54 protein-coding genes and 7 pseudogenes (1 of these 61 only partly in view) are annotated in these 56,442 nt (G+C 68.5%); 23 read left to right on the top strand and 38 right to left on the bottom strand.

Translation table 11 applies throughout. The features are described from left to right. Nucleotides 1-678: 678 nt before the first annotated feature. A complete protein-coding gene (locus IO33_RS0105220) occupies nt 679-1,038 on the bottom strand; it encodes a nuclear transport factor 2 family protein (RefSeq protein WP_031160752.1) in 360 nt (119 codons plus the stop codon). Between the two features lie 25 nt (nt 1,039-1,063). Then, nucleotides 1,064-1,849 (bottom strand): SDR family oxidoreductase, encoded by a 786-nt coding sequence (locus tag IO33_RS0105215; protein WP_031160750.1) that lies wholly within the window; start codon nt 1,847-1,849, stop codon nt 1,064-1,066. Between the two features lie 108 nt (nt 1,850-1,957). Between IO33_RS0105215 and IO33_RS0105210 the strand changes: the two genes are divergently transcribed. Further along, complete coding sequence (locus tag IO33_RS0105210; RefSeq protein WP_209438806.1) at nt 1,958-2,464, top strand: winged helix-turn-helix transcriptional regulator; 507 nt, start codon at nt 1,958-1,960, stop codon at nt 2,462-2,464. Between the two features lie 353 nt (nt 2,465-2,817). Here IO33_RS0105210 and IO33_RS0105205 read toward each other — a convergent pair whose 3' ends face one another. Next, entirely contained in the window at nt 2,818-3,051 is a 234-nt protein-coding gene (locus tag IO33_RS0105205) for a hypothetical protein (RefSeq protein WP_031160747.1), read from the bottom strand. A gap of 92 nt (nt 3,052-3,143) precedes the next feature. Between IO33_RS0105205 and IO33_RS0105200 the strand changes: the two genes are divergently transcribed. From IO33_RS0105200 to IO33_RS0105175, 4 genes are all read left to right on the top strand, one after another. Then, nucleotides 3,144-5,228 (top strand): SpoIIE family protein phosphatase, encoded by a 2,085-nt coding sequence (locus tag IO33_RS0105200; RefSeq protein WP_031160745.1) that lies wholly within the window; start codon nt 3,144-3,146, stop codon nt 5,226-5,228. Nucleotides 5,229-6,480: 1,252 nt separating this feature from the next. Next, complete coding sequence (locus tag IO33_RS0105185) at nt 6,481-7,449, top strand: 3-hydroxyacyl-CoA dehydrogenase NAD-binding domain-containing protein (protein WP_031160743.1); 969 nt, start codon at nt 6,481-6,483, stop codon at nt 7,447-7,449. Nucleotides 7,450-7,492: 43 nt separating this feature from the next. After that, nucleotides 7,493-8,386 carry an NHL repeat-containing protein gene (locus IO33_RS0105180; protein WP_031160742.1) on the top strand — a complete coding sequence of 298 codons (894 nt, stop codon included), beginning with the start codon at nt 7,493-7,495 and terminating at the stop codon, nt 8,384-8,386. Between the two features lie 468 nt (nt 8,387-8,854). Beyond that, on the top strand, nt 8,855-10,360 hold the full coding sequence (locus IO33_RS0105175; protein WP_031160740.1) for a long-chain-fatty-acid--CoA ligase: 1,506 nt from the start codon (nt 8,855-8,857) through the stop codon (nt 10,358-10,360). 73 nt (nt 10,361-10,433) lie between these two features. On the opposite strand, the gene IO33_RS0105170 is transcribed toward IO33_RS0105175, so the two are convergent. After that, complete coding sequence (locus IO33_RS0105170) at nt 10,434-11,699, bottom strand: PucR family transcriptional regulator (RefSeq protein WP_031160739.1); 1,266 nt, start codon at nt 11,697-11,699, stop codon at nt 10,434-10,436. Nucleotides 11,700-12,009: 310 nt separating this feature from the next. Here IO33_RS0105170 and IO33_RS0105165 point away from each other — a divergent pair, with 310 nt between their 5' ends. From IO33_RS0105165 to IO33_RS0105155, 3 genes are all read left to right on the top strand, one after another. Beyond that, entirely contained in the window at nt 12,010-13,293 is a 1,284-nt protein-coding gene (locus IO33_RS0105165) for an acyl-CoA dehydrogenase family protein (protein WP_078963292.1), read from the top strand. A 76-nt stretch (nt 13,294-13,369) separates the two neighbouring features. Next, nucleotides 13,370-14,701: a CaiB/BaiF CoA transferase family protein gene (locus IO33_RS0105160; protein WP_245235693.1), complete on the top strand. Its 1,332-nt coding sequence runs from the start codon at nt 13,370-13,372 to the stop codon at nt 14,699-14,701. A 121-nt stretch (nt 14,702-14,822) separates the two neighbouring features. Next, nucleotides 14,823-15,608 carry a crotonase/enoyl-CoA hydratase family protein gene (locus IO33_RS0105155; RefSeq protein WP_031160734.1) on the top strand — a complete coding sequence of 262 codons (786 nt, stop codon included), beginning with the start codon at nt 14,823-14,825 and terminating at the stop codon, nt 15,606-15,608. Nucleotides 15,609-15,658: 50 nt separating this feature from the next. Here the strand turns inward: IO33_RS0105155 and IO33_RS54035 are convergent, their stop codons facing one another. Both IO33_RS54035 and IO33_RS43755 read right to left on the bottom strand, forming a co-directional pair. After that, the gene (locus IO33_RS54035) at nt 15,659-15,961 is read right to left on the bottom strand and encodes an eCIS core domain-containing protein (RefSeq protein ID WP_107069228.1); all 303 of its coding nucleotides are present in this window, start codon (nt 15,959-15,961) and stop codon (nt 15,659-15,661) included. 84 nt (nt 15,962-16,045) lie between these two features. Further along, nucleotides 16,046-16,830: pseudogene (locus tag IO33_RS43755) on the bottom strand (NmrA family NAD(P)-binding protein). A gap of 267 nt (nt 16,831-17,097) precedes the next feature. On the opposite strand from IO33_RS43755, the gene IO33_RS0105145 reads away from it, so the two are divergent. Further along, entirely contained in the window at nt 17,098-18,012 is a 915-nt protein-coding gene (locus IO33_RS0105145; protein ID WP_031160732.1) for a DUF5996 family protein, read from the top strand. 79 nt (nt 18,013-18,091) lie between these two features. Here IO33_RS0105145 and IO33_RS0105140 read toward each other — a convergent pair whose 3' ends face one another. Both IO33_RS0105140 and IO33_RS0105135 read right to left on the bottom strand, forming a co-directional pair. Beyond that, the gene (locus IO33_RS0105140; protein ID WP_031160730.1) at nt 18,092-18,802 is read right to left on the bottom strand and encodes a transposase; all 711 of its coding nucleotides are present in this window, start codon (nt 18,800-18,802) and stop codon (nt 18,092-18,094) included. A 12-nt stretch (nt 18,803-18,814) separates the two neighbouring features. Continuing rightward, nucleotides 18,815-19,234, bottom strand: coding sequence for a transposase family protein (locus tag IO33_RS0105135; RefSeq protein WP_280921744.1), 420 nt, complete (start codon nt 19,232-19,234; stop codon nt 18,815-18,817). 498 nt (nt 19,235-19,732) lie between these two features. On the opposite strand from IO33_RS0105135, the gene IO33_RS0105130 reads away from it, so the two are divergent. The 3 genes from IO33_RS0105130 (at nt 19,733) to IO33_RS45780 (ending at nt 21,262) form a co-directional block, all read left to right on the top strand. Further along, complete coding sequence (locus tag IO33_RS0105130) at nt 19,733-20,473, top strand: SDR family NAD(P)-dependent oxidoreductase (protein ID WP_031160725.1); 741 nt, start codon at nt 19,733-19,735, stop codon at nt 20,471-20,473. 316 nt (nt 20,474-20,789) lie between these two features. Then, nucleotides 20,790-20,933 carry a hypothetical protein gene (locus IO33_RS50270; RefSeq protein ID WP_157857796.1) on the top strand — a complete coding sequence of 48 codons (144 nt, stop codon included), beginning with the start codon at nt 20,790-20,792 and terminating at the stop codon, nt 20,931-20,933. Between the two features lie 2 nt (nt 20,934-20,935). Beyond that, entirely contained in the window at nt 20,936-21,262 is a 327-nt protein-coding gene (locus IO33_RS45780; RefSeq protein ID WP_051926405.1) for a hypothetical protein, read from the top strand. A gap of 340 nt (nt 21,263-21,602) precedes the next feature. Here the strand turns inward: IO33_RS45780 and IO33_RS46580 are convergent, their stop codons facing one another. Beyond that, nucleotides 21,603-22,055 (bottom strand): ATP-binding protein, encoded by a 453-nt coding sequence (locus IO33_RS46580; protein WP_078963324.1) that lies wholly within the window; start codon nt 22,053-22,055, stop codon nt 21,603-21,605. A gap of 337 nt (nt 22,056-22,392) precedes the next feature. Here IO33_RS46580 and IO33_RS0105115 point away from each other — a divergent pair, with 337 nt between their 5' ends. Next, entirely contained in the window at nt 22,393-22,596 is a 204-nt protein-coding gene (locus IO33_RS0105115) for a hypothetical protein (protein ID WP_031160719.1), read from the top strand. Between the two features lie 122 nt (nt 22,597-22,718). Here IO33_RS0105115 and IO33_RS0105110 read toward each other — a convergent pair whose 3' ends face one another. Further along, nucleotides 22,719-24,089, bottom strand: coding sequence for a sensor histidine kinase (locus tag IO33_RS0105110; protein ID WP_167349434.1), 1,371 nt, complete (start codon nt 24,087-24,089; stop codon nt 22,719-22,721). A gap of 167 nt (nt 24,090-24,256) precedes the next feature. Here IO33_RS0105110 and IO33_RS0105105 point away from each other — a divergent pair, with 167 nt between their 5' ends. Then, the gene (locus IO33_RS0105105; RefSeq protein ID WP_031160714.1) at nt 24,257-24,910 is read left to right on the top strand and encodes a response regulator; all 654 of its coding nucleotides are present in this window, start codon (nt 24,257-24,259) and stop codon (nt 24,908-24,910) included. A gap of 101 nt (nt 24,911-25,011) precedes the next feature. Here IO33_RS0105105 and IO33_RS0105100 read toward each other — a convergent pair whose 3' ends face one another. From IO33_RS0105100 to IO33_RS0105080, 5 genes are all read right to left on the bottom strand, one after another. Continuing rightward, the gene (locus IO33_RS0105100) at nt 25,012-26,907 is read right to left on the bottom strand and encodes an MFS transporter (RefSeq protein WP_078963288.1); all 1,896 of its coding nucleotides are present in this window, start codon (nt 26,905-26,907) and stop codon (nt 25,012-25,014) included. Between the two features lie 41 nt (nt 26,908-26,948). Next, on the bottom strand, nt 26,949-28,154 hold the full coding sequence (locus tag IO33_RS0105095; protein WP_209438805.1) for an NAD(P)/FAD-dependent oxidoreductase: 1,206 nt from the start codon (nt 28,152-28,154) through the stop codon (nt 26,949-26,951). Next, a complete protein-coding gene (locus IO33_RS0105090) occupies nt 28,151-28,360 on the bottom strand; it encodes a ferredoxin (RefSeq protein ID WP_031160704.1) in 210 nt (69 codons plus the stop codon). Before IO33_RS0105090 ends, IO33_RS0105095 begins: the two co-directional genes overlap by 4 nt. Before the next feature lie 35 nt (nt 28,361-28,395). After that, nucleotides 28,396-29,634, bottom strand: coding sequence for a cytochrome P450 (locus IO33_RS0105085; protein WP_051926403.1), 1,239 nt, complete (start codon nt 29,632-29,634; stop codon nt 28,396-28,398). A 125-nt stretch (nt 29,635-29,759) separates the two neighbouring features. Next, nucleotides 29,760-30,242: a MarR family winged helix-turn-helix transcriptional regulator gene (locus IO33_RS0105080; RefSeq protein WP_037684942.1), complete on the bottom strand. Its 483-nt coding sequence runs from the start codon at nt 30,240-30,242 to the stop codon at nt 29,760-29,762. 152 nt (nt 30,243-30,394) lie between these two features. Here IO33_RS0105080 and IO33_RS0105075 point away from each other — a divergent pair, with 152 nt between their 5' ends. Continuing rightward, complete coding sequence (locus IO33_RS0105075) at nt 30,395-30,877, top strand: ATP-binding protein (protein WP_245235692.1); 483 nt, start codon at nt 30,395-30,397, stop codon at nt 30,875-30,877. A 693-nt stretch (nt 30,878-31,570) separates the two neighbouring features. Here IO33_RS0105075 and IO33_RS0105070 read toward each other — a convergent pair. Together IO33_RS0105070 and IO33_RS0105065 are read right to left on the bottom strand one after the other, a co-directional pair. Continuing rightward, nucleotides 31,571-32,017, bottom strand: coding sequence for a nitroreductase family deazaflavin-dependent oxidoreductase (locus IO33_RS0105070; protein WP_031160696.1), 447 nt, complete (start codon nt 32,015-32,017; stop codon nt 31,571-31,573). Nucleotides 32,018-32,425: 408 nt separating this feature from the next. Next, on the bottom strand, nt 32,426-33,583 hold the full coding sequence (locus tag IO33_RS0105065; RefSeq protein ID WP_031160694.1) for a Gfo/Idh/MocA family protein: 1,158 nt from the start codon (nt 33,581-33,583) through the stop codon (nt 32,426-32,428). Nucleotides 33,584-34,095: 512 nt separating this feature from the next. Here IO33_RS0105065 and IO33_RS51055 point away from each other — a divergent pair. Together IO33_RS51055 and IO33_RS0105060 are read left to right on the top strand one after the other, a co-directional pair. Beyond that, nucleotides 34,096-34,473 carry a hypothetical protein gene (locus tag IO33_RS51055; RefSeq protein WP_167349433.1) on the top strand — a complete coding sequence of 126 codons (378 nt, stop codon included), beginning with the start codon at nt 34,096-34,098 and terminating at the stop codon, nt 34,471-34,473. Further along, nucleotides 34,421-34,840, top strand: coding sequence for a recombinase family protein (locus IO33_RS0105060; RefSeq protein ID WP_051926402.1), 420 nt, complete (start codon nt 34,421-34,423; stop codon nt 34,838-34,840). Before IO33_RS51055 ends, IO33_RS0105060 begins: the two co-directional genes overlap by 53 nt. A 124-nt stretch (nt 34,841-34,964) precedes the next feature. Here IO33_RS0105060 and IO33_RS43745 read toward each other — a convergent pair whose 3' ends face one another. The 11 genes and pseudogenes from IO33_RS43745 to IO33_RS0105015 form a co-directional block, all read right to left on the bottom strand. Beyond that, nucleotides 34,965-35,630, bottom strand: coding sequence for a nucleoside/nucleotide kinase family protein (locus IO33_RS43745; RefSeq protein ID WP_245235691.1), 666 nt, complete (start codon nt 35,628-35,630; stop codon nt 34,965-34,967). A gap of 250 nt (nt 35,631-35,880) precedes the next feature. Further along, nucleotides 35,881-36,756 carry an LLM class F420-dependent oxidoreductase gene (locus tag IO33_RS0105050; RefSeq protein ID WP_031160690.1) on the bottom strand — a complete coding sequence of 292 codons (876 nt, stop codon included), beginning with the start codon at nt 36,754-36,756 and terminating at the stop codon, nt 35,881-35,883. A 204-nt stretch (nt 36,757-36,960) separates the two neighbouring features. After that, nucleotides 36,961-37,152 carry a hypothetical protein gene (locus IO33_RS52175; protein WP_031160688.1) on the bottom strand — a complete coding sequence of 64 codons (192 nt, stop codon included), beginning with the start codon at nt 37,150-37,152 and terminating at the stop codon, nt 36,961-36,963. A gap of 211 nt (nt 37,153-37,363) precedes the next feature. Then, on the bottom strand, nt 37,364-37,882 hold the full coding sequence (locus IO33_RS52170) for an EamA family transporter (protein ID WP_051926401.1): 519 nt from the start codon (nt 37,880-37,882) through the stop codon (nt 37,364-37,366). 88 nt (nt 37,883-37,970) lie between these two features. Then, nucleotides 37,971-38,405, bottom strand: a complete 435-nt coding sequence (locus IO33_RS52165) for a DMT family transporter (protein WP_051926400.1) — start codon at nt 38,403-38,405, stop codon at nt 37,971-37,973. 212 nt (nt 38,406-38,617) lie between these two features. After that, entirely contained in the window at nt 38,618-39,007 is a 390-nt protein-coding gene (locus IO33_RS45765) for a hypothetical protein (RefSeq protein WP_051926399.1), read from the bottom strand. A 192-nt stretch (nt 39,008-39,199) separates the two neighbouring features. Further along, nucleotides 39,200-39,406, bottom strand: a pseudogene (locus IO33_RS46945) (IS5/IS1182 family transposase); the annotation flags it as partial. Between the two features lie 205 nt (nt 39,407-39,611). After that, entirely contained in the window at nt 39,612-41,081 is a 1,470-nt protein-coding gene (locus IO33_RS0105030) for an MFS transporter (protein ID WP_051926398.1), read from the bottom strand. Between the two features lie 64 nt (nt 41,082-41,145). Further along, nucleotides 41,146-42,063: an NAD(P)-dependent oxidoreductase gene (locus IO33_RS0105025; protein ID WP_078963280.1), complete on the bottom strand. Its 918-nt coding sequence runs from the start codon at nt 42,061-42,063 to the stop codon at nt 41,146-41,148. Further along, the gene (locus IO33_RS0105020) at nt 42,060-43,037 is read right to left on the bottom strand and encodes an aldo/keto reductase (RefSeq protein WP_031160681.1); all 978 of its coding nucleotides are present in this window, start codon (nt 43,035-43,037) and stop codon (nt 42,060-42,062) included. The genes IO33_RS0105025 and IO33_RS0105020 overlap by 4 nt, the downstream gene beginning before the upstream one ends. A gap of 295 nt (nt 43,038-43,332) precedes the next feature. Beyond that, complete coding sequence (locus tag IO33_RS0105015) at nt 43,333-44,343, bottom strand: LysR family transcriptional regulator (RefSeq protein WP_078963279.1); 1,011 nt, start codon at nt 44,341-44,343, stop codon at nt 43,333-43,335. A gap of 252 nt (nt 44,344-44,595) precedes the next feature. Between IO33_RS0105015 and IO33_RS0105010 the strand changes: the two genes are divergently transcribed. Next, on the top strand, nt 44,596-45,105 hold the full coding sequence (locus tag IO33_RS0105010; protein WP_051926397.1) for a VIT1/CCC1 transporter family protein: 510 nt from the start codon (nt 44,596-44,598) through the stop codon (nt 45,103-45,105). Between the two features lie 21 nt (nt 45,106-45,126). Here the strand turns inward: IO33_RS0105010 and IO33_RS52160 are convergent, their stop codons facing one another. From IO33_RS52160 to IO33_RS54030, 3 genes and pseudogenes are all read right to left on the bottom strand, one after another. Then, on the bottom strand, nt 45,127-46,041 hold the full coding sequence (locus tag IO33_RS52160) for a multicopper oxidase family protein (RefSeq protein ID WP_245235690.1): 915 nt from the start codon (nt 46,039-46,041) through the stop codon (nt 45,127-45,129). 36 nt (nt 46,042-46,077) lie between these two features. Beyond that, nucleotides 46,078-46,200, bottom strand: a pseudogene (locus tag IO33_RS53465) (hypothetical protein); the annotation flags it as partial. A 28-nt stretch (nt 46,201-46,228) separates the two neighbouring features. Then, nucleotides 46,229-46,297: pseudogene (locus tag IO33_RS54030) on the bottom strand (hypothetical protein); the annotation flags it as partial. 133 nt (nt 46,298-46,430) lie between these two features. Between IO33_RS54030 and IO33_RS52155 the strand changes: the two are divergent. Beyond that, the gene (locus tag IO33_RS52155) at nt 46,431-46,601 is read left to right on the top strand and encodes a hypothetical protein (RefSeq protein ID WP_245235689.1); all 171 of its coding nucleotides are present in this window, start codon (nt 46,431-46,433) and stop codon (nt 46,599-46,601) included. 223 nt (nt 46,602-46,824) lie between these two features. Here IO33_RS52155 and IO33_RS49170 read toward each other — a convergent pair. From IO33_RS49170 to IO33_RS46930, 4 genes and pseudogenes are all read right to left on the bottom strand, one after another. Next, nucleotides 46,825-46,986: pseudogene (locus IO33_RS49170) on the bottom strand (transposase); the annotation flags it as partial. Between the two features lie 350 nt (nt 46,987-47,336). Beyond that, nucleotides 47,337-48,284, bottom strand: a complete 948-nt coding sequence (locus IO33_RS0105000) for an NAD(P)-dependent oxidoreductase (protein ID WP_031160674.1) — start codon at nt 48,282-48,284, stop codon at nt 47,337-47,339. A gap of 563 nt (nt 48,285-48,847) precedes the next feature. Further along, the gene (locus tag IO33_RS0104995; protein WP_245235688.1) at nt 48,848-49,669 is read right to left on the bottom strand and encodes a thiamine pyrophosphate-binding protein; all 822 of its coding nucleotides are present in this window, start codon (nt 49,667-49,669) and stop codon (nt 48,848-48,850) included. Between the two features lie 236 nt (nt 49,670-49,905). Beyond that, nucleotides 49,906-50,091 (bottom strand): annotated as a pseudogene (locus tag IO33_RS46930) (alpha-hydroxy-acid oxidizing protein); the annotation flags it as partial. A gap of 114 nt (nt 50,092-50,205) precedes the next feature. Here IO33_RS46930 and IO33_RS46925 point away from each other — a divergent pair. Both IO33_RS46925 and IO33_RS45755 read left to right on the top strand, forming a co-directional pair. After that, nucleotides 50,206-50,646 carry a hypothetical protein gene (locus IO33_RS46925; protein ID WP_157857795.1) on the top strand — a complete coding sequence of 147 codons (441 nt, stop codon included), beginning with the start codon at nt 50,206-50,208 and terminating at the stop codon, nt 50,644-50,646. Nucleotides 50,647-51,229: 583 nt separating this feature from the next. Then, complete coding sequence (locus tag IO33_RS45755) at nt 51,230-51,562, top strand: phospholipase D-like domain-containing protein (protein ID WP_167349432.1); 333 nt, start codon at nt 51,230-51,232, stop codon at nt 51,560-51,562. Between the two features lie 738 nt (nt 51,563-52,300). Here the strand turns inward: IO33_RS45755 and IO33_RS0104985 are convergent. Further along, nucleotides 52,301-52,927: a tyrosine-type recombinase/integrase gene (locus tag IO33_RS0104985; RefSeq protein ID WP_078963322.1), complete on the bottom strand. Its 627-nt coding sequence runs from the start codon at nt 52,925-52,927 to the stop codon at nt 52,301-52,303. Here IO33_RS0104985 and IO33_RS0104975 point away from each other — a divergent pair. Then, nucleotides 52,920-54,082, top strand: a protein-coding gene (locus IO33_RS0104975) for an IS3 family transposase (protein ID WP_107069226.1) whose coding sequence is annotated in 2 segments (ribosomal slippage) — nt 52,920-53,204 and nt 53,207-54,082 — 1,161 coding nt in all. Because the reading frame shifts where the segments join, the coding sequence is not laid out codon by codon here. The two genes, IO33_RS0104985 and IO33_RS0104975, sit on opposite strands and share 8 nt — an antisense overlap. Before the next feature lie 423 nt (nt 54,083-54,505). Here IO33_RS0104975 and IO33_RS43720 read toward each other — a convergent pair. After that, nucleotides 54,506-54,925, bottom strand: coding sequence for an aldehyde dehydrogenase family protein (locus IO33_RS43720; protein ID WP_031160662.1), 420 nt, complete (start codon nt 54,923-54,925; stop codon nt 54,506-54,508). 102 nt (nt 54,926-55,027) lie between these two features. On the opposite strand from IO33_RS43720, the pseudogene IO33_RS49165 reads away from it, so the two are divergent. After that, nucleotides 55,028-55,192 (top strand): annotated as a pseudogene (locus tag IO33_RS49165) (IS30 family transposase); the annotation flags it as partial. 66 nt (nt 55,193-55,258) lie between these two features. Here the strand turns inward: IO33_RS49165 and IO33_RS0104965 are convergent. Then, nucleotides 55,259-56,442, bottom strand: the 3' portion of a protein-coding gene (locus tag IO33_RS0104965; protein ID WP_031160660.1) for a ThuA domain-containing protein. It continues 109 nt past the right edge of the window; only the last 1,184 of its 1,293 coding nucleotides appear in the window; its start codon lies off the right edge, out of view; it ends in the stop codon at nt 55,259-55,261.

The following is a 56,442-nucleotide window of genomic DNA, read 5'->3' as shown; positions in this document are numbered from 1 at the left end:
CGAGGGCCGGTCAGCTCGTAGGTTCGGCCGATGTGCGGGGCCGGATCGGCCAGGATCTCCTCCACGACCGCGGCTACGTCCCCGGCCGCCACAGGGGAGGTCTTAGCCCGGCCGAAGGGCAGCCTGATGGTCCCGTCCTTCGCGATCGAGGAGAAGCCGGTACGGAACAGCGGGTTCTCCATGAACACGGTGGGCCTGACCTGGACGACGGGAAGACCCGACCAGTCGAGGACCTGCTCCACCAGCCAATGCTGCCGTTGCTGCACAGACTCGGCGGTGCTGGTGAGGTCCATCTCGGAGACGGTCAGGTGCGACATGTTCACGAACACTTCCAGTGCCCTGTACGCACGCGCGACGGCCGCTGCCGTCACGGCAGCCTCCAGATGATCCCCCGACACACGATGGGGCGGTAGTCCGCATCGCTTCGGTAGGCCCGGCGTCTGCTGGGCAGGCGGATCCCGTCCGCTTCAACGGTGTCGTAGACCTACTGTGCCGCAGCAAACCCGCCCGCGATGTCGGTGAAGGCGGGCATCGCCAGCGGGAAGGGCGTGGGGCATCCGCTGGGGCGGACGGCCCCAGCGATTGGCGGCCTGTCCTGGCAGGCAGGTGACTCACCGACGATTGCAGGGCGAGCGAGTCTTTTCGCCTGAGGCGGCAACGGGTGGCGCCGGCAGGGACTCAGGGTTCGATGACGAGGCGTTCGATGAGGCCGTCGCGGAGTGTGAACTGGTACCGCAGATCGATGGTCCCGCCAGGGAAGTTGCCTTCGAGGTGGTGGGTGGCGATGTAGCGGGTTGCGTCGGGCTGCTGGGCGCCGGTGAGGTGGACGGTGTAGGTGAATTCGGTGGCCGATCGGTGGAGCCACTTCCCGATCGCCTCGATGCCCTCGTAGGTGTTGCCGTCGTCGACCACTGTGGCTTCGCGGGTGAACGCCGTGATTGCGGTTGCGGTGTCGTGTGCGCGGTGCGCTGTCAGGTAGCGGGTGATCACCTCGGGCAGGGTGTCCGGGCTGATGGTGCGGGGCTGGTAGTCGTCCATGACGCTCCTTGGGGCGGTGGCGGGTTCAGACGGTGGGGGTGGTGCCGCCGTCGATGACGTGTTCGGCCCCGACGATGGCCGAGGCGCGGTCGGAGACAAGGAAGGCGACGAGCTCGGCGACTTCCTCGGGCCGGTTGGGACGGCCGAGCGGGATGCCGCCCAGGGAATCCATGAGCCGCCCCAGCGCCGCTTCCTGCGTGATGTCCGCGTCGTGGGCGATCCGGGCGACGAGGTTGTCGGCGGCCGAGGTCTGCACGAAACCGGGCGAGACGGTGTTGACACGGACGCCGTGCGGGGCGACCTCGTTGGCCAGGCCCTTGCTGTAGGTGGTCAGGGCGGCCTTGGCGGCGGCGTAGGCCAGGGTTCCGTTCCACAGCGGCATGCGGCGCTGGATCGAGGTGACATGCACGATCACGCCCTTACCCGTGGCGATCATGTGCGGCAGGAGCGCGCGGTCCAGGCGGACGGCGGCCAGCAGGTTCGTGTTCAACTCCCTGGCCCAGTCCTCCTCGCCGAGCGCGGCGAACCCTCCGGCCGGCGCCTCGGACCCGCCGAGGGTGTTGACCAGGATGTCGACGCCGCCGACGCGGGCGTCCACCTCGGCGGCCACATGGGCTGCGCCCTGGGCGGTGGACAGGTCGGCGCTGATGAACGCCTTCTCCTCGACGTCGTCGGGGCGGCTGCGGGCCGTGACCAGCACGGTCGCACCGGCCTGGGCGAGACGTCGGGCGATGGCGGCTCCTGTGCCCTTGGTACCGCCGGTGACCAGAGCGCGTCGGCCTTCGAGGGATTCGCTGATGGATGTGGTCACGGTGTGCTCCGTTCCCGGGCGCGGGCGCAGAAGGCGCCCCTCCCGTCATTACTGCTAAAATAGAAGCTACTAACTTCGACTTTAGCAGTAACTGAGGGGATGGCCACCATGGCAAGCCGGATCAGGCTGGAGGACCGGGAGTGCCCGCTTTCCACGACGGTGGAACACGTAGGCGAGTGGTGGACGCTGCTGATCCTCCACGACGCCTTTGACGGCTACACGCGCTTCGACCAGTTCCAGGAGAGCCTGGGCATCTCCTCCAGCATGCTCACCACCCGGCTGAAGACCCTCGTCGCCGACGGACTGCTGGAGCGCCGGCCCTACCAGACCAACCCCGTACGCCACGAGTACGTCCTCACCGAACTCGGGCGCTCCCTCCGACCGGTGGTCGTCGCCCTGGCCGCGTGGGGCAACTCCCGCCTCACGCCGGCCGAACGCAGCATGATCCTGATCGACGCGCACAGCGGCGAGGAAGTCGAGCCCGTCGTCGTCGACGCCAAGACCGGCCGCCGACTCGACGACAGCGACACCTACGTCTTCACCGCAGGTCCTGCAGCCAGTGACGCCATGCGCCACCGATACGCAACGCGACCGACCAACCCCACGGAGGCGTAAGGTCGGCCCAAGCCAGCCCCGAACAGTCGCGTGCAGTGCCGGACGCACCTCATACCTGATCGACGAGGCAACACCGGATCGCCGGCAGCATCACGCATGCCAATCGTCCCGAGCCGTTGATGACTAGATCAAGTGAGGCGAGGGCAACGTCGGTCGTTTTCCAACGGAGCGGAGGACGTCGCATAGGACTCCGGCCAAGGCACCGCCGATCAGCGCGGCCGCACCCATGATCCCGGCGAAGCCCTCATAGGAAACCGGCCGCTTCTCCGAGTTTCACCCTCGCGGCGACGCAGCTCGCCGTTGGCTCGTGCGCCGTCTCAATCCTTTGCGTCCGGCGCTGGCAGAGCCGCTTCCTACCTGTCGTCTTCGTCTCGCCCGTCTTCGGAGACGAAAAGTGGCTTGGCGTCGCGGGCGGGTGTTTCGGCGCGCGCGATGGCTTCAGAGAAGCGTTCGAGCGGGAACGGCTGGCCCTGGGGGATGCTCAGCACTTCATCAGTGACGAGACCGCGGACCTGGGACAGTGCATTCAACGCATCCTCAGGTGCCTGGTCCAGTGCGTGCGCGGAAGGCCGCTCCAGGGGGACCATGGAAGCCGAAGCACTCCGTAGGTACGGGGCAGGGCCACGGTGCTGGCGCGAGTGGAGGCCCTTGTGGTCCGGCGCATGGAAGGAGTGCCCGTGTGAGCGCAGCCGATGGGCGTCCGGGTGACACCGGCCAGCCGGAGGAACGATCGTCGCAGCCGAGTGGGCTGATGGATCTTCTCGGCGTTGCTGCGGTGCTGTTGGATGCCGATGGGCGGATCGATTTGTGGAGCCCGGAGGCCGAGGACCTGTTCGGCTACACCGCTGAGGAGGCGCTCGGGCAGTACGCTGCGCCGCTGCTCGTCCACGAGCAGCAATGGGATCTGATGATCAAGCTGTTTGCCGAGGTCATGGCTACCGGGGAGAGGTGGGCCGGGGCCTTCCCCATCCGGCACAAGGACGGCAGCACTCGCTTGGTGGAGTTCCGCAACATGCGGCTGCTGGACAGCCTGGGTGACTTCTACGCGCTTGGTCTGGCCACCGACAGGTCAAAGCTTCGGGAGGTCGAGAGGGACGTCGCCCTGTCCACCCGGCTGATTTCTCAGTCGCCCATCGGGCTGGCGATCCTCGACACCGAATTGCGGTACGTGGCCATCAACCCCGCTCTGGAGCGGATGCACGGCATTCCCGCGGAAGACCATCTGGGCCGGCACTACCGCGAGATCATGACCTCGACGAAGTTCGAGGGGCCGGAGGCCGGGATGCGGCAGGTCCTCAAGACCGGGGTCCCCCTGGTCGACGAGTACACCATCGTCGGCCACACCCCCGCCGACCCGAACGTGCACGCCTGGTCGATCTCGCTGTACCGGCTGGACGACCCCCAGGGGCGGGTCCTCGGGGTGGCCGACCTGGTGGTGGACGTCACCGACCGTTACCAGGCGGCCACGGAGGCCGCCGAGGCCCGCCGTCGCCTGGCCTTGATCGCCGACGGCTCTGCCCGCATCGGCACCACCCTGGAAGTGGAACAGACCGCCCGAGAGCTGGCCGGCGTCGCCGTTCCCGAGCTCGCCGACATGGCCACGGTCGACGCCCTCGACTCCGTCCTCGACGAGCACCGCCCGCCCCCGGGTGACGGCCCCGCGCTCTTCCGCGCCCTCGCGGTGCAGGCCGCCTATGCCACCGAAGCCGTCCAGGCCGCCGACCCGCCCGGGCAGATCGCTGCCTACGGCGCCGACCGCCTGCCCACCGAATGCGTACGCACCGGCCGGCCGATCCTGATCTCCCACATCGATGAAGCCGCCATGGCCCGCATCGCCCGCGACGACCATGCCGCCACACTGCTGGCCCGCGCCGGCGTGCACTCCTACATGCTGCTCCCGCTCACCGCCCGCGGACAGATCCTCGGCTTCCTGGGGCTGAGCCGCGCCCGCAACCCGCAGCCCTTCGACGAGGACGACCTCACCCTCGCCGGTGAGCTGGCCTCCCGTGCCGCGGTGTGCATCGACAACGCCCGCTCACACCAGACGGTGCGCAATGCGGCCGAGACCCTTCAGCGCAGCCTGCTCCCTGATCACCCGCCGCACCTCCCCGGCCTGGAAGTCGCCTCCCGCTACCGGCCCGCACAGGCCGCCTACGAGGTCGGCGGCGACTGGTACGACGTCCTCCCACTCGACGGCGACAAGACCGCACTGGTCGTGGGCGACGTCATGGGCAGTGGCATCGACGCCGCCGTCACCATGGGCCGCCTGCGCACCGGCACCAGCGACTTCGCCGACCTCGACCTGGACCCCGCCGAGGTCCTCCATCACCTCGACAAGATCACCTCAGGGCTTGAGCAGTACATAGCCACCTGCGTCTATGCCGTCTACGACCCTCACCGCGCGGAATGCCACATCTCCGTGGCCGGCCATCTGCCCCCCGTCCTGGTGCGCAATGGCAAGCACCCGGCACTGCTCGACCTTCCGACCGGCACCCCACTCGGGGTCGGCGGCGTGCCCTTCGTGACCACGACCGTCCCCGTCGGCGCTGGTGATCGGCTGGTCCTGTACACCGACGGCCTCGTCGAGGTCCGTCATCACCCCATCGACGAACGCCTCAACACCCTCCTGCACCTGCTTGACACACCTGACCCCACCCTGGAAGAAACCTGCGACCGACTCCTTCACAAACTCCGCCTTCCCGCCGACCCGGACGATGTCGCCGTGCTCATCGCACGCATGCAACCCTTCGCGCCCGACTCCTGAAATACGGCCAGGTCCGGCCGGTCACTACACCGATCATCGGCGCGGGGGCGCTGGAGACCTGTGGATGGTTCACGCGTGACGCGCCCCTCGCTTCCCAATCCACTCACTCCGGTTGGGCACCGCCGTGACGGACGGCCGACCCACCCGATTCTCGGCGCCTCCCTGGAGGACGAACCAACAAGCCCGAGGGCGACGGCGGTGTCCCCGGCGGTTCCGTCACGCAAGAGGACCTGCCGCGGCTGCTGGCACGCGAGAAGGCACAGGGCGGACGCGCGGCCGTCAAGAAGCTGCTCGGAGAACTCGACTTCGACAACTCCGACGCGCTGACCGAACCAACGCGTGGCCGATCTCCAACACAAGGTCCAGCACCACCGCCAGGACACCGCGACGCAGCCAGGGCGACTGGGCATCGACTGAGGCTGGTTGATCCTCGGAGACCGCATGGCCTTGTTCACACGGCACCTGTCCCACTGGCCGCCGTAGCTGCGGGCCAAGATCAGCGACCCCACACGGGCTGCGTATGTCTTCTCCGCCCTCCTCCAGGCGGAGATCGTGGACATCGCCCTGCTCCGTGGACCGGCCCCCGACCCGGACGCCATCCACATCCGCTCCCAGGAAGCCGCGAACGACCTGCTTGCCCTCGCCGAGGCCGGACGGCTGTAATCGGCGTTCGCCCCAGGTCGTCGGCCCTACTTGCTGCAAGACGGGTCCGCGACGCTCAACGAGGGGGTGGGCAGTGGCAAACGCCGCAGCCCACCTTCCACGAGGATCGCGCTGAGGTGCAATTTCGTCAGCCGGCCTGCCGGCCAGCGTCGGGGCCGATGCTGTAGCTCGCCATCAGAACCAGGGCGTCGGCCGACTCGAGCGCCGCCCCTTCCTCGCCGGCCGTTCGGGCCGGCACGACCCGGCGTCTGAACGTGACGGGAAAACGGCTCCCCGGTGGTTCCCGAGATGCCCTGGGCGGGCAAGCGCCGCACCCTGGAACGGAGCCGACGAGTCGGGATGGACCGCCGATGGTGAAGACCTCATGCGAGTGGTCTGCGCCGCGCACACGCCTGCACCAGGGGCAACTGAGCTCCGGGCGGGCCCGGCCGCATGTACCCACCGTGTGGGAAGGGAGCGCCGCCGTGTATGTGAACTCCGACTTCCCTTGAGCGACCGGCAGCACGGCCGAGCCGTCCTGACCGCAGACCGCCTGGCCGTGGTTCCCCTTGCCCACAGGCACCAGCGCACCTAGGAGCAACCACAAGCCATGAATGCGTACAAAGCAGTCCAGCACGTAGCGATCGTCGGCACCGGCACCATCGGAGCGAGCTGGGCGACGCACTATCTCGCTCGTGGCTTCGACGTCACAGCAACCGACCCTGCCCCGGCTGCGGAGAAGGCTCTCAGGTCGTACGTAGACGCAGCTTGGGAGTCGGCATCCACGCTCGGGGCCGAACCCGGAACCTCACCCGATCGCCTGAGGTTCACCGCCGATATGCGACAGGCCGTCGCGGACGCCGATTTCGTGCAGGAGAACGCGCCGGAGCGCCCGGAGCTGAAGGTCAAGCTGTTCGCCGACATCGACGAGGCCACACCGCCGGATTCGATCATCGCGTCGAGTTCGTCGGGCATCACGATGAGTGTCATCCAGGCCGAGTGCCGGCGTCCGGAGCGCACCCTCATCGGGCACCCCTTCAACCCGCCGCACATCATCCCTCTGGTCGAAGTCGTCGGCGGAACGAAGACAACCCCGGAGACGATCCGGGACGCGATGTCCTTCTACGCCGCGATCGGCAAGAAGCCGATTCACCTCAAGAAGGAGCTCCCCGGGCACGTCGCCAACCGTCTCCAGGCCGCGCTGTACCGCGAGGTCGTCCACCTGATCGAGCAGGGCGTGCTCGACGTCGCGGACTCCGACGACGCGGTGTCCTGGGGCCCAGGACTCAGGTGGGGTGTCATGGGACCCAATCTGCTGTGGCATCTCGGCGGCGGCGAGGGCGGCATCCAGCACTTCATGGACACCCTCATGCCTCGGTTGACCGGGATGTGGCAGGACCTGGGCGCCCCGGAGCTCACACCCGAGCTCAGAGAGAAGATCGTCGACGGCGTGCTGGAAGAGGTGAACGGCCACTCGGTCGACGAACTGGCCGCCCAGCGCGACGCGATGCTGCTCAGTCTGCTGGCTGTGCGCGCCGCATCCGGCCCGCACAGCGACACAGCCGGCCGGTCGGCATGAGACGGCGCGCCTGGCACTGGGTTCTCACCCGAGAGGAGAGACGGTGACACAACGGCAGGAAAGACTGTTCGTGCTCGAACTCAGCGGTGACGGCCGAGTGTTCTCCGTGAACCCCGACGGTACCGACAAGAAGGTCATCGTCACCGGATGCAGGTACCCGGACGGTGTGGCCGTCGATGTCGGGGCAGGCCACATCTACTGGACGAACATGGGGTCTCCGCCGGTGAACGACGGCTCGATCGAGCGCGTCGACCTGGACGGAAGCAATCGGACGACGATCGTTCCCAGCGGCGGAACGCACACGCCGAAGCAGCTGCACTTCGAGGTCGCCGGCCAGAAGCTGTACTGGGGCGATCGCGAAGGGATGCGCGTCATGCGCTGCGACCTCGACGGCTCGAACGTCGAGACGCTCGTACAGACAGGGCAGGGAGACGACGACCGCCGCGACCAGACCAGGTGGTGCGTCGGAGTCGCCGTCGATCCTGGTGGCGGGCACCTGTACTGGACGCAGAAGGGCCCGAGCGATGCGGGACTGGGGAAGATCCTGCGGGCCGGAATCGACCTTCCCGCCGGCGAATCCGCGGCCGACCGCAGCGACATCGAGGTGCTGCTCCAGGGGCTGCCGGAGCCGATCGACCTGCAGTCCGACCTCGCTGAGCGCACTCTGTACTGGACCGACCGCGGGGATCCGCCGCGAGGCAACTCCGTGAACCGCACGCCGATGGATCCGCCCGACGGACAGCGAGAGCCCGAGATCTTGTGGACCCATCTGATGGAAGGCATCGGCATCGCTCTCGATCTGGACGGCGGACACATGTTCGTCACCGACATGGCCGGCACCGTCTACGCGGCGGATCTCGACGGATCGAACCGGAGGGAGATCCTCATCGCGCAGGGCAACCTCACCGGCATCGCCCATGCCGTGATCCCCATGTGATCCCAGCGACGCTGCTGGTGGCGCCGGGGTTCTGCTGCTCGCGTCGTATGGCTGCCCCATGCCGGGCGTCACGGCACATTGCCCCCGGCGTGACGGTGGAACCTGCGATCAAAGATCTGAGATGCGGCACCCACGTGGTACGGCACAATGGACAGCGGAGCCTTCATGCAGGCAGGCGGTGCATGCTTGGGGAGTCGGCCAGCGATCGCTCGAGAGCCCGACGGCCCGGGCGCACATCCCGGGCGAGGTGTTGGCTCCGCGCCCAGGAGTCAGGGAGACGATAGGCCGCTACGGACGCCGATGTCGCCATGGAGAAGGCCACGGAGCGCAAGCCGCAACCCATGAGGTGATCTCGACGGCGATCACTTCCGGGGTCCGCCGAGCATGAGGGCGGCGCGGGCGGTCGTCGCTGCTCCTGCTGAGGCTACGCAGCCGGCGAAGGCCAACCTGCCGAAGGGTGGCTCTGTCATGAACCTCGCGTCGAACGTCGTACGAAGCGCCGGGGCCCACCCGGACCACGCCGCGCTGCGTCTGGGGGACGACGTCCTCTCGTACCGCACGCTTGACCAGGTCAGCGCCCGGATGGCCGGACTGCTCCGGGACCGCGGCGTCAAACCAGGCGACCAAATCGCGATCATGCTGCCCAACAGCCCGGATTTCGCCATCGCCTACTTCGGCGTGCTCCGGGCGGGCGGCATCGTCGTTCCGATGAACCCCCTGCTCAAGGCCCGGGAGGTCGCCTACTACCTCGGCGACTCGGGCGCCCGGCTGCTGTTCGCCCGGCCCGCCTTCCCCGACGAGGTACGCACCGGCGCACGGCAGGCCGAGGCCGATGCGGTGGTCGTCGATTCCGGCGGATTCGACGCGCTGCTCGCCTCTGCCCCGCTCGCCGAAGACGTGATCGAGCGGCACGAGGACGACACCGCGGTGATCCTCTACACATCGGGGACGACCGGTGAGCCGAAGGGCGCGGAACTGACCCACGCCAACCTCTCCCGAAACTGCGACGTCGTGGCGGCCGAGTTGCTTCGTCTCACCTCGGACGACGTGATCTTCGGTGGGCTCCCCCTATTCCACGCGTTCGGGCAGAGCTGCACGCTCAACGCCGCCGTCACCGCCGGCGCGTGTCTGACATTGCTACCGCGCTTCGACGCCGGGCAGGCGCTGCAGATGCTGGCCGAGCACGGGGTGACGGTCTTCGCCGGGGTTCCGACGATCTTCAGCAGACTGTTGCAGCCGCCGGACCGGAACGCCTATGACGTCTCCCGGCTCCGGCTCGCCGTCTCCGGTGGCGCGGCCATTCCGGTCGGGGTGCTGCGCTCCTTCGAGGCCGCGTTCGATTGCGTCGTGCTCGAAGGGTACGGGCTGTCGGAGACCTCGCCGGTCGCCTCGTTCAGCCGCCTGGACGCCCCACGCAAGCCCGGCTCGATCGGCACCCCCATCCCCGGAGTGCAGATGCGGGTCGTCGACGACAGCGGCATTGAGGTGCCGCAGGGCGAGACCGGCGAGATCGTGATCCGCGGTCACAACGTGATGAAGGGGTACTGGCAGCGTCCCGAGGCCACGTCCGCCGCGATCCGCAACGGCTGGTTCCACACCGAAGACCTCGCCAGGGTCGACCCGGACGGGTACTTCTGGATCGTCGGCCGGCACAAGGATCTGATCATTCGTGGCGGGTACAACGTGTACCCGCGCGAGGTTGAAGACGTGCTGTACGAGCATCCGGCGGTGGCCGATGCCGCGGTTATCGGCCTGCCCAATCCTGATCTCGGCGAGGAGATCGGCGCAGCCGTCGTTCTCAAGCCAGGCGCCGCTGCCACAGCCCAGGAACTGCGCGATTACGTCAAACGCCAGGTCGCCGCGTACGAATATCCGCGGAAGGTATGGATCGTGGACGCGCTGCCGAAAGGGCCGACCGGCAAGATCCTCAAGCGGGAGATCGTCCCGCCGGCCGACGGGCAAGCGCTGAGCTGACGCCGCGGGGAAAGGTGGTGGGCGTCTGCTCATGCAGCCGGCCGGGTCGCCGGAGTGTGCGGTCGGTGTGCCGTCAGGAGGGGTTCGTTCGCAGGAAGGACGGGCCGAGGTATTGAACGGCGAGCAGCGCCATCTCCAGATCGCGGCGCCGTTCCTGCAGTGGACGCCCCAGGGTTTCCTCGGCTTTTCGAATGCGGTATTGCACGGTATTCCTGTGCAGGATCTGCCGGCTGGCGGTGGCGGTGTAGCTGCAGCCGGTGGCGAGGAAGGTCTGCAAGGTCTCCCGCAGTCGTGCACAGTGCTCGTCGTCGACGGCCAGGGCACCCAGCACGCTCCACACCCAGGCGCGGGTGTCGTCCATGTTCGTGCACATCAATGCGATCGGGGCGACCTGGGCGTAAGCGGTGACCCTGGCTGCGGGCCCCGCTTCCAGGGCCAGTTCCTGTGCGCGGACAGCCTGGCGATGAGTGCGGCGGAAGCCTTCGACGCCGGGTTCCAAGTCCCCCACGGCCGCCCTCGCCATGGGGTCGCTGTCCTCGATCGCACTCGCCAGCGCGCCCCAGGAAAGGTCCCGGGGCGAGCCGAAGGGCAGCCAGGCCCAGGCCAGTGTTTCTTCCCGGGCGGCGAACAGCGGGTTGGCACAGCAGTTGAGTTCCGCGGCGATCCGGCTGGTCAGCCGGTCGAGCCGGGCGAGACCTTCACCGTTAAGGGGCCGCCGGGGCAGCCAGAGGATCAAACCTACGTGATGATGTTGACGTATACGGTAGTCGAGGGCTGATTCCGCCGATTCGGCGTCCACGTGCTTTTCGGCCAGGATCTCTCGCACGTGTACGGCGCGCACGGCGGTCTGACCCTGCAGCCAACGGTCCCGTTCCGACTGGTACACCTCGATGACTCGTTCGCTGACGCGGTCGATGTACCCGAAGCTCAACTCCAGCATGAGGCCCGCGGTAGCCGTGCAGACATCCTCATCGGGTCCCTGACGGCGGAGCTCCTCCAGGCACCACTGCAGGAAACGGCAGTGGCCGAGCCGGTAGGACCGGATGAGCGAGCTGATGGGAACATTGCGCTGAGCCAGCCGTCGCGCATAATCCAATGCTGCCGCAGGTCCCTCGACGTTGCCCAGCGGCATGTCGTTCTCAAAGCCGTGCAGCAATGTGGCGACATTTTCCTCGACGCTCGCTCTAAGAGTGTTGACAATTATCCCGTCACCTCTCAGTTCCGGGATTTCGGAAATCACGAGCTCCCACACGTCCTGGCTGACTTCCGGCATGCGCACAGCAACGTTCGACGCCACGACGGACAGGCATTTTGCTGCTTCGACGCTGCCCACAGCCATGTCTTCACGCTATCGCGACGGTCTCGACCACGCCATCCAGCACACCCGGAGGATCTTCAGCAGCTGGCGCCTGCGACGGAGGGGTCACCAATGCGCCACAGGTTGACGGACAGCGCTTACCTTTCACGCCGCACGCCTCCCTGCGCTTGGGCAGTCACCCCGAGTATATCGGGTCCCCGGGTACGATTTTCTTCGAAAAGTTCGTACCCTGCGCCCGATTATTTCTCTCCGTCCGGCCCCTAACGTCGTTCCATGGGGACGTATCGAACCGAGGTCGAGAGAAAGCCGAGGAAAAAGGAGCGTCGGACGGATGAACACGAAACACCAGGACACGGTGACGCCCATCGACGTCACCACCGTCGGCCCCGGAAACGGGCATCCGGTCATCCAGCCCCCCGTGCTGGGTGGACCCGAGTACACGGACTACTACCTGCTGAACGAGCTGCTCACGGATGAGCAGCAGGCACTGCGTCAGCGCGTGCGTGAGTTCATGGACCAGGAAGTCATCCCGATCATCAACCCCTACTGGGAGCGCGCGGAGTTTCCGCATGAACTGGTACCCAAGCTGGCGCAGCTGGGCATCGCAGGTTTCCAGGTGCCCGGCTACGGCTCGCCCGGGATGAACAACGTGACGGCCGGCGTGGTGATCATGGAGCTGGCCAGAGGTGATCTGAGCATGTCCACGTTCATGGGAGTGCACTCGGCGCTGGCCATGATGTCGATCGCATTGCTGGGCTCGGAGGAGCAGAAGCAGCGCTTCCTGCCGCCGATGGCGCGCCTCGAGAAGATCGGCGCCTTCGGTCTGACCGAGCCGGCCCACGGCACGGACGTGGTCAAGCTGGAGACGACCGCGCACAGGGACGGCGACTCGTACGTACTCAACGGACACAAGCGCTGGATCGGCAACGCGACCTTCGCCGACTACGTGATCGTCTGGGCCCGCGGTGACGACGGACACGTGGGCGGTTACGTCGTCGAGAAGGGCACCCCGGGCTTCGAGGCCGAGGTCATCACCGGCAAGACGGCGCTGCGCTGCGTGCAGAACGCGCAGATCTCCCTCACCGACGTCCGCGTGCCTGCCGAGAACCGCCTGGCGAACGTCCACACCTTCCGCGACACCGAGAAAGTCCTGCTGGCCTCGCGCTTCTGTGTCGCCTGGGAAGCCATCGGAGCCGCCGTCGCGGGCTACGAGACCGCACTGGCCTACGCCAAGCAACGCAAGCAGTTCGGGATACCGCTGGCCGCCTACCAGCTCGTCCAGTACCGGCTGGCACGGATGCTGGCGGACATCACCGACATGGTGTGCATGCAGTACCGGCTCAGCCAGCTCATGGACGAGGGCAAGTATTCGATGCCGCGCGTCGCGCTGGCCAAGATGCACTACACGGAACGTGCAAGCGCCATCCTCTCCGACGCTCGCGACCTGCTCGGCGGCAACGGCATCCTGCTCGACTATCACGTGGCCCGGCACCTCTGCGACATCGAGGCCATCGACACCTATGAGGGCACCGACACGGTGCAGGCACTGATCGTCGGCCGCGACATCACCGGATACAGCGCCTTCGTGCCCGTGGCCCCCGACGGCCACCACTAGCGCCGGTGCACATCGCACCCCGCGCCCTACAGCGCCGAGCCCTGCGACCGCGGGACCGGCCGCGTCAGTACCCGCTTTGCCGCCGCGCCGCCTGCCGTACATCTCCCATGGCGGCCCGCGTGCAGGCAGCGCCAGCAAGGAGGACACCCACATGTCCGCCGAACATCCCGCGGAAGAGGACCCTGTCATGGAGAACACACCCTTGCTGGAGGGACTGCACGTCGTCGATATCGCCAGCTTCATCGCCGGGCCGGCCGCGGCCACCGTGCTCGGTGACTTCGGCGCCGACGTCGTCAAGGTCGAGCCACCACGCATCGGCGACAGCTACCGTGGCCTCAGCCGGATACCCCCCAATCCCCAGGTCGAAGGGGTCAACTACCCCTGGCAACTGGACAACCGCAACAAGCGCAGCATCGAGCTCAACCTGAAATCCTCCGACGCCCGGTCTGTACTCGAGCGACTGGTGCGGTGGGCCGACGTCCTGGTCACCAACTTCCCGCCCCGCACCCGGGACAAGCTCGGCCTGGGCTACGACGATCTTGCCCCCCTGAACCCCCGGCTGGTCTACGCCGACGTCACCGGCTTCGGCGAGCTAGGCCCGGACGCGCACCTGCCCGGCTTCGATGTCACGTCGTTCTGGGCACGCAGCGGTCTGATGGACTTCACTCACCAGCGCGACGCGGCCCCGGCGATCAACGCGTTCGGCTCCGGCGACCACCCCACCGGAATCACCCTGTTCGCGGGAATCATGACCGCCCTGTACCGACGCGAGAAGACCGGCCAAGGCGCACGCGTCAGCGCGTCCCTGATCGCGGAAGGCGCCTGGGCTGCGGGGATGTGGCTGCAGGCTGCGCTGCTTGGCGCGAAACCACCCCGCCCCGTCGACCGCTCCGACCCGCCCAACGCCCTGGCCAACGTGTACCGCACCGCGGACGACCGCTGGATCCTGCTGGCCTTCGCAAACGAGGACAAGCAAGTTCCCCTGTTCCTCACGGCCATCGGCCACCCCGAGGCCGCGGAAGACCCCCGGTTCCACGACACCGCCAGCCGCCGCGCCCACGCCGCCGACATCGTCACTCTGCTGGACAAACGGTTCGCCACGCGTCCCCTGGCCGAATGGCGCGAGGTACTCGACTCCGCCGGCCTGACCTACGGGGTCGTCCAGACACTCGAGGAATGCGCCCACGACCCCCAACTCCTGGACAACCAGATCGTGGTGCCGATCGAGGACGGCAGCAGGGAGCCACACATGACCCTCAACAGCCCCGTGCACCTGGACCAGGAACAGAAAGTCCCCGCACGCCCGGCTCCCGATCTGGGGGAGCACACCGAAGAGGTCCTCGCGGAACTCGGCTTCACTGCCGACGACATCGAATCCCTGCGTACCGGCGGAGCGATCCCGCGCTAGCAGGGGTCGCAAACCGACAGTACCGGGCACAGGCGACGAACAACCCCGAGAAGCCCTCCGCTGTCAGCGGTCGGAGATCCACACCGGCGGGAAAGACCGGGAAAGACAAGGAATCCCTACCATGACCACCAAATCCACCACCGGCGCCCCCACCGTGCACACCGAAGAACAAGACGGCGTCCTCGTGATCACCATTGACCGGCCGAAGGCACGCAACGCCGTCGACGGCGCCACCGCGCGGGCGCTGGCCGATGCCTTCGACCGACTCGACAGCCACGACGACCTGATGGTCGGCGTCCTCACCGGTGCCGGCGGCACCTTCAGCGCGGGGATGGACCTCAAGGCATTCGCGAAGGGAGACACCCCAGTCCTCCCTGGGCGAGGCTTCGCAGGCCTCACCCGAACCCAGCTCCGCACCCCGCTCGTCGCTGCCGTCGAAGGCTGGGCGCTGGGCGGTGGCACCGAGATGGCGCTCGCCTGCGACCTGATCGTCGCAGCCGAGGACGCCACCTTCGGCCTCACCGAAGTGACGTTCGGCCTGGTTCCCCCCGAAGGAGGAATCGTGCGGCTGCCCGAACGCATCCCCCGCAACATCGCCGTGGAAATCCTCCTCACCGGCGACCCCCTCCCCGCCGAACGGGCTCATCAGCTCGGCCTCGTCAACCACCTCACCCCACCGGGCGAGACGCTCACCAAGGCGGTGGAACTGGCCCACCGCATCGCCCGCAACGCCCCACTGTCCATCACGGCCGTCAAGCGCGTGGTCAACGAGCGGACCGCATACGGCGACCAGGACGCCTTCCGCCAGCAGGATCAGCTCGTCGCACCGGTCCTCGCGTCCCACGACGCGCAGGAAGGCGCCCACGCCTTCGCCGAAAAGCGCCCACCCCACTGGGAAGGTCGCTGACCGTACAACGGCTGGGCGCCCAACCCGGATGAGGGGGTCACGATCTTCATTCAGGGCCGGGGCCCCTGGCGTTGCTGGATGACGTGGGTGAGTTCGTGGGTGACCAGCCGTGACATCGCCGCGGCTCTGTCAAGCGGACTGCCTCGCGAACCGATGTCGGCGCTCGCCGCCGGGCAGCGGGCGTCAGCCCTCGCGGGCGTTCGCCGCCCAGGACACGAGGGTGCCGCAGTCCGTACGCGCTCGAAGACTTGGGCACGCCCACCGGATGCCGACCGCAGCGGACAGGGGGACAACGTCGCCGTGGCCGAGTACAGCCAGAACGGGATCCCGGCGTGCCGGAGATGTGGGACCACTCCACCAACAGGCGCGCTCCGTTCGAGTCAGGGCGAACTCGGCGGCACGTTCCCGCGCATCCGGGCCGCAGCGAAGGCAACCTGTCACAGTGCCGTTGAGAAGGTGCTTCGGGCCCAGTCGGCGAACGACGTCCAGCGCAGTTCGGGGTGGGCGGCGTGCAGCGCCGGCAGGTCGACGCCGTAGCCGACGCTGCGCAGGAACGCCCACATGGCCCGCATGTCGTCGTTGCCGATCTCGTCGAGCTGCACTTCGTTGTGCCGGACAGTCCGACCGAGAGCCGCGCCCAACGCGGCGGCCATGTCATAGGGCTCGGGGGCGTCGCTCGCGAGCTCGATGCGCCGTCCGACGAACGCGTCGGGTGCGGCGAGGACAGCGGCCGCGAAAGCACCCAGGTCGGGGCGCGCCAGTTGCTGCAGACGGCGGTCGGGTGGCAAGGGGAGATCGAGTACCCCCTGGCGGATCCGCTCCTCGTCGCCGAGGGCGTTGTCAAAGAAGTAGGTGGGCCCCAGGATCGTATAGGGCACCTCGCCTGCGGCCAGTTCCCGCTCGATGACTGCCTTGGTCTCGAAGTGCGGTACACGGTGTCCTGGTCGGCACCTGCGACGGAACTGAAGACCAGGTGTGGCACACGCGCCTGATGCGCGGCGGCGAGAACGGCTCGGCCCTGTGCGATCTCGGCGGCCGGTCCTGACTCGAAGGGCGTGGTCATCGCAAAGACGCCGGCTACTCCCCGCATGGCTGAGGCCAGAGATTCTCGGTCCACGAGATCTCTCCCCACGACCTCGACGTTTCGGCCTGCCAGACGCCGGGCTGAGGCCGACTGAGGGTTGCGGACCAACCGCGGACGGCGGAACCGCGGGACAGCAATGCGCGGACGACGGCGCCTGCCTGTCCCCCGGCTGCCCCCAGTACGAGGGGCGGCTGGTCAAGGCTCATGATGAAAAGTCCTTCCGAGTCCACTCCACAGGACCTCGCCGCCACCAGTGAGACCGGGCAGCCGCATCAGCGATTTTGCGATGGCGGAACGCCGACCGGTTGCCTGATTCATTGGCTGAGGGCACCGTGGTCAGTATGTGTCGCATTGTCCTGGAAGGAGCTCGCTGTGGCCGGGACTTCCGACCAGACGTCGCGGACGATGTGGCCGCAGCTGCGGGTCGCCGACTGGACCGAGACCCGGGACACCCTGCACATGTGGACCCAGATCGTAGGCAAGATCCGGCTGGCCCACGCGCCCCTGGTCAATCACTGGTGGCAGGTCACCTTGTATGTCAGCCCGCGCGGCCTGACGACATCGGCGATTCCCTACCGCGCCAGCGTGTTCGACATCGAGTTCGACTTCCTCGATCATCTACTGCGCATGCGCAGCAGCAACGGCACACACCGCACCGTGGCTCTGGAGCCCAGGCCGGTGGCCGACTTCTACCGCGAGACGATGCAAGCCCTGGGCGAGCTGGGAATCGAGACAAGGATCCAGGCACATCCGAACGAGGTGGCCCCGGCGATCCCCTTCGATGAAGACCGCCAACACGCTTTCTACGACCCGAACGCCGCGCAGCTGTTCTGGCGGCAATTGTTGCAGGCCAACCGGGTGCTGGGAGAGTTCCGCTCGTACTTCGTCGGCAAGGTCAGCCCAGTGCATTTCTTCTGGGGCGCCATGGACCTGGCCTGCACGAGGTTCTCGGGACGCACGGCCCCGCCACACCCGGGCGGGGCCCCGAACTGTGGTGACTGGGTGATGGTGGAGGGCTACTCCCGTGAGTTGAGCAGCTGCGGGTTCTGGCCCGGCGGCGGTGAGGAAGGGGCCTTCTACTCGTACGCCTACCCCGAGCCGGATGGCTTCGCCGACCATCCGATCAGCCCGGTCGGCGCGTCCTACAGCCCCGGCCTCGGCCAGTTCCTCCTGCCCTACGAGAGGGTGCGCACCGCGGCCGACCCGGACAGGGCAGTGGCTGACTTCCTGCGTACGACGTACGAGGCTGCCGCGGAACACGGCGACTGGGACCGAGCGGCTCTGGAGGAGGACCCGAACCGGTGGCAGGAGCACAGGTAGACCCTTGCTCGCCATGAGGCCCCCCGCGTGTGAGCGGTCACGCAATTCGGCTCTGTCGGAGATCTTGTGACCGACGCAGTCATGGGCTGTGGAGGATGCGTTCTCGGAGAAGCGGGAGGTGCGCGCGGCCGAAGCCCATGCGCTTGAGGAGCTTGGCTCTCGTGACGTGACCTTCGACCTGGACCGAGTTCCACGGGGTGGCGAAGGCGGCGGTGACGGCATCAAGGTCGCGGTGGAAACCGTTGGCCAGCGAGTGCAGGGCGGAAAGGTCGTCGGCCTTGACCCGGTCCATCCAGGCGGGGAGGGCCTCGGCGTTCTGGTCTCGCAGCATCGCGGCGAAGTCACGGACGTGCCGGACGGTGAGGTCCAGGTGCGGACGGCCGGTGCGGAACTCTCTGAGCTCGGTAGCGTCCGCCTCTGCGCTCATGGTCCAGCGGACCACGCGCCGCGGCTTGGGAACGGCCCTGACCGGGGGCGGGGGTGCGGGTGGTGACTTCGGCAGTGGGCTGTGCGGCTTCTTGAACGGGGCGTACCGGCGGCCTCTTTGAACGTCACCGGTGAAGCCCTGCTGCTGGATCTCGTGGTGGAGACGGGGGACGTCGTGGCGGCCCTCGCGCCAGCGTTGATGGAGATACGGCCTGTAGGGGGCGAGTTTCGAGGTCCGGTGGGCGGCCTTGAGCAGGAGTTCCTCCAGGCTCTGGGCTCCGCGGCAGATCACCTCGATCTCGGGGTGGCCGGCGAGCCAGGAGGCCAGGGGTTCGACATCCCGGCCGGGCAGGACATCCAGCACCCGACGGGCCTCCTAGTCCACCAGGAGGGTCGCGTAGGAGTCGCCCTTGCGGAGGGCGAAGTCGTCCACGCCCAACACTCTGACCAGGCTGGACGGAGGATCCGGAACAGCATGGAGCAGTCCCACAAGCACGTCCTTGGCCACCGGCATCCCCAAGAGCACGGCCAGCCGGGCCCCGGGACGCCCCGCCAGCACCATCGCGATCGACGACGGCATCCGGCGTAACAGCAGCGTGTACCGGACGTGCGGCTGGGCCGGACCCTCCACCTGCCCGGCAAACGTCACTGCGGAACAGTGGGAGCTGCTGCACTTGAACCGCCGCACCACGAACTCGATCACCACCGGCCTCAGCCCGACCGGCGCATCTCGCAGCCGCCGCGTGTACCGGCCGTGCACCCGCCAGGACAGCATGCCGCACTCCGGACACCGCACCGGCAGCGTGCGGCACTACGCACGACACGTGACCACCCCGGCGGTTCGCTCCACCGACTCCACCACCACACCGGCCAAATGCGGCAGCAACCGCCCAATTACCCTGAACTGTCCACCCAGTTGATGCCCAGTTCAGACCGGTTCTGTCACAAGATCTCCGACAGAGCCGAATTAGTGGCCGTCCACACCGGCTGCTGAACGGCGCCAGAGTGGCCTCACCGATGTGTTCGACCGGTCATCCGTCGTCACCGGTCTGGACGCAGCGCACCTGTCGCTCTCCACGAGCGTGGGGCGCGCTCCGGTCACCCGCGGACGTGGTCAGCGAAGGCGAGCTCACTGGCCTCCCAGGGTCGCCTGGGCCACGGCCCCGGGCCGGGCCATGATCAACGATCGGCCCGGCGTGGGTCCGTCCTCGCCATGGAATGAACCATCAGGATCATCAGTTACACGAGGAACAACCGACAGCATGTCGTTCCTCTCGACTTGGAGGAGCTTTCCGTGACTGCAGAACTGGACGGATCCACCGCTCTTGTCACCGGTGCCACCGCTGGCATCGGCCGGGCCGTTGCCCTTCGCCTGGCAGCGTTGGGGGCCTCGGTCATCGTCCACGGGCGGGACGAGCAGCGAGGTGCTGAGACCGTCAAGGAGATCGCTGCCGCAGGCGGGAAGGCCCGGTTCGTTGCTGCGGATCTGAGCCGCTCTGAAGATGTCCTGCGTCTTGCCGCCGAAGCAGGCGAGGTGGACATTCTGATCAACAACGCCGGTATCTACCGGTTCGCCAGTACGCCCGACACCACCGCCGAGATGTTCGATACGCAGATGGCCGTAAACTCACGCGCGCCGATGCTCCTGGTCGGTGCCCTCGCCCCGGGAATGGCTGCACGGGGGCGTGGCGCCATCGTGAGTGTGAGCACAGGGGCGGCTACCACGCCGGTGCGGGGAACGGGCGCTTACGGGGCCTCCAAAGCGGCACTCGAACTGCTCACACGAGTATGGGCTGACGAGTTCGGCGGCCAGGGCGTCCGTGTGAACGCCGTGGCCCCGGGCCCTGTCCATACCCCCGGGACGGAGGAGATGGGAGGTGAAACCCTCCAGGTGATCGGGCGAACCACCGTACTGGGGCGGGTCGCAGACCCTGAAGAAATCGCGGAAGCGGTTGTGTTCCTTGCCTCCTCCCGCGCCAGCTACATCACCGGCGCGGTGCTCGAGGCACGCGGCGGACAACTCGCGATCGGCTGACTCCGGGCTGGGCCGCGATGGACATGCCGAACCTGACACCCATGCCCATGATGCCCAAGGGCTGACCGGCGTGCCCGACGGGAAAGGCCCACACCACGACCAGCTGCTCGATGCCCAAGAGCGGCCCGTTCGGGCACGAGGCGAAGGTCCCCGGGCGCTCGGTCCGGCGACGGCTGCCTCGAGCCGTAAGAAGGGTTTCTGATCCCGGCGTGAGCAGTTGACGCGGTGCAGTTACGGAGGCAGCAGGCGAGACGATGGTCGCTGCCCAAGCATCAGGTGGCCAGGCCGGCCACTGTCGGTCTGCATTCTTCGGCATGTGATCAGGGCCGGCCTGGGCGAGGCTGACGTGATGGTAGAGCTCTGCGTGAGCCTGGAGCCGTTCGCGCAGCTCGATCTGGCCCTCGGGAGTATCGGAACGGAAATCAGTGCGGATGTGATCGTGTTCGCAGCCCTGCGGTGACCATGGCCGTCGGCACGGGTGTGGCCGCGTTCTCCGCGGAGACGGTCTCCCCGCGGCCCGGAGCGGCGCGCTCACTGATCCCCCGCGTCGCGGCCCCGCAGGCCGCGCGGCGTGAGTTGGTGGCGAGCATTCCCGTTCGCATGGCGCCATGGACGCCGGCCGGGCTCTTCATGGGGCTCGTAGCCAACATCATCCGGGACCTGCTCGACCTTCACAGCGGCCTCCTGAACGGCGCCACGGCGTCAGCGGCCGGCCTCTCCCTCGGCCGCCTGACCCCACGCCGCACGGTCTTCCTTGGCGGTGCGGCGTGCTGTTGGGAACCGCCGTGATCGAGGCGGGTGCCACCACCGGACTGCTGTCCCTTCTCTGGGTGGGAGGCGTCATCGACGGTGTGGGCTTCGGCGCCTCGTTCTCCGGCGCGGTCCGGGCCGTCGCCCGCTCGTGCACCCCACGAAGGACCGGGACTCTTCGGATCGGTCTACCCGGTCGCCTACCGGAGCTTCGGTGTGCCGGCGATCGTCGCGGGACTTCTGATCGCTCCGGTCGGACTGCTGGGTACCGTCCTCGGGTACGGCGTCGCCGCACCCGTCGTGGCAGCAGCCGTTGGGCCGTTCGCGCAGTACTGCGTTACCACGCGCGACCGATCCGGAAAGGAGACGTCGGCGCCGGTCAGGCCGTGGCGTTGACGTCGGCCCAGTGGACGACGTGTCCGGGCTGGTCGTGCTCGCCGTGGGCGGTGGTGATGTGGTCGATGATGTCCAGCCCGCGGCCGTGCTCGTCGGGGATGCCGCCGGCTGCCCACTCGCCCTGCCTGTCGGCGGGGCCTCCGTCGGAGACCTCGATGTGCACCCGGCGGGTGTCCGCGTCGCGGTTCAGCGCGAGGTTCAGTGGGGGCTGGGCGTGCTCCACGGCGTTGGTGACGAGTTCGGAAACGGTCAGCAGCACCGAGTCGGCCGCCTCCTCGGGGACACTCCACCACGTCAGGAGCCTTTGGGTGATCCTGCGGGCCTCTCCGGCGGCTTCCGGACGGTGCGCGAGGGGCCAGGCGCCGCCCGTTGCCCGTCGCGGCCTCCGGGTGACGCCTCGCCGCGGGGCGATGGCGGGCGCGTAGGTGTAGGTCATGGTCATCACCCTCTTCCGGCGCCACGGTGACGCCCGGAACTGCAGGCCCCTAACGGCCTGTGCCCACTTATATCATCATTCTATATAGAATGCCTATATAGAATGATGATATAAAGCCTCAAGTCGGGGATCTTGACCTGGTGGACGACGAGATTGCAGCTGGCCGGTAAAGCCGCTTACAGCCTGCAGGATTGTCCGGGGTTTCCCCGCAGGGCAGCGTAGAGACCAGGAAAACGGAATTGAACGGACGCCAGAAGGCCCAAGGCCCGACCGTCCCCTTCCGCGCGCGTCACGCCTGATGCGCTGTCACATACCCTTTCACTCCAGGAGATTGATCATGCGTAACATCAAGTGGCCCCTCGCCGCCCTCGCGGGTATCGCTCTGGCCCTGGGAGGTTCCGCCGTGTCGGCCGTCGCCGCGCCGGCCTCGCCGGTGGGCGTGCTTCAGGATCACCACCACCATCGTGACGACGTCGACTTCGCCCACTTCACTCACGACCACGGCGACGGCGGCTGGGGCGACGGCGGAGGGGGATGGTAGTTCCCTCCCCGAGGGGGCCGGCCGCGCGCCGGCCCCTGTCCGTGCCCGGCCGGCACTCCCCCAGGCAGTCGACCCGCCGGCGCGCTCGTCCTCCTCACCGGCGTCGAAAGCGCAGCGGCGGTCTAGTCGCGGCCTGTGCGGCCGCTCGGCACGAGCGGCAGTACCGCACTGAGGGTGGTTCCCGCCGTGCGCGGACTGTCCAGAACCATCCTGCCGCCGAGGGCTTCCACTCGGTCCTTCAGGCCCATGAGGCCGGTGCCGGCGGCAAAGGCGGCGCCGCCGACGCCGTCGTCCTGTACGCGGACACGCAGTACGCCGGAGTCGGTGTCCCCGGTGGCGGTGACGGTGACGATCGAGGCCTTTGCGTGCTTCGCCGCGTTCGTCAGTGCCTCGGAGACGACGTAGTACGCGCTGACTTCCACCCGTTCGGGCAGTCTCCCCTGGAGGCGCACCTCGACATCGACGGGGAGGACCGATCGGCGGGCAAGCGCCCTCAGCGCGGGACCGAGGCCGCCGTGAGCCAGGACCGCCGGATGGATGCCCCGTGCCACCTCGCGGAGTTCGTCGAACGCGCCCGTGACCCCGGCGGCGATGTCGCGCAGTCGCGCGCGGAGCTCGTGCAGATCCGGTGGAACCGTCAGCTGCGCGTGCTGGAGCAGGAGGAGCAACGACACGAGCCTCTGCTGGACGCCGTCGTGCAGATCACGTTCGATACGGCGGCGCGCCCCGTCGGCGGCCGTCACGACACGGGCGCGTGAGGCGGTCAGTTCGGCATGGGTCCTGGCGTTCTCGATGGCGATCGCTGCCAGATCGGCAAAGGCGGCCATCTGAGACTCGGTGTTCGCCGGGAACGGGCCGTCGCTCTCCTTCGAGGCGACGATCACGCCCCACACCTCCCCGCCCACCACGATCGGGCGTCCCACCGACGAGCGCATGCCCGGTGCCCGTGCCTTCCGGACGATCGCTGCGGTGGTGTCCTCGACGTCCTCGATGCGAACGGGACCGCACGTCGGCCGGACCTGGCGGGCGACACCGCGTCCGTCGAGGGCGGAGCGAGCACCGACGGGCGGCGGATCCGGCCCGCCCCATCGGCTCCAGGTCGCGACGCCACGCATGCCGCCGTACGCCTCGAAACACGCCAGGCAGGCCAGATCGGCGCCGCAGAGGAGGCCCATCTCGCGGGTCACGGCCTCGAACACGGTCGACGGCGGAGCGGACCGTGCGACGAGGGTGGCGACCTGCCGCAGCGCGGACTGCTGCTGCGACAGTTGTGCCGACACCTGAGCGGAGCGCCGTAGCCGCGCCGCCAGGCGGCCGACGATCGCCGCCGTGAGGAGGAAGGCGCCCAGAGCGACGGCCGACCGCGAGCCGGTGATCCCAAAGCCGTGCCGCCCGGCGTACGGCGCGACGGCGCCCAGGAGGACCGCCACACCCGCCACGATCGCCGTTCCGGCGAGCCGGCCCGTCACCCGGTGCCGACTCCGTATGCCCACCCGGCCCTGTGTCATCGCTTCACGCCTCCGGCCCGGCCTGGACCCGGCGGTTCAGCGGTCGACTGGTGCAGATGCCCATGAGAACCTGCAGCTGGGCAGGTCATCGCCGCCATCGGCCGGCGACGGAATCGGCCGGACATGCCGCACAGGACGGTGGAAGGCGCGGTATGACACAGTTGCGAGTGGTTCTGGCGGACGACGACGTGCTGCTTCGCCAGGGCCTGGCAGGCCTGCTCGAGCGGGCCGAGGTGTCCGTCGTGGGGCAGGCCGGTGACGGCCCGGCCTTGCTGCAGCTCGCGAGGGACACGGTGCCCGACCTGGTCGTGGTCGACATCCGTATGCCGCCGACCAACACCACGGAGGGACTGGATACGGCCCGCGTCATTCGCCGTGAGCTGCCGGATGTCGGCATCCTGGTCCTGTCCGCGCATGTCGAGGTGGAGCAGGCCATGGAGCTGTTGGCCGGCGGTCGGCGGATCGGGTATCTGCTCAAGAGCCGGGTCGCCGACGTGGAGGAGTTCCTGGAGGCGCTCAGGCGGATCGCCAAGGGCGGATCCGTCGTGGATCCCGCCCTGGTTCAGGAACTGGTCGCGGCGCAACGACGAAGGAATCCGCTCGACGCGCTGAGCGCACGCGAGCGCGAGGTACTGGCCCTGATGGCTGAGGGCCGGTCCAACGTAGGTATCGCACGCCGTCTCTGGGTCACCGAGGGCACCGTCGAGAAGCACGTGCGCAGCATCCTCGGCAAACTGGGCCTGTCCGAGAGCGACGATGACCACCGGCGGGTACGAGCCGTCCTGACCTTCCTGCAGGCCCCCTGATCCCGCGCCGAACAGGAGGCGGTCCGGCGACACCTCTGCGGTGCGGGGGAACGCGTGGACATGGCGGCTGCCCGCCAGGTCGCGGGGCGCCCGGAACCGGATCAGCATGTCGGCCGCTGTCCCTTCCGACGGCCCGACCCGTCGGGCGGCCACTGGCTTCCCGGTGCCTCGGTCACCGTGGCAGTGCAGGGCGCCGGCCGGTCGTCCACTCCCCCGCGTGCTGATGTCGTCGCGAGGGGGCTGGTGGCGGTTGCCGCCCGCGTGGTCTCGCCGCGGATGCGGATCAGGGAGGTGGCTGCTGCGGCGAGGGCCATGGCGATGGCCAGGGTGAAGACGATGACCAGGCCGTCGTGGAAGGGCCGGGAGATCAGGTGGGGGAAGAATTCCCGCCCGGTCAGGATCGCCGTGTTGGCTCGAGGGAGGTGGTCGAGGATGGTCGGGCCGAGGAGCTGCCGGAGGGGGTTGTAGCCGAGGAAGGCCGCGAACAGGACGCCGACCGGCGGCAGCATGGCAACGGTGTGAGCGGCTGGGGCGGGCACGTGCTGGGCGGTGAGGCCGGAGCTGAGGGTGCGCGGCAGTGAGCCGGCGAGTCCGGCGACCATCAAGGAGAAGAAAACGCCCATGGACAGCACCGTGCCGGCATTCTGGAAGGTGGCGCGCATGCCGGAGGCGGCGCCGCGGGCGTCCGGCGGAACGCTGGACATGATGATCGATGTGTTCGGCGCTGCGAACAGCCCGTTGCCGAGGCCGTTGAGCAGGACCAGGGCCGCGAAGAGGCCGTAGGGGAAGTCGGTGGGCAGGAGGAGCAGCCCGGCGAAGGAGGCGGCCATCACGACGCATCCGGCGACCGCGAACGGCCGGGCGCCCCATCTGTCCGACAGGGCCCCGGAGACCGGTCCGGCGGCGAGGAAGCCGACGGTGAGGGGCAGCAGGTAGATGCCGGCCCACAGCGGGGTGCGGGCGTAGTCGTAGCCGTGGAGCGGCAGCCAGATGCCCTGCAGCCAGATGATGAGCATGAACTGCAGACCACCGCGGGCGATCGCGCCCAGCAGAGTGGCCGCGTTGCCGCCGGCGAAGGCGGCATTGCGGAACAGCCGCAGCGGGAACATCGGTTCGGCGACGTTCATCTCCACGACGCAGAAGACGGCCAGTGTCAGCGTGCCGCCGACGAGGCCGGCGAGCACCCAGGGGTTGGTCCAACCCATCGTGTGGCCGCCGTACGGCTGGATGCCGTAGGTGATGGCGGCCAGCAGTGCCGTCAGGCCGGCGGCGAAGGTGAGGTTTCCCCACCAGTCGATCCGCCCGGGATTGCGGATCCCCGTCTCGTGCAGCGACTTGTACGCCCACACGGTGCCGATCAGTCCGATCGGCACGTTGACCCAGAAGATGGAGCGCCAGTTCCACTCCACGAGCGCGCCGCCGAGGACCAGACCGATGAACGTGCCGGCGATGCCGGCGACCATGTTCACGCCGAGCGCCATGCCGCGCTGCCGGGCGGGGAAGGCGTCGGTGAGGATGGCGGTCGAGTTGGCCATCAGCATCGCACCGCCGACGGCCTGCACGATCCGCCACCCGATCAGCCACAGTGCGCCGGCCGAGCCGTGCAGCGGGTCGACGGAGAGGATCACCGAGGTGACGGTGAAGATGACGAATCCCGCGTTGTAGATGCGTACCCGGCCCCGCATGTCGCCGAGACGGCCGAGGGTCACGACCAGCACGGCAGTGACCAGCAGGTAGCCCATCAGCATCCACAGCAGGTAACCGACGTTGCCCGGCCGGAGCGGGTCGAGACGGATGCCGGTGAAGATACCGGGCAGCGAGATCAGCACGATCGAGCCATTGATGGTCGCGATCAGGACGCCGAGTGTGGTGTTGGTCAGCGCCACCCACTTGTAGCGGGGATGGTCGGCGCTGATCCAGGCACGGCGACCGCGGGGACGGACGCCGGGGGCGGTACCACCCGTAGGGCGGGGGCGGGGGCTCTGGTCGGTGGTCACCGGCTGCCCTCCCTCCTTGCTTCCTTGGGGGGACGAGCGGGTCAGTTCACGGTTGCCGGGCTGGGCGCGGGTGTGGCTGCGAAGGCGGCCCACGATGCGCGGTCGACGACCGGACGGCGCAGCGTGCGTGCTTGACGAGGGGCGTTCCAGCCGAGTACGCCGACCACCCTCCCGTGGTGCCCGTAGGCGGCGGCGAAGTGGCCGTCCGACGGGTCGCCGTAGACGATCCGCATCTCCGCGTCCGGCGGGAAGATCCCGTACGCCTGGATCCTGGTGTCGTACTGGTCGGTCCAGAAGTAGGGCACGGGAGCGAACTGAGTCGCGTCGCCGAGCAGGTTGCCGGCCACGGCCATGGCCTGCTCGCCGGCGTTCATCCGGTGCTCCAGCCGCATGCGGGTGCCGAAGTGGGCATTGGGCCAGGAGGCGACGTCGCCGGCGGCGTAGATCCCGGGTGCCGCCTGGCAATACGCGTCGCACTCCACCCCGTCTCCCAGCCGCAGGCCCGAACCTCTCAGCCAGCCGGTCGCGGGCGCGGCGCCGAGGGCCAGGACGACGACGTCGGCCGGCAGCGTGGTGCCGTCGCCGAGTTCCACTCCGGTCACCCGGCCGCCGGCGCCGCGCAGCCGGCGTACCGGCACTCCACAGCGCAGACCGGTTCCGTGGTCGCGGTGCAACTCGGCGACGAGCGCACCGATCCGGTTCCCGAACGGGCGCCGCACCGGGACCGGCTCCGGCTCGGCCACGGTCACCTCCAGGCCCATGGCCCGGGCGGCCGCGGCCACCTCGGTACCGAGGAATCCGGCACCGACCACGACCACCCGGGGCCCGGCGAGCAGCGCGGCGCGCAGGGCGAGGGCGTCGTCGAGGGTGCGCAGGACATGGACGCCGGCCAGGGCGCTGTCGGGCAGACGCCGGGGCGTGACACCGGTGGCGATGACCAAAGCGTCGAAGCCGATGCTCTCGCCGCCTGCAAGGCGCACCCGGCGGCCCGGGACGTCCAGCGCGACGGCGCGCTGGCCGAGCCGCAGGTCGGCCCGCAGCCGCGCGAGGTCCGGCAGGGAGCGCAGGGTGGCGCGTTCGGGCCCCCAGGCGCCGGTCAGGATCTGCTTGGACAGCGGCGGCCGGTCGTACGGCGGACGGGCTTCCTCACCGATCAGCGTGAGGGTGCCGTCCCAGCCGCGGCGACGGAGGGTCTCGGCCGCGGTCAGGCCGGCGGCCGAAGCTCCCACGATGACTATCCGCTTCACTGCTCGTCTCCCTGTTCCTCCACCCAGATCGCCTGGGCCGGACAGAGGGCGACGGCCTGCCGGACGGCGCCCGCCAGGCCCTCGGGCGGGTTCTCGGCGAGCAGGACGACGATGCCGTCCTCCTCGCGCTGGTCGAACACCTCCGGTGCGCTCAGCACGCACTGCCCGGAGGCCACACACTTGCTCTGGTCGACGATCACCTTCATCGGATCCTCCTTCTCCGCGCGGCACTTGGCCGCGCTCACCAGGTGACGGGCAGTTCGTAGACGCCGTAGACGGCCCCGTCGTGCTTGAACGGGATCTCGTCGAGATCCACCGCGAGCTTCAACGCGGGGATGCGGCGGTACAGGGTGCTGTAGACGACCTGCAGCTCCACCCGGGCCAGCGGCTGGCCCAGGCACTGGTGGACGCCGAAGCCGAAAGCCACGTGGTGGCGGGGATTGCTGTCGATGTCCAGCCGGTCGGGGTCGGGGAAGGCCACGGGATCGCGGTTGGCGACGTCGTTGGAGAGGACGACGCCCTCGCCGGCGCGGATGGTCACGCCGCCGACCTCGATGTCGGCGAGGGCCACCCGGCGGCGTCCGCTGTGCACGATGGAGAGGTAGCGCAGGAGTTCCTCGACGGCCGAGGCGACCGTCTTCGGGTCGTCGCTCTCGCGCAGCCGGGCCAGTTGGTCGGGGTTCTGCAGCAGGGCCAGGGTGCCCAGCGCGATCATGTTGGCGGTGGTCTCGTGCCCGGCGGTCAGCAGCAGCATCCCCATGCTTGCCGCTTCATGCCGGGAGAGCTCACCGGCCCTGACCCGCTCGGCCAGCGTGGAGAGCACGTCGTCGGCCGGGTGGGCGAGTTTGACGCCGATCTGCTGGTCCAGGTAGTCGAGCAGTTGCCGTGTGGCCACCCGCGCCTCCTCCACGGTGCTGGTGCGCCTGATCAGGATCTTGCTGTTGGCCTGGAAGAAGTCGTGGTCGGCATACGGAACGCCGAGCAGCTCGCAGATCACCAGCGACGGCACCGGCAACGCGAACGCCTGCACCAGATCAACCGGCTTCGGCCCGGCGAGCATGGTATCGATCAGGCCGTCGACGATCTTCTGAATGGCCGGCCGCAGCGCCTCCACCTGCCTGATGGAAAAGGCCGCGGTCACCATTCGGCGAAGCCGGGCGTGCTCCGGATCATCCATGTTGATGAAGGTCCGCGACTGCCTCCGGCGCTCCTTTTGGGCCGGGCTCAGATGGGGGTAGTGCGGGAGGTCGCTATCCGAGCCGATCCGTGGATCGGCCAGCAGAGCCCGTACGTCGTCGTAGCGGGTGACCAGCCACGGGGTGCTGCCGTCCCACAGCCGCACCCGGCTGATCGGGGCCTGGTCCTGCAGCGTGCGCAGAGCCGGCGGCGGATCGAAGGGGCAGCGGGCAGCCCGGGCCATGGGGTAGTCCGGTACCTGCGTCGACGGCACATCGGTGCCGGGTGCCGAGAAGGTGTTCATGGTTCTCCGCCCTTTCCGGAAGTCGGACATGGGGGCAGTGCCGGGACCGGGCCCCAGTGCGCGGGGGGGGCGACGGAGCAGGTCCCGCCTGCGGGAGGAGACACCGAAGAGCGCAGCCAGGAGGCTCAGGAGGGCGATTCGCCGCCGGAAACACTTGGTCGCCATGCGACTTGCACCATCCGGCGCACGACGGGCAGGGCCGTGCGCACGGCCTCGCCCAGCGCCCGCACGTCCTGCTCGGGCAACGCGGCCAGCATGTCGGCCATCCGGGCACACTGCGCGCGCCGGCGCTCGGCCATCACCTCTCGCCCGGCTTCCGTGATGGCAACCAGGCGGACCCGCCCGTCCTCGGGATGGCCCACTCGAGTGGCCAGGCCCTGGTCTTCCAGCCGCTGCACCAGGGCGGTCATCGACGGTTGGGCGATACCCTCCGCCGACGCCAGCGCGGTCAGCCGGATCGGACCTTCCCGCTCCAGCCGGCTGAGCGCCGCGGCGGTGGTCAGACTCATGCCCTGCCGATCCGACAGAAGGTGCCTGACCAGTCCGATGGCCAGCTCGTTCAACGCCGCCGCCACCTCCTGGTGACCCTCTTCAGGTGTCTCATCCATACCCATACCTATATCACCCTTCTATATAGGTTGTCTATATTCTCAACCTATATAGACAGACTATATAGAAGGGTGATATAAATGCCGTAGCCCTTCAGGGGTTCTGGTCACAACCAGGGCGCCGCAGCGGCGCCCGGAGGAAGGTGATGACCGTGACCTGCACCTACGCCCCAGAGGCACCCTCTCGCAGAGATCCTGCTCGGAGTCCGTCGACATCAGTCGACACATGGACCCTCGCGCACGACCCGGAAGCCGCGGGGGAGGCCCGCAAGATCACCAAAGAGTTCCTGGCCCAGTGGAGCGTCGCCGAGGACACGGCCGACTCGGTCCTCCTGACCGTCTCCGAACTCGTCACCAACGCCGTGGAGCACGCCCAGCCTCCACTGAACTTCGGACTGAGCCGCGACCCGGGCACTCAGCGAGTCCACATCGAGGTGTCCGACGGAGGCCCCGCCGCCACGGACGGCGACTGGGCAGCCAGCTGCACCCCCGACGAGCATGGCCGCGGACTGGAGATCGTCGATCAGCTCACCGCCGCGCACGGCCACCGTGAGGAGGCCGGACGCGCTGTCCACTGGGCCGACGTCACCAGCACGCCCCGACTCGACCGCGCGGCAACAGGCTGGGCCGGATGACGGCACCAGCCGTCGCATGGAGCGGCTGCTGCCGCCGAGCACGGCGATTCTCATAAACGGTCATCTGTGAGAGTTCTACGATTGCGTCGAGGGTGACACGTTTCCGCGGGTCGCCGCTCGCAGAAGACCTCTCGAAACCGGCATGCCGTGCAAGGCACTTCTGAGGCGCAGCCGCCATGGATTCGACGCCCGGTCAGGCCGAATCGGCGGCAGAACGTCGCGGCTGCCCGAGCGGTGACGCGTCCGCCGGCCGCGCTGCCACACCCGGGGCGGGAAGAGACCGCCGCGAAATGCCACAGCCCCACTTCGTCCTCGTTTCCGCTCAGCGAGAGGAACTCGAAGTGCCGGTTCCTGCAAGCCGAGGCCCTGGCCACGCGTAGAAGCAGGGTGGGCGCTCGCGGTCGTGCCGCGCCCCGCTTGGAGCAGCCGGCGAGAATCGGGCACGCCCGTGCGCCGGCCGCCCGGCAGAAGCCGGCGAGCCGGCTCGAAGCTCTCCTGCCCACGCGGTCGGTGGAGCCTCCATCGGCGGCGTCAAGCCGTGTTGAGGGGCACTCGGTAGCCGAGGAAATGAGGGGCCGCCAGACCCGGCGGCCCCTATTTGATCAATGCGCTGACCTGCCTAGAGCTGATGACAGCTGTCAACGTGCGTCATCGTTGATTGTCCTCCGATGGCCCCGGGATCGGCCGGGATCACTACCCGATGACAGGTTCCAGAACGAACACCGGGAACTCCCGCGAGGTCTTCTTCTGTACGTCGGCGTACCTCGGAAAGACGGCGACCGCGCGTTGCCACCACTCCGCCCTCTCCTCGCCGGTGGCCTCATGGGCCGTCATGTCCTGCTTCACTGAGCCGTCCTGGAGTTCGACGTGCGGATCGGCCTTGAGGTTGAAGTACCACAGGGGATGCTTGGGGGATCCACCCAACGAGCCGACCACCGCATAGCGCCCGCCGTACTCGACGCGCATCACCGGCGCCTTGCGGATCTTGCCGCTCTTGGCGCCCCGGGTGGTCAGCACCACCACAGGCCGCCCTGTGTCCCACAGTGTCGTCCCCTTGGTGCCGCCGGAGCTTTCGTACACCTCCACTTGCTCGCGCACCCACTGCGTCGTGCTCGGTTCATACTCGCCCTCGAGAGGCATGGCATCCGTCCCCTCGTCGTAGGAATGTTCTCGCACCGAGCTCTAACGCCGGTGTGCGCACCAGACATTCCGGGCAGGGAGTGACCTTGCAGGTGGATGCACTGTCCGCGGTCGGCTCCGACTTCCCACCTGGGGCCATCGTTCCGAGGGCCCACTCACGCCCGAGGAACCGACCTTCGCGAACGCCTCCAGGCCCAGGTACTCCAGAGCTGAAGGTCGAGTAGCCGGCAAGATCATCGCCTAGGGCCAACGGCAGTTCCAGCGATCTCCGAGGCCCGTTTCGCAGATCGCCCAGAAGCGTCATCACCTCGGGCAAGAACCAGGGCAATCGCCCCTCGGTCGCCACGGCCTACCGCATGCTCGCCGAGGGCGAAACGGTCGGCCTCAGGACCTTTTCTCGCTTCGGGCCTACGTGCCTTGGCCCGCGAGTGCGACCTTCCTTCCGGTGCGTGCCGCTTCTCTGATCCGCTCCAGCATGCGGTGCCGCCGGACAGCGTGCCGGAAGTCGGGAACGCCGTCCTCGTCCGGTGCGAGGTTCCCGGTGATCTGGTCGCGCAGGAGCGCGTACTGGTGGGCGACGTTGCAGGCGGGCTCGGCGGTTCGCTCGGTCCACCGGGTCAGCGACCGTTGGTATCGGGCGGGAATCGGAAGTTCGACCGGCGCGCCGTCGCTGCCCCTGGCGCCGTACAGCCGCAGCCCCCCGTACCACCACCATGGAGCCTGGACGGCCTTGACGACGAGATCGCCGTCCGTGCCGTTGATCTCCCAGTGAAACGCGGTGGCGCGGGACGTCCCACCGCGGAGGTGCATCGCGGCCACGGCCCCCGACTCCAGCACCCCCGTGACCGCGATCTGGTCCTCTGCGCTCTTGGCCGCGACCGCCCCGCTCGTGACGTGGACGACCTCGGGGCGCAGGTTCTCGACGAGAGCCAACACCTCGCGGAACTCCCCGAGCACCATGGTCAGCGCGTCGACCGAGTGCCCGAAGGGGATCGACAGCAGCGTCGCGCCGCTCGTGACGTCCAGAATGTATGCGTAGTTGTCTTCGTAAGTGGCGCCCCCGATCCCGCCCGACCCGAGCATGCTGGTCGACAGCACCCGCCCCACATAGCCGTCGGCGACCAGGTCCCGCAGATACCGAAGCGACGGAGCCGACCGGGCCTGCAGGCCGACTCCCGTGAGCACACCCCTGCGATGCGCGAGGTCGGCCAGCTCCTCGGCCTGTGCGAGGTCGGCACCGAGCGGCCACTCGCTGAACACCATCTTCCCCGCTTCCAGCGCGGGTCGGATGAGCTCCAGGTGGTGCGGAACCTTCACCGTCACCACCACGAGATCGACTTCCTCACTGCGGGCCAGCTCCTCTGCGCTGTCGAAGGTCAGCGGCACCGCATACTTCTCGCCGGCGGCACGCGCCGATTCGGCGGTGCCGGCGCTCAGCGCCCGCAACTCGTACCCGTCGAGCCCGGCCAGCGCCGGCACATGGGCGGTGGCCGCCCACCCTCCGCGCGCGCTCAGACCTACGACACCGACACGAATCAGCCCTCCATGAGGGGAAGTGGACGTCATGCGCACCCCAGTGTTCGCGACCGCCTGCTCTCTCACCTCGGAACGGCCCATAGCCATGGAGGACACGGTCCGAGCATCACGTTCAGCTACATGCCCTAGTTCTGAGAGGACTTCTGCGAGCGAGCTGGGCGAATGCGGGCGGTTCGCGCGTCGCCGGGCGGCTCTCTCAACTGACCGTTTGCGAGAGACCCGAACCGGAACTGGCGCTACCGCTGACCACGGTTCCTGTGTTCCTGTCCCGTCTCACGTGATCCCGTCTCTCTCTCACGGCGTGTTATCGGATTCGCTGCTGGTCTCATCCGGCGGTGTCCTTGCAGGCTGATGTGGCGCGGCGAGTCTCACTGGATCGTGTTCGTCGGACCGGTTTGTCTCCGCGGTCCGTGTACGTGGGGCGGTTCCGTCTCACCTGATATTCCCTCTCTCGGGCGGTTTGGGGCGGTTTCTTTTGTCGCCCCGGCTGCCGTTCTGGCTCTTTGTGATCAGTAGCCGTACGGCGTCGAGGGGGTGTCGCGGTGGTCTTGCCCGAGGGGCCCGAGGGGTTCGAGGTCGAATACGTCGATGCCGATGGGGTGCGCCGTCGGGTCGAGCTGGTCGAGTGCTGGGCGGAGCCGTTCGGGCGGTTGCCGCCGGCTCGTACGGTGCGGACCTATCCGGGGCAGAACTCGGTGACGCGCCAGTCCTGGGCCGCGACGACGCGGGGTCCGCTGCTGGTCGAGTCGCAACTGGAACGGCATCACGCGATGCTGCTGGACTTCGATCCGCAGGTGACGGGGCTGGCCGCCCAGCCCTTCCGGTTGCGAGCGCGCAAACGGCCAGACCCCCTGGCCCAAACGGGACTTGCTGCTGCCACAACTCCGCTCCGGCGACACCATCACGATCACTCGGCTTGACCGGCTCTTCTACTCCGTCCAGAACCTCATCGTCGTCGGCACCGACCCGCGCAACCGCGGCATCCGCATTCACGCCGTCGAGCAGCACATCGACAGCAACGCCCTCGAAGGCCGAGACCTCTTCGGCATGATGTCCGTCTTCGCCGGCCTGCACCATGAATTCGTACGCGCCGCCACCAACGACGGCCTCGCCGCCGCCCGCGCCCGCGGCGAGACCGGTGGGCGCCGGTCCCGGCTCACTCCTGAACAGGCCGAGCAGGCACAGCAGCTCTACGATTCGGGCGCCTCCATCCCGAAGATCGCCCAGACCTTCAAGACCGGACGTTCCACTATCTACCCCTACATCACACCCAAACCAGCGAACTGACCAGCGCGGGACAGCCAATACGCGGCCGCCTTTCGCGAGTCACCCATCCGCCCGGCAGCATGCTGACGTCACGCTGCCACGACATGCGGACGCGCGAACACTGAGTTGTCGATGACAACGTCCATCATCGGCAACGGGTCGACTTCCTGAAGATACGCTCGGCCACCAGATACCTGTTGCGGTGGATCGACTCTGCTTCAGTTCCGGCCCAGTCCTGGTCGCGCTCGGCACCCCGCTGAACGGACAGTTCCGCATCCACCTGCAACCAGATGCGGAAGTCCCAGTACTCATTGATCTCAGGGCGGAAGGCGAAGACACCATCCACGATCAGCACCGCGTCCGCGCCAAGCGGCGTCACTTCGGATGAGTGATCTCGCTGGGTCAGTGGATCGATGCTGCACAGAGCGCAGGTTGTCGCTCGCGATGACCGGCAGGGATCCAGCAGCAGGCGTTTGACCGCTTCATAGTCATACGCGTTGCGGTAGTACCCCTCACCAGACTCCCGGTCACAGAGGTGCCGGTCCCTCCACGGCTTCTTGAAATCGTCGAGAGTCGCCCGGAGCACTGGCCGCCCCGCAGTACTGATCCACTCAGCCAGTTCATGTCCGAAGCTCGTCTTCCCAGCAGCGGTGAAGCCGTCGATCCCCACGAGCAGGCGCCCCTGACCGAGGGCCAGGACGCGCTTGGCGATCTCTTCTACCAGCATGCTGCGCTCGACGGAGGCCGCCGGAGGACAGGGCTGCCGCCAGGACGAAGTCGAATGATGCACGTCCGCCTGTGGTGATGTCATGGAGGTGAACCTATCTGCTGGTTCAGCGGCCAGGAAGATCGCCCATCAGCACTCAGAGCGCCGACCCGCAACAATCATCATTTCAAGCCAGCGGACACGATGAAGTGAGACAGCCGTCGGCATCTCCTCGGCGCGGGCACGATGAGATGAGACACGGGCGCCGTCCCCTCTCACGGCAAAGCGCATCCTCACTGGTCAGAACGCCCCGCGAAGGCAAGATCCAATGAGACGGGACAGTTCCCCGAGGCCGTTATCCCAATAGGGAAGCGAGCCTGCGCCATTCCTCCCTCGGGAGCTTGTCCCTGTGGGTGCCGGTGAGCACCTGGAGGGCCACGTGGTCCCCGCCTGCTTGATAGAAGGTGTCGATGCGGTCGCGGATGCGGTCCTCGTCGCCCCAGGCGAAGACCGCGTCGACCAGGCGGTCGCTGCCGCCCTCGGCCAGGTCGGCCTCGGTGAAGCCGTGCCGCAGGAAGTTGTTGGTGTAGTTCGGCAGGGTGAGGTACATGGCGAGGGCGTCACGGGCCAGCGCGCGGGCCCGGGCCGGGTCGGTCTCCAGAACCACCTTCAGCTCCGGGGCGAGCAGCGGGCCCTCGCCGAGGATCTCGCGGGCCTGGGCGGTGTGTTCGGGCGTGACCAGGTAGGGGATGGCGCCGGCCGCCCGCTCGCCGGACAGCTTCAGCATCTTGGGGCCCAGCGCGGCCAGCACCCTGCTGTCGGCGGCGACGCCGGCTTCGTCCAGCTCGTCGAGATAGCCGGTCATCGCCGCGTACGGGCGGCTGTAGTCCTTCACCAGCGGGCCGTGGCTCACGCCGAGACCCACCAGGTAGCGGCCGGGGTGCGCCGATGCCACCTCGGCGAAGCCGGCCGCGGTCGTGGCGGCCTCCTGCTGCCAGATGTTCAGGACGCTGGTGCCGACGAGGATGCGGCGCGTCGCCCCGATCAGCGGGGCGACATGGTCGGCGGTGCTGTTGTTGCCGAGCCAGATGGCGCCGTACCCGAGTTCCTCCAGTTCGGCCGCGGCCTCGTCCAGTTCGCCGCGCCGGGCCGGGTCCTCCGAGCGCAGTTCGACGCTCCAGGCACCGTACCGGCCGACTTGCTGCTTCAGGGGGACTGCGGTGTCGCTCATCGGGTGTTCCCTCCGCGTGGTGGGCTGTGCCGTGATCATCACGTCTCCAGCCACTGCCGACCGGAGGGCGTCCCGGGTCGATTCAGGCCGTTCCCTCAGTTGGTCGAACGGCCCATAAGACGTCGCACACGCACGAGCGCGCCACTGTGGTGGGCGGGCTCGTGCCCGTCCGGGCGTGAGTAGGTGGCGTACAGAAATTGCCGATCAGGGCCTCGACCAGCTCCTGCTGGCGAAGGCGGATTCCCGCGGCGGCAGGTCGTGCGGAGCGGGTCCTACTCGCAGGCGGCGGCCCTGATAGAGGGGCGCGTTGACGATCTCCCGCATCTCGTAGCGGCCCTGGTGGCCGCTGACCGAGGGGTGCTTGGCCTTCCACTCGGCGATCACCTGCTCGATCAAGGAACGGCTTGTGCTCCTCGGGCTGAGGCGGGGTGTGCAGAACTACTGGGCTCCCTCCGTCGGCTGGCCCCACCTCGAACTGGAGCTAGTCCGGTGGCGGATACAGATGCTGCTCGATCGCGGTCTGATAGTTGCACGGCCAGAGTTCCAGATCATCGGGGAACGGGCGTTCGATGGCGGCAGAAGACGGCGAACCCCAGCAACGGGGCGTTCAAGGATGACCCATCAGGCAAGTACCACCCGGATCTGTCCACAAGATGCGGCGACATGTGCCCGTCCCCAGCGCGCACGAGGAAGTGGCGCACCTGGTCTCCGGAACCACCGCCCCCGCCAGCCTCCCCCGAATCGTCGCCGCCAGCCTCATCGGCACCATCGCGAGGTACGACAACTCATCCACCCAGGACCAAGACCCAGCGGTCGGCGGGGCCTTCTCCTCGGGCAGCGCCCGGTCGGGCTCCTCGGGGGCGTCTTTGCGGGTGGCCCCCACCGAGGCGAGAACCACCGCGGCGACGCCCGCCCACTGCGTCCTGGCAAGGTGCTGGCCCAGGAGGAACAGGCCGATCAGCGCGCCGACCGCCGGCTCCAGGCAGGTGAGCACACCGAAGACGCGGGGTGGGAGCTGGCGCAGCGCCTCCAGGTGGAAGGTGCAGGGAAGGAGGCTGGAGAGGACGGCCACCACAGCGGCGACGACGAGCGTGCCCGGCGCCAGGAGACGAGTACCGACCTGCACGACACCGTACGGCAGGCTCAGCAGTGCTCCCCCGGGACAGCCAGGGCGAGGCCACGGCCGTCGGGGACGCGCTCGGCCAGCCGTTTGCCTACCACGACGTATACGCCCCAGCAGCACCCGGCGACGGCGGCACAGATCGCTCCGGCCACGTCGAGGGCCTTGCCGGAATGGCTGAGCAGGACCACACGGTCGCCGCGAGGCACGCCCACAGCAGGTCGAACAGGCGCCAGGATCCGCACAGGGCGATGACGAAAGGGCCGAGGAACTCCAGCGTCGTGACGGCGCCGAGGGGCAGCCGGTCGACCGCTTCGTAGTAGGCGAGGTGGTGCAGCGCCAGGAGCGTGCCCGCGGTGGCGATGATGCCGAGGGCGGACCGGTCGGCCCGGATCCGTGGTCGCCACGGGGCGACGAGGACGAGCGCGGCGAGGCACAGCCGCACGGTCACCACCCCTCCCGGGCCCACGGCAGGGTAGAGACGGGTGGTGAGCACGGCCCCGCACTGCAGACCGAGCACACCGCCCATGACGAGTCCCGGGGGGCGGTACGGCCCCGAGTTCCCGGCTGATCGCCGCGGCGGCGCGGACGCGAGGCGTGGGGAACTGGCTGATGGCTACTGGGCTCCTTCCGGCGGCGTGGCTCGTCGCTCACGTGCCGCCGCTGGTGACGGGTGGTACGCCGGCTCGACCCCCGGCTGACTTGGCGGTGGAGTGTCGCCGACGGCGACTCGTTGAGTCGTCAGCGTCGTTGCGATGCCATGAGGCGGGGACTCTGGGCCCGCAGTGCCTCACGGAGGCCGAACAGGCGGTCCGTCAGCCCGGCGATGCCCTTGGCGGGTTGCACGTGCCCGACGACGGGAAGGTGGGCCATGAGCGCCTGATGGGCCCTCGCGCCGAAGCACACGTCGCCGGACGGCAGGACCGTCACGCTGTCGTGGTCCGCCATTCTCACCTGCCACGCCACCGCCTCCTGACAGGACAGGCCGGGCGGCAGGTCGAGGGCGACACGGCCGTCGCCGATGCGGACGCGATAGCCACCCGGAAGACCCAGCGGTCCCGGCACGTCGGCGTACACCTCTCTGCCCGCCGTCAACGAGACGGCGAGCACGGCGGCGGTGTGTCCGGTCACCGGGTTCAACTCCTCGCGGGAGCAGGAACGGTGAGCCGCGAGCAAATCGCCCCTCTGCGGCACGGGCCGGTCGTCCAGCCAGACCCGGGCCTCGTCCCCGGGGTCGGCGGGTGCGTGGAGATGCGCGTGGTGCGCGACACATCACCCCTGTGAGGCCAGGGGCCCGCCGTCGGGCGCTGTAGGTGGAAGCGTCACGGTCGCGATGCCGATCTCGAACCCTGCGGCGAGTTGGGCGTACGTGTCGCCGCATCGCAGGTTGGCCAGGGCGGGCAGGGCCTGACGACGGACGGGCGGACGCCGCCATCGCCTGCCGGTGTCCCGCCGATGAGCGGCCAGTTGCCTCGCCAGGTGCCGCAGCGTGCGGCTGGACAGATCGATCGACGACGGGTGGACAAGCACGCGAAGCTCCTGACGGAAACGGGTGATCTTGGTCGAGTACCCGTCCAGCAGGAGCTTCGTCGTTCCGTACCACCCATGCCCACCAACACCCCGACGCCACAGCCAGGTTGGAAAAGGCTCAGTGAGCCGGGCGATAGGGTGTGCCACGACCCTGCGGAGCCGGGCCGGAGGAGTGGGTCGGTCGCGCCCCAGCCGTCACAGCGCATCAGGTGACACCGTGCCGCTGTGCCCGGAACCGGCCTTTCAGCGCCACGCACGTGGCGAGTGCGGCCGCCACCAGCCCGGCGAGCATGGCTGACCGGTCGCCGACCACCGTGGAGGTGTGCCATGTCCGGTCGACCGCGTTGGCGACCGTGGGAAGCAGCGCCGCTCCCATCGCGGCGCCCAACTGCCGGCTGGTGTTGATCACTCCACCGACCAGGCCCTGGTCACGGTCGGCGATCCCGGTACTCGTGGTGACCATGCTCCCGAATGCCAAGCCGGCGGTGCCGAACCCGACGAGGGTCACCGCCGCGAGCGGCAGGTGGGAACCCCCGGCCGTCGGGAGCTGGGTCAGGGCGGCGAAGCCGACGGTCGCGGCGGTTCCGGTCACCACCAGCACGCGATGAATGCCGAGATGTCGCGTCAGCCGTGCGCCCAGCAGACCGGTGACGAGTCCGACAACCCCTTGTGGAGCGATGCTCAGTCCGGCTTGGAGCGGGGACAGCTGCAGGACCTGCTGAAGATAGACGGAGAGAACGAGCATTTCACCACCGTTCCACAGGCCGAGCAGCAGCATGAGGGTGCTGGCGTCGCGCAATCCGTGGATGTGCAGCAGGGCCGGCTGCACGAGCGGGTCGGGCCGACGGTGTTCGTTCGCCGCGAAGGCCGCGCCCGCCAGGGCGGACAGTCCCAGCGGAGCCAGTACGCCGACGGAGTCGATACCGGTGGTGGCAGTCTGGGAGACAGCGAAGACCAGGGCGCCCACCGCCAGGGTGATCAGGAGCGCGCCGGTCAGGTCCAGGTGCCGCCCGGCACGCGTCGGTCTCGACTCCCGCAGGACATGGGGAGCGAGCAGTAGGGCGGCCAGCCCCACCGGCACGTTGACCAGGAACACCGAGCGCCAGCTGAGGAATTCCACCAGTACGCCGCCGAGCACCTGGCCGGCGACGAAGCCGACGGACGCCGTCGCACCGTACAGACCCAACGCCCTGGTCCGGCGCGGGCCTTCGGCGAAGCCCGTGGTGATGAGCGACAGTGCTGCGGGAGCGACCATCGCGGCTCCGCTTCCCTGCACCAGGCGCGCGGCGATCAGCAGTCCCGGGTCGCGGGCGAGTCCGCCGGCCAGGGATGCGGCGGTGAACACGCCGATCCCGGCGAGGAACAGGCGCCGGCGCCCGTAGAGATCACCGGCCCTGCCGCCGAGGATCAGCATGCCCCCGAAGGCGATGGCATAGGCCGTGACCACCCACTGAACCGCGGCGGCGGAGACGTCGAGCTCACGCTGGATGGACGACAGTGCGACGTTCACGATGCTGAAGTCCAGCACCACCATGAAGGCGGCGACCAGGATGAGCGAAAGCCCAAGCCGTCCGTGCTCGCCCGTCTCGCCGGCGAGACGGGCGGGGCCGGGGTGGTCATGGTCGTCCCCTGTGATCGTGGCATCGGGGGGCTTCGCCGTGGCTGCGTGCGACATGGATGGACCGGCGGGACCGACGAATGTCCTCATGCCCGGGTGTCCTTTCATTGCGCCGGTCTGATCACGCCGTGATGTAGACCGCGGACAGGTCGTCGTCGGCGTGCTCGACGGCGGTGTGCCGCCAACGAGGCAGCAGCGCTTCGGTGAGTGGCAGGTGGGTGCCGATGCCGTACGCGGCCTGTACCGCCAACTCGGCGTCCTTGACCGCGTGCTTGAGCGCGAAGGCAGCTGTGAAGTCTCCGGCCAGCATGGTGGTGGCCTTCTGCACCGCATACGGGGAGCCGAGCGGGCTGGACTGCAGCAGTGCCACGATCGAGGCGGGGTCCAGGCCGAGCCGGCCGGTGAAGGACAAGGCCTCCGCGGTGGTTTCGACGAGGTCGACGAGCCAGGTGTTCAGCACCAGCTTCGCCCTGGTGCCGTCACCGGCCGGCCCCAGCCAGACGGTGGTTCGGCCCAGCGCGCCGAACACGGGGGTGAGCATGTCGTGCACCCGATCGGGACCGCTGGCCAGGATGATCAGCTGACCGGTGCGGGCCGGTGCCTGGCTGCCAGAGACCGGTGCGTCCACGAACGTCACCCCGTGCCGGGCGGCTGTCACGGCGAGCCGAGCCGACCAGCGAGCGCCGACGGTGGCCATCTGCACCCAGACCAGTCCGGGGCAGCGGGGCAGAAACCCGTCCGGGCCGTTCGCCGCCCGCTCGGTGGCGGGCCCGTCGGCGAGCATGGTGATGAGGATCCCGGCGCCCTGCACCGCCTCCGCAGGGGTGCGTGCGACGAACGCTCCGTGTTCGGCCAGGGTGGCGGCGCGGCTGCTGGTTCGGTTCCACACGCGAAGCCCGAAGCCGCTGCGGGCAAGGTTCTCGGCCATGGGGCTGCCCATCCGTCCGGTGCCCAGAAAGGCGATCACCGGTGTCTTCGCGGTGCGGTCGCCGAGGGGAGCCGGCGTGTCGTGCGGCGAGGGTGGCTGGTTGGTGGTCATGACATTCCTTCCGGGGTAGGACCGCCGACGGGAACCGCTGCGGACATGATGTGGTCGATCTCGGCCAGGTCGGACCGGCTGAGGGCGAGGTCGAGGGCGCCGAGACTCTCGGCCAGGTGGGCCGGGGTGCGGGCGCCGACGATGGCAACCTGGACGGCGGGGTGGGCCAGCACCCAGGCCACCGCCAGTTCGGCGACGGATGCGCCGCGGCGGGCCGCGAAGGCACGCAGCGCCGACGCCACCTCGACATTGCGTGCGAGCCCTGGGCCGGTGAAGGCCGTACTGCCGCCACGCCAGTCGTCGGGGCCGAATGCGGTATCAGGGGTGATGGCCCCGCCGAGCAGACCGTGGGCCAGTGGCCCGTAGGCCAGCACGCCGACGTGGTGCTCGGCGGCGTAGGGCAACAGGTCGGTTTCGATGTCGCGGCGGAAGAGGTGGTACGGCGGCTGGACGGTTTCCACCGGCAGCACAGTGGCGAACTCAGCCATCTGAGCGGGGGCGTAGTTGGAGACGCCCACGTGGTGGATCAGTCCCTGCGCCCGCAGTTCGGCGAGCGCGGCGGCGGTGTCCGGGAGGGGGGTGCGCGGGTCGGGCCAGTGCACCTGATAGAGGTCGATGTGGTCGGTGCCCAGCGCTTCGAGGCTGGCTTCGACACCCTTGCGCAGCCATGCCGGACTGGCGTCGCGGACCAGCCGGTCCCCCTCCATGCGCAGCCCGCCCTTGGTGGCGATCACGACCGAGTCGCGGTACGAGCGCAGCTCGTCGCCCAGTGCCGCTCCGAGCAGCCGCTCGGAGCGGCCGAACCCGTAGGCGTGGGCGGTGTCGAAGAAGTTGATGCCCGTCGACCTCGCGTAGCCGATCGCCTCGATGGCGGCCCGCTCACCCACGGGCCCCCAGTCCCCGCCGAACTGCCACGTGCCGTACGCGACGGGGGTCACCTCCAGGCCGGATGCGCCCAGTGTCACCGTCTTCATGTCGTCCTCCTCGGGTGTGGAACGTCCTGTCTCGACGCTCACACCCGCGGGAAGCCGCCGGTAGTGGCCCTTCGCTTGCCGGGATACAAGCGGTCCTTGTACCGGGCAGGAGTGACGCGGTCGCCTGGAGATGCCGGAGTCGGCAGCACTCAGCAGCGCCCCGGACGGCAACCGAGCGGCAGGCGTCGACCGGCGATCCAGTAGGTCGACGCCCGGCGGTGTGGTATCGGAGGTGGAGGGGCGTGCCGGCGATCGCACATACGCGCCGAGAACGCGTTGCGTGAGCCCGGCGCCGTCACGCGGCGGAACGGCGACGGATGTGGGTGCCGGTCTCCGGCTCCGCGCCGGATGTGGGTCGGCGCGTCCGCCCGGGTTGATCGCGGCGGGTGATGTGAGCGATCAGATCCCGTGCCGCTCCGCTCGGCGGAGTGGACGCGCCGTCCCAGATGACGCGCAGAGTCCTGCGCAGGTCGAGTTCCGGTGTCTGCACCATCACGAGCCGGCCTGTGACCAGATCGTCCTTGACGGCCAGTTCGCTGATGACGGCTGGTGCGGTGCCGGCCAGTGCGGCCGCACGCACCGCTGCCGTGGTGGGCAGCGACAGCGCCGGGATGGCCTGGGGAGTGCCGGGGCCGAGCACCGCGGCCAGCGCGGCGGTGAGGGTGTCGAGGGTGCCGGAACCGTGCTCCCGGCTCACCAACGGCGCGGCGGCCAGCTCGGCGGCGCTGACCGGCCGGCGCCGCCGAGCCCAGGGGTGGCCCGGAGTGACGACCACGGCGAGCCTGTCGTGGCCGACGACCCTGCCGTGGAGACCGGCCGGCCGCTGTGGGCCCTCGGTGAATCCGATGTCCGCCGTGCCGTCGGCGACGTGGGCGATCACTGTGGTGGTGTTGATCGCGGTCAGCAGGATCTCCGGGGCGGTGCTTCCCGGGCGTCGTGCCGCACGGAAGGACGACAGCCAGCCCGGCAGGAGCTGCTCCGCGATGGTCAGGCTGGCACTGACCCGCAGTCGGTCACGCCGGTCGGCGCGCAGGGCGGCGATCCCGGCATCCATCTCGGCCGCGACACCCAGCAGCCGGGCGGCCCACTCCGCGATCACGACACCTTCGGCGGTCAGGCTGGACCCGCGCGGACTTCGGTGCACCAGCGTGACGCCGGTCTGGGCCTCCATCGCCCTGATCCGCGCGGAGACCGCCTGCTGGCTCACCCCCGCCGCCCGGGCGACGCTGTTCAGGCTGCCTTCCTGCGCCACGCCCAACAGCAATTCCAGCGCGGCAAGGTCGGGGACGTGCGTACTGAGAGCCATGAGCCGCCCTCCCAGCTGCAAGCCGGGGTTGTATCCCCTCAAGCCTACGGCCGCTACCGGAGCGGGGCGGCCTCTGCGAGCTTGGAAGACACCACCCGGGAGGCCGTCCGGCCACCCGACGAAGGACGTGGCCGGGGATCCTGCAGGTCTTACGGCCCGCACCGCACGGTGACACCCCGCTCTTTTCGGACTCCGCGTCCTTCCGGACTCCGCGTTGGGCCCGAGGGGCGACGACCAGCCAGGAGACACACCATGAGCGCCCCCACGCTACTGAGCCAGCCCGAGCACGAAATCAAGCGATCCTTTCTCCTGCAGCGGGCGCAACCCGCCATGAACGGCCTGATCGACGGCTCGCTGTCCACGCTGGCACCAATCTTCGCGGTCGCGTTCGCCACGCACCAGCCGCGCTACGCGTTCTTCGCCGGGCTGGCCACGGCCATCGGCGCCGGTGTCAGCATGGCCTTCTCGGAAGGCCTGTCCGACACGGGAGACCTGACCGGCCGCGGCAACCCCTACCTGCGCGGAGCGATCACCGGGGCGGGCACGTTCCTCGGCGGTGTGCTGCACACCCTGCCCTTCCTGATCCCTCAATACCGCGTCGCGCTGATCGTGGCGCTGGCCACGATCACCTTCGAACTGCTGACGCTGGCCTGGATCCGCTGGCGCTTCTTCGGCACGGGCTTCCTGCGCTCGTTCGTCTCCATCGCGATCGGCGGGGCGGTCATCGCCGGCGTCAGCGCCGCGCTCGGCGCCGCCGGCTGATCCGGCACACTGCCCTGTGCGTCACTTCTCGATGTCCAGCACTGCCATCATGCCCCGGTCCTCGTGGTTGAGGATGTGGCAGTGCAGGACGGTCTTGCCGGTGTAGTCCTTCAAGCGCATCCGGATGACGAGTCGGCCCTTGGCGGAAACGTTCGCGACGTCCTGCAAGCTGTGACCGTGGTGCGGGCGGCCGTTGACGCTCATCAGCTGGAAGTGATTGGTGTGCACGTGGAAGGAGTGTTCCTCGTTGCTTTCGTTGACCACGGTCCACTCCTCGACCGTGTTCAGCTTGCCCCGCATGTCCACCCGGTCCGGATCGAACTGCTTGCCATTGATGTAGAACTTGGTGCCGGCCGCGTTCTCGGAGAACACCACGGTGCGTCGTGCGGCGATCTCCTCGTGGCTCAGATCCACGGTCGGTGCGATGGACGAGGTGGGCAGCGCCGCCGGTGCCGCGGAAGTCCCTGCCGAGACGAGGGTGGCCAAGGTCGCCTGCGGGAACGAGTTGCCGGCGGGGTCGGTCTGGTACGGGAGCGTCTGCAGCTGGGTTCGGCCGGCCGGACCGCCTTGTACGAGTACGTCGAAGCGGGTTCCGGCGGCGAGGAGCAGCGAATCGGCTGTCCAGATGCGGTCGACGGATGTGCCGTCGTGGGCGATCACATGGAACTTCTGTCCCTGCGGATGGACCTTGTAGTAGATGTTGGCGCTGATGTTGGCCAGCCGCCACAACTGGTTCTCACCCGGCCGGATGTGAATGACCGGGGCCGACTGGCCGTTGACGGTGCGATGGGTGGGCGCACCGATGTGGAGATCCTGGGTCTTGACCGCGTCGCCCTGGAGCTGGAAGTCCTTGAGCGCGATGACGTGCTCGGTGATGTGGCGCAGGTTCGCCGGGAGGTACTGCTGTAGGCCGTCGACGACGAGGAGGCCCGACATGCCCCCGGCGAGCTGCGCCGCGGAAGTGTGGTGGGGGTGTGGGTGGTACCAGTAGGTACCGGCTCGCAGCGTGCGGGGGGAACTGGTAGGAGTAGTGGAACGTCTGGCCGGGATGGACGTGGAGGAACATGTTGTCGGCGTCGCCGTCCGGTGACACATGCAGTCCGTGAACATGCATGTTGGTGTCCTCATTGAGCGTGTTCCTCAGGGCCATCTCCACCTTGTCCCCCGGCTGGATCCGCAGCGTGGGCGGCATGTAGCTGCCGTTGTGGGTGAGAGCCCACACCACATGGCCGCCGGGGTTCACGCGCCGTCTCCCCACGGCGATGTTCACCCGCAGAAGCCCGTTGTGGCTGACCCATTGCGCCGGTTCCCGCAGAGGAGCGCCTGTGACGAACGAAATCGCGGGCGACGGCGACGACATCATCGACGACTCGGTCGGGCCGCTGGTGCACGCGCTCATCAGGGCACCGAAGGCAAGCATCAGCGCCATGGTGATGCAAGGCGGTGTGGAACGGGATCGCATGATGCCTCCGCTGAGGGACACCAGGGTGGCGTAGCTGATCACCACGAACCCCCAAAGGAAACCACACACACCGCGGCTGAGCCGTTCGACTAAGCTCTGCACCCCCGATGCCGCACTGCAGCAACGTGTGGCGCACATGCCCCCACTCGTGCGCGAGCATGCCGTATGCACCGGTGCCAAGGGGCGCAGGAGTGCGGTCGACTCCGCTGGACCGGCGCGATCGACGACGGCCTCGCCGCCGTTTGCAGAGCATTTCATCAGGGGAGTCCGCGGTAGCGGATGGGGGAGGCCGCAAGCGCGGTGAAGGCGAGGAAGTGGTCAGGCTCGCGCTCGTAGCGACGGTGCCGATGCCGGCAACCGGTGAGTCGGCCGATGGCGCGTTCGACGACCCAGCGGTGTCGGCCCAGGTGTGTGGACGCTCATCCTGGCTACGTCGATGAGAGTCCCTGCCGCCGTACGCCGTCCACTCGAATCCATTCGCGGCCTGACTACAGCCCGACACCACCCCACCGACCAATAGGGCCACCCACGCCTACCGGCGTGCCCTCGGAGTACGCGGAAACCACAGCTTTACGATCTCCCCATGGCAGACGAGAGCCATGATGTGATTGTGATCGGAACCAGCCAGGGTGGACGGTTCCTACCCGTCGATCTGGCGAAGGCAGGCAAGAAGGTGGCGCTCGAGCTTTGCTCCATAAGTGCTCTTGCGGTCGTCCGTTCTCATCGAAGCCGGTCGCCGTCTCATCCAACCCAGTCGAGCCATAACCGGTCAGGCGTGCGGTGACAGGCCGTCGTCCACCGGGACGTTCTGGGCTTCCAGCGTGATGCCGGAGTTCCTGGCCTGTTCGAGGATCAGGGCGGCGAAGTCCTCCTCGGCGTGCCCCGCGCCGACAGCACCAGCGACGAGTTGAGCGGTGGCGGCGGCGAGCGGCATCGGGACCTCCAGCTCGCGGGCGGCGGACAGTCCCAGGTCGAAGTCCTTGCGCAGCAACGGCATGGTGAACGTCGGTGTGAAGTCCAGGTTGACCAGCGCGGGCGACTTGTAACGGGTGTAGACCGAGCCCATCACGGAGTCGTTGAGGAATTCCAGGAAGGCAGCACGGCTGACACCGCCCTTCTCCGCGAGAATGGTGATCTCGGCGAGCGACTGCGTGACGACGCCGAGGAAGACGTTGTGTGCGATCTTGACGAGACGGGCGACTTCGTTTTCGCCGACGTAGGTCACCCCCTGTCCCAGCAGTGTGAGCAACGGCCCAACCTGGCCGAATGCCTCGCGCGAGCCGGAGACCGCGACGGTCAACTTGCCTGCGGCGATCACCTTCGGATTCCCACTCACCGGGGCGGCCAGAAAGTCGGTCCCGCGTTGGGCGGCTTCTTTCCGAATCAGCGCGGACATCCGCGTGGACACCGTGGAGCTGTCGACCAGCACTCCCGGTGCGGCATCGGGCGACGTCAACACGCCGCCCGGGCCCGTGGTGACCGCCTCCAGGTCGAGCGAGGCCGAGACCATGGTGAAGACGACGTCCCGGTCGGCCAGATCGGCCGGCCGGTCGACGATCGCGGCTCCCCGTTCCGCCAGCGGTTCGGCCTTGGCGCGGGTCCTGTTGTAGACGGCTACGTCGTGTCCCGCGTCCAGCAGCCGGGCGGCGAGTTGGAATCCCATCCGGCCGGTACCGATCCAGCCGATGCACGGGCGTTCCTTGGCGACATACGGCATTTCTGTACCTCGATCCTTCAAGACGGCTCGACCTGTGCGGCCCTGCAGCTCAACCGGCCGGACCGTGGCATACGACCGACAAGGTGCCGACCCAGGACGGCCTCCGCGCCGGATTGCATGACCATCCCGTCCTGCCTGAGACAGCGAGGTTCAAGACCTGCCGGACCACACCCGCGTATGCGAGCACAGTGAGTTTGCGTCCACTCGCGCTCGCTCGGCTTCAGGCGCACCTGTAGGCGCTCCAGACGGGTGACAGCGTGCTTCGCCCGGACCGCGTCGACCGGGTTGGATGAGACGGCGACTGGCTTCGGTGAGAACGGACATTCGGATTGAGCGGGATGGCCTCGCCTGTAACGAGGCCGGACAGCGGTGGCGGGCGCCTGCGGCGGCTCACGTGAGGTCATCCATCCATGAGTAGCGATCTGGAAGTGAGCGCTTGGGCGATCAACGTCACGATCCCGCAGGCGCTTCGCTGGACGGAATCGACGCGGTGAAGCGTTCACACTGACCACATTCAGCATCCGGCTTCTCTCGGATGGTCGCCTCGCCGCCAAGACCGTGTCCTACATGGTGAGTTTGAGGATCCGCTGGTAGCAACAGAGGGCCACGGCGCGTCCGAAAACGGCCAGGTTGGTACTGGGATGGCGTTGGTCCTCGGGGAAGGAGGCGCGGTCCAGCAGCGGGGCGCCGTAGACGGCCGCGCGCAGCTTCTCCGCCAGGGCCACGGCCGCGTCCCAGCCGCCGGCCCGGTCCACCTCCGGGCCGAAGACCAGCGCGGGGTTGCGGCTTGTGGAGATGCGATCGGCGAATGTACGCAGCCGCGCGGTGTCGGGGCCGACGCGGTCGCTCACCGTCCGCACCCGCGTGAAGCCGGACAGGGGCCGCTTCCAGTCGTCCATGGGAATGGACAGGTAGACCGGCCCCGTCGGCGGTTGCAGCGCCTCCGCGTAGGCCCGCATGAAGGCTTCCGGGACGTCTTCGGCGCGAGCGGGCTCGTAGGACCACTTCACCCAGGGCTTCGGGAGTGTGGTGGCCTCGCGGTTGCCGAGGTACGGATCACCGATCACCAGTTCTCGGTGCTGCTGGCCGGAGGTGATGATCAGAGGTGTGTTGCCGTGGTACGCGGCCACCAGGTTGCCCACGGCGTTGCCCATCCCGGCCGAGGAGTGCACGTTGACCAGCGCGGGGCGGCCCGTCACCTGGGCGAAGGTGTCGGCCATCGCGATGACGGATGCCTCCTGCAGCGCCAGGACGTAGGTGAAGTCCTCGGGGAAATCCTGCAGGAACGGCTGCTCGGTGGAGCCGGGATTGCCGAAGACCGTGGTGAGGTTCAGGGTTCGCAGCAGGTCGTAGGTCACGCTGCGGACGGTGGATTGCTCAGTCATGGTTGCCATCGACTTTCTTGCCGGAGAGATGGGTGAGCGCTTCTTGGTGACGGTTCGAATGCCTTCCTGGGCGTCGTGAGGGAGGCCAGAACCGGCGCGCCTGTTTGATCTTGCTGGACAAATAAGTGCCTGCCCTGAAATGTCATCCGTTTGCTAAGGGCCTGTATGAGTCCTGGCCCGGTTCGCTGAGCTGGTGGGCCCGGGATGGCCGGTGCATCCGGCCCCGGCTGGGGGTGTCAGGTGTGGCGGCGCAGGGCGTCGGGGATGAGGTCGGCGAGGGTGGGGTAGCCGTCGACGGCCGTGATCAGGTCGACCTCAGCGAGCCGGGACCACAGGACGTGGACGACGTCGGCTTCGCCACCGTGGGCGAGGCCGTATGCGTAGGGGCGGCCGACGGCGGTGGCGGTGGCGCCCTGGGCAACGACCCCGTCACCGTCGCACGCCGCTTCAGCTGGCTCCTGGAGGGGTCGGACCTGCGGGCCGACGCGACCGTGACCTGGCTGCCCGCTGGGGGTGGGCAACCCAAGGTCAAGCTGGTGTCGAACCTGTCTTGGCCTGTCACCGGTGACGTTCCCCGTCCGGCGGGTGCGCCGACGAACCTACTGGCCGCCCAGTTCTGGCGCGGCGTGGCGGCCGCCCCGATGCTCGGTTCGCCGGCGACCGGCTCGTTCACCCTGTCCACCGTGTTCGCCGACCCGGTCGCCTTCGTTCAGAGCGACGTCCGGCAGATGACGACCGACCAGAACCCTCGCCAAGCTCCGCGCCTGCCCACCATGGCCCGTACGGAATCGCTGCTCGCAGTCCAATTGCCGCCTGCCGCCGGGGCCGACCTCTACCGCTCGGTGCTCACCGGAGGCTGGCTCACCAGCGAGAGCGACGCCCACTCCTACCGCATCGCCAACCCGGCCGCGGCCGGCGCACACGAGGTCCACGCGCCAGGTGTGGAAGCGTCGTCCCAGATCGGCTTCGGCCTGTAGACGGCCGCCGCGCACCGTGCTCGCCCGGTCGTACCCACGGCCGATGTCGCCGGGCCACTGGGTGAGGGCCCCAACACCGGTCTCCCGTTCAACTGGGTGCTGCTGCAGGCCAACACGACATCCGTGCCACCGGCACCACCCGCCACGCCCTCGTCGATCGCGGGGGCGGTGCTGCAGACCGTGCCCGCGTACGTCGAGACACCCGAGCTGGCCCTCATCCTCGACGACGACACGGCCGCGGTCGAGAAATTCGTCACCGACCCACTGCCCACCTACCCCGGGCTTCCCAACCGGACCGAGATCGCCCGCCAGTTGACTCGCGAGATCCGCACCTGCAAACACGGGCGGCCGGGACGCCCAGTGGGCGCTGCTGTGGGCGATCCGCCACGCACGCCAGCTCGTCTACGTCGAGACGCCGCTGCTGGCACCGACGTCGCACCCACAAGGCGCCCCCGACGACAGCGCGGCCGCAGTCGACCTGTTCACCGAAGTCGCGAACCGCCTCAGCGCTGAGCCGCGCCTGCGGGCGGTGATCCTAGTCCCGCGCACGCCACCTTTCACGCACCGCTACAAGCCTTGGTCGTTGTACTTCCACAGCGCGCGCAACCAGGTGACCCAATCCCTCCAGCTCGCGGCAGGCAACCTGACCGCGCCCGGCGGCGGAACACGTCCCCGTGTCCTCATCGCACACCCAATGGGGATTCCGGGCAGGCCACTGGTGCTGCGCACCACGACGGTCATCGTCGACGACGTATGGCTCATCAGCGGCACCAGCACGCTCAGCCGACGCGGCATGACCTTCGACGGAGCGCACGACGTCGTCCTCACTGACTGGCAGCTCGACCGGGGCGCCGGCACAGCAATCCGCGCACACCGCAAGCAGCTGATGGCGACCCACCTGGGCGTGGCGGCGTGATCGGGCGATGTCGGCGGCGCCGCCCCACCGAGCGCGGTCGGCGCCCCCACGGCGGACTGGGTACGCCTGCACCAGCCCACATCCGCCCATGAGGCAATCGCCGACGTCCTCGCGGCAGGCGGCCTCGGCAAACTGCTACCACTCTGGAGCGGACCCGACCCCCAAGCCCCAGGTGCCCCACTGGCGCATCCACCGGAGGTCGCCGACCCGGACGGGCGGGGCGGAGCCAACTTCATCGTCACCCTCGTCGGGGCGCTCGGCGGAAACCCCACCGTGTAACACCGGAGCAGCAGCTCTTGCGCTTCGGAGAGGGTGAACACCTAGAGGTCTGGCCTTGCCGTTGACACAAAACGGTGACCTCGTCGGCGTTTGGGTCCACGTAGACATCGGCGAGGTCCTGCTCCGTGCTCAGTGGGACGCTAGTGACATGGCCAACGTCCTCGAGAATCCCGTAAACCACCTCGGGCGTCCCGGGCGAGCTTTCCTGGATGGCCTCGGCGTATTTGCTGGCCCGTGGCCCAGATGGTCGACACCCTCAGCTCGTGCTTGGTGAGCGTGATGGTCACTGGGTCGTCGGCGTCGGCCGCACACCGGTCAAGCCGCAACGGGCAAACCGCCCCGGCATCACTTCAAGTTCAGTAGAGCCGACCTCATGGCGGGCCGGATGCGACGAAGTCGAACGCGGGGTGCTCTCAGCCGTACGACTGGCTGAGAGCACCCCGCGTTCGTCATTTGGCGTCAGGCCGCCTCGACCACTGCCTCGAACTCAAGGGGCAAGTTGAGGTCGGTCTGCATCGTGAAGACGGCATCCATCAGAGATCTCAGGCGCTCCGGAGCGTCGGGCATCACGTGCGCGTATGTCTGATGGGTGATCCTGGGGTCGCGATGCCCCAGCCACTCGGCCATGTCCGTTACCGGGACGCCCTTCGACAGGCCGGCGGAGGCGAAGAAGTGGCGATGCCAGTGTGTGGTGATCCTGCGCGAGATGCCCGCCGCCTTCTTGGCGATGCGCCAAAGCCGGTCAACGAGGGAGTACATGAGGATGTTGGTGCGCCCGATGTTGGAGAAGAGGTAGTCCCCCCGGCGGTTGAGTCCCTCCTCTACGCGAAATGTTCCGTACAGCCGGACATGCTCCTGCACCTTTGCGACGATGGTGGGCGGCACGGGAACCGCTCGCCCCTCATCCAGATCACGCCACTTGAGGCGGCGTATGCAATGTGCACGTCCTCTGCCCTTGGTGATGGCCTTTTGGACTGCGGTCTTGGGCTCCTCGTTCTCGCCGTCCTGCGCGACCTGGCGGTCGACATAGAGCGTTCCGCTCTCGAAGTCGAACTGCTGCAGTGGGAAGGATGTCGCTGTGCCCAAGCCTTATCCGGAAGAGTTCCGCCAGGACGTCGTGCGGGTCGCGAGGAACCGCGGCCCGGGTGTGACGGTGGAGCGGGTGGCCACCGACTTCGGGGTCCACCCGATGACGTTGTGGAAGTGGATGCGCCGGGCGGATATCGATGACGGGACCAAGCCCGGGGTGACCAGCCAGGAGAGCGCGGAGCTGCGGGAAGCTCGGCGGCGGATCAAGCTGCTGGAGCAGGAGAACGAGGTTCTGCGCCGGGCTGCGGCCTATCTGTCTCAGGCCCGTCTGCCGGGAAAAGGATCTACCCGCTCGTGAAGGAGCCGGCCGCGGACGGGATGCCCGTCGCGGTCACGTGCCGGGTGCTGAAGCTCGCCAGACAGCCTTACTACCGCTGGCTCGACAAGCCGGTGACCGACACCGTGCTGGAGGAGGCATACCGCGCGAAAGCGCTCTTCGACGCCCACCGCGACGACCCGGAATTCGGCTACCGCTTCCTGGCCGATGAAGCTCGCGGTGCCGGGGCCCGGATGGCGGACCGGACCGCGTGGCGGATCTGCCGGGACCACCGCTGGTGGAGCGTGTTCGGCAAGAAGCGCGGGAGGCTCAAGAAGGCCGGGCCGCCGGTGCACGACGGCCTGGTCCGCCGCGACTTCACCGCCAACGGGCCGAACCGGCTGTGGCTCGCCGAGATCACCGAACACGCCACCGGTGAAGGGAAGTTGTACGTCTGCGCGATCAAGGACGTCTTCAGCAACAGGATCGTGGGCTACTCCATCGACGCGCGGATGAAGTCCCGCCTGGCCGTGACCGCCCTGGACAACGCCGTCGCCCGGCGCGAACAGGTCGACGGGTGCATCCTGCACAGCGATCGCGGATCGCAGTTCCGGTCCCGGCAATTCGTCCGGGCACTCGACCGTCACCGGATGGTCGGCTCGATAGGGAGAGTCGGGGCGGCCGGCGACAACGCGGCCATGGAGTCCTTCTTCAGCCTGCTGCAGAAAAACGTCCTCGACCGCCGGGCCTGGACCACCCGCGAGGAACTCCGGATCGCGATCGTGACCTGGATCGAGCGGACCTACCACCGACGCCGCAGACAAGCTGCACTCGGCCGACTGACCCCCGTCGAATTCGAAACCGTAATGACCACACCGGCCCTCCAGGCCGCGTGACCGAACCTGTCACCTGAACCTGCACCAGACCCCAGTGGCTGCTGGTCGCCGTCGGCTGGTAACGACCGACGTATGCAGAGGGGTTGACATCGCGGGGCCACCACACTGGAGGGTGTCGCTGGCCCCGCAAAGCCCCTCCCGTTACACGAGTCCCAGGTGAGACATCGAACGCTGCGCAGTCGTCTGAGCGCCGTAGCCGCCGTGCCGGCATTGTTCACGCGAGCTGCCGTCACAGCAGAATCCGCTCCGACAACGTTGTCGGACTCCCGGACGGCCCCACCCCTCGTCGATGATCCGACCGCCTTCGTCGACGCCCGTCTCCATAGGCTCAACGTACGATGCATCAAAGGCACGGTCGGGGGACGCTTGCCCGTAGGGATGCAGGACAGGCCCCCCGCGCACCCCATGTGCCGCGCGGTCCCGTCAGAAGGGGTACGGCGCCTGGCTCGCACGAGCAGTGATCCAGCGGATGCTCAGGGACAGTCCGCACGGCGTGGCGGTGGCAAGGGACACCGCGTGGTAGGTCGGTGAAGGTGCGGGCCGGTGCGACCGGGCCGAAGACCTCTTCCCGTGGGCTGGGGATGCGTCGGTCACGTCGGTGAGGACGGTGGGGCGGTAGAAGAGGTCCTCGTAGGTGCCGTCGGCCGCCAGGCGGGCACCGCCGTCGACGCTCGCGGTCACCAGGCCGTGGATCATGTCCCGTTGGCCGGAGTCGATGACCGGGCCGCGCGGCACGACCTCCTTCGCCGGGTTGCCGACACGGAGGTGCTCGGCCTTGTGCGCGAGCCGTTCGGCGTACTCGCCGGCGATCGAAGCGTGCACCAGGTGGCGTCCGGTGGTCATGCGGGCCTGCCCCTGGTGGAAGAAGCAGCCCAGGCGGCGGTGGACGCGCGCGGTCGAAGTCCGCGTCCGGGAGGACGATCAGGGCGGAGTTGCCGCGGAGTCAACACGAACGGTCTGCTGCGGCTCGCGAAGGGCACCGACCTGTCCCAGCACAGCCGCGAGCGCCTGGACGTCGTTGCTGCCGAGGTCTACAGCCGCCCACGCAAAGCGCTCGGCTGGGAAACCCCGGCCGAGCGCCTCGCCAAGCTCCTGGCCACAGCCAGTTGATAACCTGTGTTGCAACGACCCCTGGAATTCGCCGTGTGCGGCGGGAGCACCCTCGTGCTGGGCCGTTCAGGGCTGTGCGGTGAGTGTGAAGCTCTGTGCGGAGGAGCCGTCACAGGTGCGCTGCGTGAGCTGAACGCTGTTCGTCGAGGCGCTCGCCGCGGTCAGGCACTTGCCGCTGTGCCGGGCCGTGAAGTGATAGCGCCCGGTGCTCTCCTGCACCGGCAGCCATTGCTGGTTCTGTCCGCCGGAGTAACTCCACAGCTGAAGGGGCGCGTTGTCGGCCGTCGAGACGCCGGTCACGTCGATGGCCTGCTGTGGATCGGGACGGATGGCTGCCTGCCGGTAGCCGCTGTCGGTCGAGCGGAACTGGAACTGCTGTGCCTGAGTGCCGTTGCAGGCGTACTGCTGGATGGCGGTCCCGTTCGCCGTGGCGGCCGAACGGGCGTCCACACAGGTGCCGTTGCCGGCATTCGTCAGCGAGTACCAGGCGGTCTCGGAGACCGAGTCCGCCGGCGGCGTGGTCGTGTCGGCCCCGCCCAGCCACTTCAAGCCGTCCAGCAGGAACCGGTTCTGTGTCGCGCTGGCGAACGTCGACGACGTACGGGTGTTGGTTGAGTAGTTCATCGCGTTGTGGCCAAAGTTCGCGTACAGCATCTTGTACTGCGTGTTGGTCCACAGGATCGGGTAATAGCCGCTGTACCAGGACTGGTTGGGATCCGTGCCGAGGGGGAAGCTGCTGGGGTCGATCGAGGCGAGGATCTTGATGTTGGGGTTCTGCCGAAGGTCGTTTGACCAGCTGTACCACTCGCTGACCGACGAGGGGAACGTGGCCGGCAGGTTCTTGGTGGACGGGTGCGTACGGTCCTCCACCTTCAGGACCGACGTCGTCGGACCCCAGGTGTTCGTCGCGAAGTTGCCGGAGCCGAGGAACGTGTTGTGGTACCAGGGCCAGCCCGCCGCATTGGTCGTGAAGGCGGCGACATGGAAGCCGAACCAGGCACCGCCATTGCGCATGTACGTCTCGAAGCCCTTCCGTTGGGCCGACGTCTGCGGCAAGTCATCCAGGAACAGCACGACTTTGTAGGCGTTGACGCCGCCGTTGCTGAGCAGGTCCCAGTTGTTGCTGGCCGTGTAGGTGAAGCCGTTCGCCGCGGCCTGCTTGGGGAACCAGTCGTTCGCCTCCTTGACGAAGTCGATGTGCGCGGCGTCGTAGGTGCCGCTGTAGAGAGCCAGCACCTTGAACGGCGTCG

It is taken from the genome of Streptomyces durhamensis (genome assembly GCF_000725475.1).
GTDB classification, from domain to species: Bacteria; Actinomycetota; Actinomycetes; order Streptomycetales; family Streptomycetaceae; genus Streptomyces; species Streptomyces filipinensis.
The sequence above is the reverse complement of the archived record's forward strand: the minus strand, read 5'-3'. Positions and strand labels throughout refer to the sequence as shown.

Coding starts and splice junctions, on each gene's coding strand:
- IO33_RS0105165 (WP_078963292.1), top strand. CDS start 12,010: ATGAACACGAAACACCAGGACACGGTGACGCCCATCGACGTCACCACC.
- IO33_RS43720 (WP_031160662.1), bottom strand. CDS start 54,925: ATGACCACCGGACGCCACCTGGTGCACGCTTCGATCGCCGGCGAGTAC.
- IO33_RS0105050 (WP_031160690.1), bottom strand. CDS start 36,756: ATGAGCGACACCGCAGTCCCCCTGAAGCAGCAAGTCGGCCGGTACGGT.
- IO33_RS0105030 (WP_051926398.1), bottom strand. CDS start 41,081: ATGTCGCACGCAGCCACGGCGAAGCCCCCCGATGCCACGATCACAGGG.
- IO33_RS52165 (WP_051926400.1), bottom strand. CDS start 38,405: ATGGGCGGTGTGCTCGGTCTGCAGTGCGGGGCCGTGCTCACCACCCGT.
- IO33_RS0104995 (WP_245235688.1), bottom strand. CDS start 49,669: ATGACTGAGCAATCCACCGTCCGCAGCGTGACCTACGACCTGCTGCGA.
- IO33_RS0105175 (WP_031160740.1), top strand. CDS start 8,855: ATGAACCTCGCGTCGAACGTCGTACGAAGCGCCGGGGCCCACCCGGAC.
- IO33_RS0105070 (WP_031160696.1), bottom strand. CDS start 32,017: ATGCCTCTCGAGGGCGAGTATGAACCGAGCACGACGCAGTGGGTGCGC.
- IO33_RS0105145 (WP_031160732.1), top strand. CDS start 17,098: ATGTGGCCGCAGCTGCGGGTCGCCGACTGGACCGAGACCCGGGACACC.
- IO33_RS0105020 (WP_031160681.1), bottom strand. CDS start 43,037: ATGAAGACGGTGACACTGGGCGCATCCGGCCTGGAGGTGACCCCCGTC.
- IO33_RS0105010 (WP_051926397.1), top strand. CDS start 44,596: ATGAGCGCCCCCACGCTACTGAGCCAGCCCGAGCACGAAATCAAGCGA.
- IO33_RS0105085 (WP_051926403.1), bottom strand. CDS start 29,634: ATGAACACCTTCTCGGCACCCGGCACCGATGTGCCGTCGACGCAGGTA.
- IO33_RS45780 (WP_051926405.1), top strand. CDS start 20,936: ATGGCCGTCGGCACGGGTGTGGCCGCGTTCTCCGCGGAGACGGTCTCC.
- IO33_RS52160 (WP_245235690.1), bottom strand. CDS start 46,041: ATGTCGGGCCTCCTCGTCGTCGACGGCCTACAGCAGTACCTCCCGGCG.
- IO33_RS0105015 (WP_078963279.1), bottom strand. CDS start 44,343: ATGGCTCTCAGTACGCACGTCCCCGACCTTGCCGCGCTGGAATTGCTG.
- IO33_RS0105080 (WP_037684942.1), bottom strand. CDS start 30,242: ATGGATGAGACACCTGAAGAGGGTCACCAGGAGGTGGCGGCGGCGTTG.
- IO33_RS0105000 (WP_031160674.1), bottom strand. CDS start 48,284: ATGCCGTATGTCGCCAAGGAACGCCCGTGCATCGGCTGGATCGGTACC.
- IO33_RS0105105 (WP_031160714.1), top strand. CDS start 24,257: ATGACACAGTTGCGAGTGGTTCTGGCGGACGACGACGTGCTGCTTCGC.
- IO33_RS0105065 (WP_031160694.1), bottom strand. CDS start 33,583: ATGACGTCCACTTCCCCTCATGGAGGGCTGATTCGTGTCGGTGTCGTA.
- IO33_RS0105170 (WP_031160739.1), bottom strand. CDS start 11,699: ATGGCTGTGGGCAGCGTCGAAGCAGCAAAATGCCTGTCCGTCGTGGCG.
- IO33_RS0105205 (WP_031160747.1), bottom strand. CDS start 3,051: ATGGTCCCCCTGGAGCGGCCTTCCGCGCACGCACTGGACCAGGCACCT.
- IO33_RS0105220 (WP_031160752.1), bottom strand. CDS start 1,038: ATGGACGACTACCAGCCCCGCACCATCAGCCCGGACACCCTGCCCGAG.
- IO33_RS0105155 (WP_031160734.1), top strand. CDS start 14,823: ATGACCACCAAATCCACCACCGGCGCCCCCACCGTGCACACCGAAGAA.
- IO33_RS0105115 (WP_031160719.1), top strand. CDS start 22,393: ATGCGTAACATCAAGTGGCCCCTCGCCGCCCTCGCGGGTATCGCTCTG.
- IO33_RS0105025 (WP_078963280.1), bottom strand. CDS start 42,063: ATGACCACCAACCAGCCACCCTCGCCGCACGACACGCCGGCTCCCCTC.
- IO33_RS0105185 (WP_031160743.1), top strand. CDS start 6,481: ATGAATGCGTACAAAGCAGTCCAGCACGTAGCGATCGTCGGCACCGGC.
- IO33_RS0105210 (WP_209438806.1), top strand. CDS start 1,958: ATGGCAAGCCGGATCAGGCTGGAGGACCGGGAGTGCCCGCTTTCCACG.
- IO33_RS43745 (WP_245235691.1), bottom strand. CDS start 35,630: ATGACATCACCACAGGCGGACGTGCATCATTCGACTTCGTCCTGGCGG.
- IO33_RS46580 (WP_078963324.1), bottom strand. CDS start 22,055: ATGACCTACACCTACGCGCCCGCCATCGCCCCGCGGCGAGGCGTCACC.
- IO33_RS0105090 (WP_031160704.1), bottom strand. CDS start 28,360: ATGAAGGTGATCGTCGACCAGAGCAAGTGTGTGGCCTCCGGGCAGTGC.